The sequence below is a fragment of the Atlanticothrix silvestris CENA357 genome (assembly GCF_016056295.1).
Taxonomy (GTDB): Bacteria; Cyanobacteriota; Cyanobacteriia; order Cyanobacteriales; family Nostocaceae; genus Atlanticothrix; species Atlanticothrix silvestris.
This window is the reverse complement of the sequence record NZ_JAECZB010000023.1, coordinates 1-57,671: the sequence shown is the minus strand read 5'-3', so window position 1 is coordinate 57,671 and position 57,671 is coordinate 1. Positions and strand designations below refer to the sequence as shown.

At 40.3% G+C, this 57,671-nt stretch carries 41 protein-coding genes and 4 pseudogenes; 28 read left to right on the top strand and 17 right to left on the bottom strand.

Annotated elements, in window-relative coordinates:
* Positions 1–267: 267 nt before the first annotated feature.
* Positions 268–777 carry a hypothetical protein gene (locus I8751_RS11685; RefSeq protein WP_214439322.1) on the bottom strand — a complete coding sequence of 170 codons (510 nt, stop codon included), beginning with the start codon at positions 775–777 and terminating at the stop codon, positions 268–270.
* Between the two features lie 396 nt (positions 778–1,173).
* On the opposite strand from I8751_RS11685, the gene I8751_RS11680 reads away from it, so the two are divergent.
* Entirely contained in the window at positions 1,174–1,557 is a 384-nt protein-coding gene (locus I8751_RS11680) for a DUF4346 domain-containing protein (protein ID WP_214439321.1), read from the top strand.
* Between the two features lie 57 nt (positions 1,558–1,614).
* Here I8751_RS11680 and psb32 read toward each other — a convergent pair whose 3' ends face one another.
* On the bottom strand, positions 1,615–2,352 hold the full coding sequence (gene psb32 / locus I8751_RS11675) for a photosystem II repair protein Psb32 (protein ID WP_214439320.1): 738 nt from the start codon (positions 2,350–2,352) through the stop codon (positions 1,615–1,617).
* Positions 2,353–2,453: 101 nt separating this feature from the next.
* Here psb32 and surE point away from each other — a divergent pair, with 101 nt between their 5' ends.
* Positions 2,454–3,134 carry a 5'/3'-nucleotidase SurE gene (gene surE / locus I8751_RS11670; protein ID WP_214439319.1) on the top strand — a complete coding sequence of 227 codons (681 nt, stop codon included), beginning with the start codon at positions 2,454–2,456 and terminating at the stop codon, positions 3,132–3,134.
* Between the two features lie 26 nt (positions 3,135–3,160).
* Here surE and I8751_RS11665 read toward each other — a convergent pair whose 3' ends face one another.
* A complete protein-coding gene (locus I8751_RS11665) occupies positions 3,161–3,457 on the bottom strand; it encodes a hypothetical protein (RefSeq protein ID WP_214439318.1) in 297 nt (98 codons plus the stop codon).
* Between the two features lie 514 nt (positions 3,458–3,971).
* Between I8751_RS11665 and I8751_RS11660 the strand changes: the two genes are divergently transcribed.
* A complete protein-coding gene (locus tag I8751_RS11660; protein ID WP_214439317.1) occupies positions 3,972–4,649 on the top strand; it encodes a sugar transferase in 678 nt (225 codons plus the stop codon).
* Positions 4,650–4,713: 64 nt separating this feature from the next.
* Here the strand turns inward: I8751_RS11660 and I8751_RS11655 are convergent, their stop codons facing one another.
* Entirely contained in the window at positions 4,714–5,340 is a 627-nt protein-coding gene (locus tag I8751_RS11655) for a HupE/UreJ family protein (RefSeq protein ID WP_318780317.1), read from the bottom strand.
* On the opposite strand from I8751_RS11655, the gene I8751_RS11650 reads away from it, so the two are divergent.
* Positions 5,333–5,515 (top strand): hypothetical protein, encoded by a 183-nt coding sequence (locus I8751_RS11650; protein WP_214439351.1) that lies wholly within the window; start codon positions 5,333–5,335, stop codon positions 5,513–5,515. The genes I8751_RS11655 and I8751_RS11650 overlap by 8 nt on opposite strands.
* Positions 5,516–5,517: 2 nt before the next feature.
* Here the strand turns inward: I8751_RS11650 and I8751_RS11645 are convergent, their stop codons facing one another.
* From I8751_RS11645 to I8751_RS11635, 3 genes are all read right to left on the bottom strand, one after another.
* Entirely contained in the window at positions 5,518–6,636 is a 1,119-nt protein-coding gene (locus I8751_RS11645; protein ID WP_225894104.1) for a sensor histidine kinase, read from the bottom strand.
* A 26-nt stretch (positions 6,637–6,662) separates the two neighbouring features.
* Entirely contained in the window at positions 6,663–8,414 is a 1,752-nt protein-coding gene (locus I8751_RS11640) for an ABC transporter ATP-binding protein (RefSeq protein ID WP_214439315.1), read from the bottom strand.
* A gap of 194 nt (positions 8,415–8,608) precedes the next feature.
* Entirely contained in the window at positions 8,609–9,352 is a 744-nt protein-coding gene (locus tag I8751_RS11635; protein ID WP_214439314.1) for a hypothetical protein, read from the bottom strand.
* Between the two features lie 331 nt (positions 9,353–9,683).
* Here I8751_RS11635 and galE point away from each other — a divergent pair, with 331 nt between their 5' ends.
* Positions 9,684–10,682: a UDP-glucose 4-epimerase GalE gene (gene galE / locus I8751_RS11630; RefSeq protein WP_214439313.1), complete on the top strand. Its 999-nt coding sequence runs from the start codon at positions 9,684–9,686 to the stop codon at positions 10,680–10,682.
* A gap of 106 nt (positions 10,683–10,788) precedes the next feature.
* Positions 10,789–11,004, top strand: a pseudogene (locus tag I8751_RS30390) (nuclease A inhibitor family protein); the annotation flags it as partial.
* Positions 11,005–11,269: 265 nt separating this feature from the next.
* On the opposite strand, the gene psbO reads toward I8751_RS30390, so the two are convergent.
* A complete protein-coding gene (gene psbO / locus I8751_RS11620) occupies positions 11,270–12,106 on the bottom strand; it encodes a photosystem II manganese-stabilizing polypeptide (protein ID WP_214439312.1) in 837 nt (278 codons plus the stop codon).
* Between the two features lie 457 nt (positions 12,107–12,563).
* Here psbO and I8751_RS11615 point away from each other — a divergent pair, with 457 nt between their 5' ends.
* Positions 12,564–12,929, top strand: coding sequence for a hypothetical protein (locus tag I8751_RS11615; RefSeq protein ID WP_214439311.1), 366 nt, complete (start codon positions 12,564–12,566; stop codon positions 12,927–12,929).
* A gap of 1 nt (position 12,930) precedes the next feature.
* On the opposite strand, the gene I8751_RS11610 is transcribed toward I8751_RS11615, so the two are convergent.
* Positions 12,931–17,892 (bottom strand): WD40 domain-containing protein, encoded by a 4,962-nt coding sequence (locus I8751_RS11610; protein ID WP_214439310.1) that lies wholly within the window; start codon positions 17,890–17,892, stop codon positions 12,931–12,933.
* A gap of 185 nt (positions 17,893–18,077) precedes the next feature.
* Positions 18,078–19,418, bottom strand: coding sequence for a P-loop NTPase fold protein (locus I8751_RS11605; RefSeq protein WP_214439309.1), 1,341 nt, complete (start codon positions 19,416–19,418; stop codon positions 18,078–18,080).
* Positions 19,419–19,845: 427 nt separating this feature from the next.
* Between I8751_RS11605 and I8751_RS11600 the strand changes: the two genes are divergently transcribed.
* The 4 genes from I8751_RS11600 (at position 19,846) to ftsZ (ending at position 23,233) form a co-directional block, all read left to right on the top strand.
* Positions 19,846–20,691, top strand: a complete 846-nt coding sequence (locus I8751_RS11600; protein ID WP_214439308.1) for a cell division protein FtsQ/DivIB — start codon at positions 19,846–19,848, stop codon at positions 20,689–20,691.
* A 661-nt stretch (positions 20,692–21,352) separates the two neighbouring features.
* Positions 21,353–21,700, top strand: coding sequence for a hypothetical protein (locus I8751_RS11595; protein ID WP_214439307.1), 348 nt, complete (start codon positions 21,353–21,355; stop codon positions 21,698–21,700).
* A 33-nt stretch (positions 21,701–21,733) separates the two neighbouring features.
* Complete coding sequence (locus I8751_RS11590) at positions 21,734–21,880, top strand: hypothetical protein (protein ID WP_214439306.1); 147 nt, start codon at positions 21,734–21,736, stop codon at positions 21,878–21,880.
* A gap of 54 nt (positions 21,881–21,934) precedes the next feature.
* A complete protein-coding gene (ftsZ, locus tag I8751_RS11585; protein ID WP_214439305.1) occupies positions 21,935–23,233 on the top strand; it encodes a cell division protein FtsZ in 1,299 nt (432 codons plus the stop codon).
* Between the two features lie 565 nt (positions 23,234–23,798).
* Here ftsZ and I8751_RS11580 read toward each other — a convergent pair.
* The 3 genes from I8751_RS11580 to rimO form a co-directional block, all read right to left on the bottom strand.
* Positions 23,799–23,948 carry a hypothetical protein gene (locus I8751_RS11580; protein WP_214439304.1) on the bottom strand — a complete coding sequence of 50 codons (150 nt, stop codon included), beginning with the start codon at positions 23,946–23,948 and terminating at the stop codon, positions 23,799–23,801.
* Positions 23,949–24,225: 277 nt separating this feature from the next.
* The gene (locus I8751_RS11575; RefSeq protein ID WP_214439303.1) at positions 24,226–25,764 is read right to left on the bottom strand and encodes a DEAD/DEAH box helicase; all 1,539 of its coding nucleotides are present in this window, start codon (positions 25,762–25,764) and stop codon (positions 24,226–24,228) included.
* A gap of 82 nt (positions 25,765–25,846) precedes the next feature.
* Positions 25,847–27,166 (bottom strand): 30S ribosomal protein S12 methylthiotransferase RimO, encoded by a 1,320-nt coding sequence (gene rimO, locus I8751_RS11570; protein WP_214439302.1) that lies wholly within the window; start codon positions 27,164–27,166, stop codon positions 25,847–25,849.
* Positions 27,167–27,855: 689 nt separating this feature from the next.
* Here rimO and btpA point away from each other — a divergent pair.
* The 4 genes from btpA (at position 27,856) to I8751_RS11550 (ending at position 33,635) form a co-directional block, all read left to right on the top strand.
* Positions 27,856–28,704 (top strand): photosystem I biogenesis protein BtpA, encoded by an 849-nt coding sequence (gene btpA / locus I8751_RS11565; RefSeq protein ID WP_214439350.1) that lies wholly within the window; start codon positions 27,856–27,858, stop codon positions 28,702–28,704.
* Between the two features lie 143 nt (positions 28,705–28,847).
* Positions 28,848–29,831: a vitamin K epoxide reductase family protein gene (locus I8751_RS11560; RefSeq protein WP_214439301.1), complete on the top strand. Its 984-nt coding sequence runs from the start codon at positions 28,848–28,850 to the stop codon at positions 29,829–29,831.
* Between the two features lie 711 nt (positions 29,832–30,542).
* The gene (locus I8751_RS11555) at positions 30,543–32,753 is read left to right on the top strand and encodes a CHASE2 domain-containing protein (RefSeq protein ID WP_214439300.1); all 2,211 of its coding nucleotides are present in this window, start codon (positions 30,543–30,545) and stop codon (positions 32,751–32,753) included.
* A gap of 645 nt (positions 32,754–33,398) precedes the next feature.
* Entirely contained in the window at positions 33,399–33,635 is a 237-nt protein-coding gene (locus I8751_RS11550) for a hypothetical protein (protein ID WP_214439299.1), read from the top strand.
* A 158-nt stretch (positions 33,636–33,793) separates the two neighbouring features.
* Here I8751_RS11550 and nadB read toward each other — a convergent pair whose 3' ends face one another.
* The 3 genes from nadB to I8751_RS11535 all read right to left on the bottom strand — a co-directional run bounded on the left by nadB (position 33,794) and on the right by I8751_RS11535 (position 37,278).
* On the bottom strand, positions 33,794–35,485 hold the full coding sequence (gene nadB, locus I8751_RS11545) for an L-aspartate oxidase (protein WP_214439298.1): 1,692 nt from the start codon (positions 35,483–35,485) through the stop codon (positions 33,794–33,796).
* Positions 35,486–35,743: 258 nt separating this feature from the next.
* Positions 35,744–36,172, bottom strand: a complete 429-nt coding sequence (psbU, locus tag I8751_RS11540; protein WP_214439297.1) for a photosystem II complex extrinsic protein PsbU — start codon at positions 36,170–36,172, stop codon at positions 35,744–35,746.
* A gap of 326 nt (positions 36,173–36,498) precedes the next feature.
* Positions 36,499–37,278: a DUF3120 domain-containing protein gene (locus tag I8751_RS11535; protein ID WP_214439296.1), complete on the bottom strand. Its 780-nt coding sequence runs from the start codon at positions 37,276–37,278 to the stop codon at positions 36,499–36,501.
* A 304-nt stretch (positions 37,279–37,582) separates the two neighbouring features.
* On the opposite strand from I8751_RS11535, the gene I8751_RS11530 reads away from it, so the two are divergent.
* The 13 genes and pseudogenes from I8751_RS11530 to I8751_RS11480 all read left to right on the top strand — a co-directional run bounded on the left by I8751_RS11530 (position 37,583) and on the right by I8751_RS11480 (position 56,862).
* Entirely contained in the window at positions 37,583–38,545 is a 963-nt protein-coding gene (locus I8751_RS11530; protein WP_214439349.1) for an undecaprenyl-diphosphate phosphatase, read from the top strand.
* Between the two features lie 125 nt (positions 38,546–38,670).
* On the top strand, positions 38,671–40,014 hold the full coding sequence (locus I8751_RS11525; RefSeq protein ID WP_214439295.1) for a TIGR03279 family radical SAM protein: 1,344 nt from the start codon (positions 38,671–38,673) through the stop codon (positions 40,012–40,014).
* A gap of 95 nt (positions 40,015–40,109) precedes the next feature.
* A pseudogene (locus tag I8751_RS11520) lies at positions 40,110–42,829 on the top strand (family 10 glycosylhydrolase).
* 191 nt (positions 42,830–43,020) lie between these two features.
* Positions 43,021–44,016 (top strand): annotated as a pseudogene (locus I8751_RS30585) (CBS domain-containing protein); the annotation flags it as partial.
* 42 nt (positions 44,017–44,058) lie between these two features.
* Entirely contained in the window at positions 44,059–47,514 is a 3,456-nt protein-coding gene (locus I8751_RS11515) for a PAS domain S-box protein (protein ID WP_449658070.1), read from the top strand.
* Between the two features lie 10 nt (positions 47,515–47,524).
* On the top strand, positions 47,525–48,739 hold the full coding sequence (locus I8751_RS11510; protein WP_214439293.1) for an EAL domain-containing response regulator: 1,215 nt from the start codon (positions 47,525–47,527) through the stop codon (positions 48,737–48,739).
* Positions 48,740–49,270: 531 nt separating this feature from the next.
* Positions 49,271–51,571: an NACHT domain-containing protein gene (locus I8751_RS11505; RefSeq protein WP_214439292.1), complete on the top strand. Its 2,301-nt coding sequence runs from the start codon at positions 49,271–49,273 to the stop codon at positions 51,569–51,571.
* A 93-nt stretch (positions 51,572–51,664) separates the two neighbouring features.
* Positions 51,665–53,005: a PQQ-dependent sugar dehydrogenase gene (locus tag I8751_RS11500; RefSeq protein WP_214439291.1), complete on the top strand. Its 1,341-nt coding sequence runs from the start codon at positions 51,665–51,667 to the stop codon at positions 53,003–53,005.
* 303 nt (positions 53,006–53,308) lie between these two features.
* Positions 53,309–53,719 (top strand): phosphomannose isomerase type II C-terminal cupin domain, encoded by a 411-nt coding sequence (locus I8751_RS11495; protein ID WP_214439290.1) that lies wholly within the window; start codon positions 53,309–53,311, stop codon positions 53,717–53,719.
* Between the two features lie 653 nt (positions 53,720–54,372).
* The gene (locus tag I8751_RS11490) at positions 54,373–54,960 is read left to right on the top strand and encodes a hypothetical protein (RefSeq protein WP_318780316.1); all 588 of its coding nucleotides are present in this window, start codon (positions 54,373–54,375) and stop codon (positions 54,958–54,960) included.
* 15 nt (positions 54,961–54,975) lie between these two features.
* Positions 54,976–55,212: a D-alanyl-D-alanine carboxypeptidase family protein gene (locus I8751_RS30250; protein ID WP_318780318.1), complete on the top strand. Its 237-nt coding sequence runs from the start codon at positions 54,976–54,978 to the stop codon at positions 55,210–55,212.
* 192 nt (positions 55,213–55,404) lie between these two features.
* Positions 55,405–55,983 carry a TIGR04376 family protein gene (locus tag I8751_RS11485; protein ID WP_214439348.1) on the top strand — a complete coding sequence of 193 codons (579 nt, stop codon included), beginning with the start codon at positions 55,405–55,407 and terminating at the stop codon, positions 55,981–55,983.
* A 306-nt stretch (positions 55,984–56,289) separates the two neighbouring features.
* Positions 56,290–56,862, top strand: coding sequence for an ABC transporter permease subunit (locus I8751_RS11480; RefSeq protein WP_214439289.1), 573 nt, complete (start codon positions 56,290–56,292; stop codon positions 56,860–56,862).
* Between the two features lie 408 nt (positions 56,863–57,270).
* On the opposite strand, the pseudogene I8751_RS11475 reads toward I8751_RS11480, so the two are convergent.
* Positions 57,271–57,671, bottom strand: a pseudogene (locus I8751_RS11475) (IS4 family transposase); the annotation flags it as partial.

The window sequence follows — 57,671 nt, the reverse complement described above, 5'->3', positions numbered from 1 at the left end:
ACAATAATCGAAGCAATATTCTGAAACTTTGATTGAGCCAAGCTTTGAGGCTTTATTTTCTAACAGTAACTAAAATTTATAGCCAAAACTTAGAAATTAAAGCCTCGAAAGGCTTTCAGCGATTGGGTTCTCCCAAAGTGATAAAAGAGGGATAATTAGGATCAAACTCAATTGCTTGCGTGTATTCAACAATGGTATTCAATAGTGCCGCATGTATCACTGCCAGCATAGTAAATAACAGAAGTACTCAGAGATTCTGAAAGATTCCTAGCATCTTCTTCTGTCAAATGGATTCGTATCGACGATGGCTATGGAATGCCAAACTCCTGTATCTCTGCTAGTAGCTTCAACAATTGTCTTTCTACTAATTTTACGTACATCAGATGTAGTCATGAAAACAATTGCTGGGTTTTCACCAGCAGCACGTGCAGGATTTTTACCAAGAACGTCTAGGAAACCAAGAATTTGATAATCTTGATAGCTTGGAGGCAATAAAGTGCCTTTCACTGCTTTTGCTTCATAAAAAATTGCATCTGCCAATTCTCTAAAAAATGGAGGAAATGTCGTAACAACTGGAAGCGGAACTATCCCATCTGGTTGTACATTAAGTATGCGTACTTTGCTATACCTTAATCGTGATTCAAGCTTTCTTCTGTTTGGAGTAATCGGATTACCCGGTTTTATAGTATCAACCGCGAACCTTTCAAATTTTACTCCCACTTCAGGTAATGAAATGCCTTGATTAATGGCAATTTGATCGAGTCTGCTTTTAGTCAATGGTGTTTGGTTTGGCTGGAATTAGCGCAGGTTTGAGCTTGAACAGCAAACGGAGTCATAGCAGTAGCTCCTACCCCGATGAATAGTGCTGTTTTACGTATGTAATTCATGATTAGAAATTAAAGTGAGTAAGCCTTTAGTAAGGCTTTAAAATTTTATTTATCGGTCAGTATATAATTTTTTTTTATAACTATGACTTCAGTAAATTTCCTGTCTAACATAGTTGTAGTGATTCTAGAGTAAAAGTATAATTTATAGCAAAGTTTTAATATGTTATTAAGTAATAATGCGTAAAAAAATATATTAAAAATATAAACAATGCTATGGAAGATAGGAATTACACTTGATATGGAGTGTAAAAACCCTGAAGAAAGAAATTTGCTTTTGAGAATGCTTATGGATTTAATAGTTGAAGATTTGGCAGCAATTGATAACAAACTTTCTCAGCGTCATATTGACCTTGACCCTAGTGGATATTTCATCATCTACTTGGATAGAGAAGGGGGGTTAATTTATGCAAAACATTTTACAAATGTGATTGACGATCGCGGTTTAGCCGTCGATCCAGAAACAGGAAAGGTAATTCCGGCGCGGGGAAAGGTCGAACGAACTAACACGACAATTTTTAGTGGGAGGACAGCAAAGGAACTTTGCGTGAAAATTTTTGAAGAAACTCAGCCTTGTACAGTCAGTAAATTAGACCATGCAGCCTATTTAGGCCGAGAATTTGCCAAAGCTGAGATGGCTTTAGTTACAGGACAAGAGTATGTTCAGGATTAGAAAGAAGGATGAAGTATAAAATTTTAATCTTTAACCTTCATCCTTCAGCCTTGGTCATTATCCATCAGATGATGGTTGATTTACCTGATAAATGTAGTAAGTCGCCATCGGGATGATGGTGGCGGCGATTAATAATCCTATTACCCAAGCAGTGGCGTTACCTTGGTCAGTTTCTTCTGCTTTGGTAAATGTGCCTTCTACTTGTACATTGTCGGTAACTTCGGGTGGGCCAGGATCGGGTTGGCCAGAGAGAACAGCAACTAAGCGATCGCTTGCATCTAAAAATGCTTGATTATATTTGTTACCATCCCGTAATGGCACACCCAATGTTTCATCAACTACACTTTCGGCAATAGAGTCTGTCAGCACAGACTTGACTTTATCCCCGGTAATCATAGCGCTGTTGTTGGCAACTGTAACTAGCACTAACAGCGTTTGATTCGCTTGCGCTTCTTTTGTAGGAAACCATTTTTCAAACAGTGCTTTAGCAAAACTTTCGGCTGTTTCTCCATAGTCAAGGCGGCGCACAGTTACAAATCTGACTTCATTGCCAGTTTTCTGAGCTAAGTCTTCAAAAGAACTACTAACCTTGCCTTCATTGATGCGGCTGATGACATCACCTTTATCTAGCACCCAGTTGGCATCGCTTGCTGTTAGGCTTGGCATTTGGTACACACCCGTAGCTAATGCAGGCGTAACAAACAGCGAAGAACCTAAAATGATCGCTAATAGCGATAAAATAAGCCGGATAAAGTGTTTTTTTATGCTAAGTAATTGGTTGAGGAGCTGTTTCATTGGAAATCTCTTAAGACAGACTTGCACCAAAAATACTACACAACCAATTTAAAAGGAAATAGGGAACAAGGAATAGAGAATAGGGAAATCCCATAATTAATATGACTATTATCTTAACTAATGACGATGGGATTGACGCTCCTGGTATCCAAGCCTTAATTACAGCTGTCAATGGCAAGAAGGCTATTATTGCTGCACCCAAGCACCATCAATCGGGCTGTGGGCATCAAGTCACTACCACGCAGCCAATTCATCTCCAGCGGCGTTCTGAAATTGAATATGCGATCGCAGGTACTCCTGCTGATTGTGTGAGAATTGCCATAACGCAAATTTGCCCAGATCCCAAATTTGTTTTGTCTGGTATCAACGCTGGAGGTAATTTAGGAGTCGATGCCTATATTTCAGGCACTGTTGCTGCTGTGCGAGAAGCCGCGATGCATGGTATTCCAGGAATTGCTATTTCTCATTACCGCAAAGCTAAGCAGAATTTTGATTGGGATTTAGCTGCCAAGTTTACTGCTAAGGTTTTAACGGAGTTACTCCAGCGCCCTCTCGAACCAGGAAGCTTCTGGAATGTCAATCTGCCGCATCTACAGCCGGGAGAACCAAATCCGCAACTGGTGTTTTGTCAACCATGTACCAAACCTTTGCCAGTCAACTATCGCATTGATGGTGATAATTTTTATTATGTAGGAGAATATGGTAAACGCGATCGCACTCCTGGCAGCGATGTCGATGTCTGTTTTTCTGGTGATATCGCTGTAACCCAGCTGAAGGTATGACTATTTAAGATACAAAACTTCCATACTTAATCAGTTCCTTGAATCAAAGATGTCAGCCTGTCTAGTGTTTGTGTAAGTTTAGCTAGTTTTTGTAGTGAGTCATCTTGAGATTCAGCCAGGCTTTGGACAGCATCACACAATGCAAAAATTTGATAACCTTGCTGCTGTACCTGCTTTCCCTGTGCTTCGACTTGCATACTCAAATTTTCTAGCCTTTCACCAAGACGTTCAATTGTTTCAGTTGTAGAGATTACGGCTTCTCCGATTTGCTCAACAATGGACTCTAAGCGACTAATTTTAACTTCAATTCCTGCTAAAACCATATCTTTATCACCCCTAAATTTAACGTCGCCAATTATCCTTAAATAGTTAAATAAACTTTTCACCAAATAATGATTATTTTTTTGGTGATCTTGCCAAATTGTGATGTAGAAGTATTTTTCCTCAGCTACTATCTGCTGCCTCAATTATGCAAGACATGCTATCTTATGCTTTTTTCTGAAAAATCCCTCTTTGGGAGATGTTTTCGCTTTCTACTTGCATTCATACCAGATATTCAGTTAATTTTTCTCTTTTACGTATTCAGTTGGTAACAAATTTTTAAACGCAGGCATACTTTTATACATAAAAGTTACTTTTAACCATCCTCCATACGATAGATTCGTCTTAACTTTATCTTATCTTTATATATATTTTACAAAATGTTATGATCCCCCCGACGTTGATGAAGATCAAGTGAATATACTGTAAAACCTAATACCATTAATAAAACTTAAGTATATAGTCTAGGTGAAGCTTACGTAGTTCTACCCTTGTTGCTCAATATTCGGCTAGAAAATGTATCAAACATCATTACAAAGCGTCTTTCAAGGTGCTACTTACAAAGCTTGGGAATTAGAATTTACACCTCATTCCTCGGTAAACTCTAAGTTCAAACGTAGTTTAGATATATTAGGAAGCTTGGTGGGGCTAGTAATTCTAGCCATCGTGTTTGTACCCATAGCGATCGCTATCAAAATAGATAGTCCAGGCCCCATTTTCTTTACTCAAGAACGCTATGGACTCCAAGGACGGCCTTTTGTGATTCGGAAGTTCCGTTCAATGGTTAATGATGCAGAAAAGTTAAAATCCTTAGTGGATAACGAAGCTAATGGGCTGATATTTAAAAACAAAAATGACTTTCGAGTCACAAAAGTAGGTCGCTTTCTGCGAAGTACAAGTTTAGACGAATTACCTCAGTTTTGGAATGTCCTTGTAGGTGAAATGAGTTTAGTAGGAACACGCCCACCTACTGGAGATGAAGTAATAAAATATACAAAACGTCACTGGCAACGTTTAAATGTCAAACCCGGATTAACTGGTGAATGGCAAGTAAACGGTCGTTCTCAAGTGAAAGATTTTGAACAAATAGTTGATTTAGACTTGCAGTATCAAAGTAACTGGCATCGATTGTACGACTTGTTATTGATTGGAAAAACTTTCTACATCATTTTTGGACGTATCGGAGCTTTCTAATTATTTCACTGTTAATGGTATAAATAACTAAACCATTGACAGTGACACAATAAAAATACTTAATTTAGTTGATTGAAATTTTCAGAAACACAATTGCGATCGCGCAGAAAGCGAAGCCTACATAGTTAATTATCCTTGGTAAAAAGTCATTTATTTTCCTTTGGCTGATTAAATTGCCAACTATTCTGGCACTCATCACAACTGCATACTGAGTCAAAGTATTACCCAAAATATAGGCAAGCAATGGTATCACATTTGCCTCAATAATAGATTGACCATTGCTGTAACCTTGAAACAAACCAGCCATCACTCCTAAAAGCGCGATAATCAACCAATGAAATTGGTTTGGCATCACCAACATAGCGCCAAAGGTAATGCTGGAAACAGCGATCGCTATTTCTGCACCTTGTAAATTTAGCTGGTATAAGTGCAGGAATGTTCCTAAGACTGTTGCTAAGACAAACAAGCTAGCAATCAAAGTACCATGAATGATGCTAGCCGAGAGTAAGCCAACAGCAACGAAGCTGGTTAAACGATCCAAGCCAATTACTGGGTCAGCTATTCCCCACAACAAGCCTTCCCAGCAATTAGCTATGGCATGGTGAGATGGTAATCCACTCCATGAAGTTAATAAGCTAATTAGAATTAAAGCAGCGATCGCTCCTAGATGGCGGTGCTGTAAATTGGACAAAGAAAAATCTTTTAGAGCAGAAGATTTTGATAATCTAATTTTAAACATTGCTGATGCCAGACTAATTTTTTCGGTACTTTATACTGCCCAAGTATCCAAAAAAACTAACGCCATAATTGCTCTGGATCATCCCGATTTCATCAAGTTATGTGAAGGTTTAATAGCCTATCCATAACATCAAGCAGATTTCATTTGGATGGGAATCTGGATTAGGAACTCTGTACCTTGAAGTGGTACTGAAATAAATTTGAGGATACCACCATGCTTATCTACGATCTGGTAGCTAACTGACATACCAAGACCTGTACCGGAACCAACAGGTTTAGTAGTAAAAAACGGGTCAAAAATCTTTTGCTTTACCTCTTCTGTCATCCCACAGCCATTGTCAGCAATCCTAATCATCACTTGATTGTGATCTAAGACCTCTGTGCATATACGAATTTGGGGATTGTGAACTGACTCTTTCACTGCATCAATGGCATTAGTCAGAATATTCATGAATACTTGATTGAGTTGTTTGGGATAGCAATCAATGTTAGGCAAATTGCCGTATTCTTTAATGATTTGAATATCTGGATGTTTACCTTGACCTTGCAAGCGATTTTGCAAAATAAACAGAGTACTATTAATACCTTCGTGAATATCTACTTGTTTAATTTCTGCTTCATCAAGTCGTGAAAAATTTCGTAACGATAAGACAATATCGCGGATACGCTCAGCTCCCATTTTGATAGAAGATAAAATATTTTTTAAGTCTTTTTGCACAAAATCAATCTCAATTTCTTTGGCAAATACTTGGATTTCTGGAGCAGGGTGAGGATGATGTGTTTGGTAAAGTGAAATTAATTCTAATACATCTTGGGTATATTCATTGGCAATGATGCTATTGCCATAAATGAAGTTAACAGGATTATTAATTTCATGGGCAACACCTGCAACTAATTGCCCTAAAGATGACATCTTCTCAGTTTGAATTAATTGAGCTTGTGTATTTGCCAGTTCCTTCAAAGCAATTTCTAGTTTTGCAGCTTGTTTTTTGGCCTGGTTAGCAATAGCCAGAGACTCTGTCATGGTTTGCCTTAATTGAGCTGTACGCTCTTCAACTCTAATTTCTAATTCTGCTTTAATTGTTAAAAGTGCTTCTTCTGCTGCTGTACGCTCAACAATTTCGGCTTTTAATTGGTTGTTAGTTGCCTCTAGTTGTGCTGGACTAGGTAAAGCCAGTGCTTGAGGAATGATCGGTACTAATAAAATAGCTGTATAAACAGAGACAAAAGCTGTCAGAGCTTTGAGCAAATAAAAAATGCTGACAACACAAAACATTAATGAAGTAATTCTTCTACTTGATGTTGGCTCCACAAAGTTCTATATAAACCTTGCTTTTGCAATAGTTCTAAGTGATTTCCTGTCTGGACAATTCTTCCCTTATCCATGACAAAAATCCGGTCAGCCGCTGCTGCTGCCGACAATTGATGCGTAATAAATATTACAGTTTTTTTATCTGTACCACTCGATAGATTATTAAGAATTTTTGTAGCAGTTTGATTATCTACACTAGATAGAGCGTCATCTAAAATTAATACTGGAGCATCGACTAACATTGCCCTAGCTAAAGCAGTACGTTGCCGTTGCCCGCCTGAAAGAGTAATACCGCGTTCACCAACTATAGTTTCGTATTGTTGAGGAAAATTAGTAATTTCTGGGTGAATTTGAGCCATCTGGGCCATCAATTCTACATCTTCTTGTTCTCTAACTGGATCACCGTAGCGGATATTATTTTTGATTGTAGTGCTAAACAAAAAGCTATCTTGCGGTACATAGGCGATCGCACTCCGTAAATCTGCCAACGCTATCTTAGTAATATCTAACCCATCTAAAAACAACTGTCCTGATTCAATATCTAACAAGCGTGGTAAGGCATTTGCTAAAGTTGATTTCCCAGAACCAATTGCTCCAACAATAGCCACTAGTTCCCCAGGTGCGATCGTAAAATTGAGATTTTCTAAAGCTGGGATAGTGGAACCAGGGTAGGTGTAGCTGAGATTTTTAGCTTTTAATTCCCCGTTCACCTCAGTTCTAGATAGATGGATGACATCAGCAGTATCTTGAATTTTTGGTGTGACAGTGAGAATAGATTCTAAGCGATCAATACTGACTTCACCTCGTTGGTAGGCAGTAATCGTGAATCCCAAAAGCGTAGTGGGGAAAACCAAACGCTCTACATAAATCAGCAGCGCTAAAAAGTCCCCAACTGCCAGCGTTCCAGAAGATATCCGCGCCGTCCCTAGCCAAATTATAATCAGCGAACTGAGACTAGCTAGACCGCCAATCAACGGAAACAAAATATTTCGGCTTTTTGCTAATTGCATGTTAGCCGCTAATAGCTGTTGATTCCTTTGGCCGAAAGCTCGACGCTCGTTTTCTTCTTGGGCATAAATTTTAATTAGAGCAATGCCGCTAATATCTTCTTGAATAAGTTCACTGATATCAGAGAGTTGCTCTTGTACTGCTGCTTGTTGTTGGCGTAAGTGATTGCTAAACAAATGCACTAACAAAAACATCAAGGGATACACTGCTAGAGAAGCTAATGTGAGATCCACACTAATTGCCAGCATAACGGGCAATGTTAGGAGATAGGCAAAAAATGTATTCGCCAAACTTAATACTGCAAAACCTAACAACCGCCTAATGTTATCTACATCACTAGTAGCCCTGCTAATCAAATCGCCAGCGGTATTAGTGGCAAAATAAGACGGCTCCAGCTTGAGTAAATGTTCAAAAATCTGTTGTTTGAGGTCAAATTCTACCTGACGGCCTACCCCAAACAGCCAGATGCGCGATGCCATACGTATTAGCCACATCGCTGAACTCAGCAAAATGATCGGTACTACGTAATAGAGTACTTGGTTCAAGCTGAAGTTTGTCGCCAGTTTATCAACGCAGGCACGAATTAACCAAGGGATATAAACACCCAGGGCGTTTACAGACAACAGCGCGAGAATGCCTAATGTAGCCTCTCGCCAATGGGGACGCAGATAAGCACCGAGTTTAGCAAGTCGTCGAGAGTTGGCCATTCAAGCAATTTTGCAACTTTATCATCCTAAACCAACAGATCATCAATCTGTTGTTTATTTGAAGTTTAGTCGTCTACCTTACATAAAAAGTGTAACTTCTAGGAAATTGTAGAATCACCATCAGCAGGTCTAATAAAAATTTAAATAAGGCCAGCCACAAGAACGTAGCATTACGGCCTTTTTAAAGTAATTTTTTAACCTTGTATCTGGTTTCCACGTAAGAAAATGTAAACTTGGCTAAGATAACTTTCCCAGACTTGGGTTGTTAATTGCAGGGTGGCTGCACTGGGTACAAAATCTTCAATCCGCAATCCTCTTGTCCTGATATCTTGAGGATTTTGTAACAAATAAGGTGGAATTTTTATATCCACTGAGTTGAATGCTACAGTTGCCTGACTCAGATCTCTAGCAGGTAGAATAGTATCCCCCACTACGTCTGAGATATAGTTGACTGTGGTGTCTTGTCTTAATGCTACAAGGGTTTCAACAGGAGAAGCATTGAGTGCTGTAGACGAAGCTACGCGATAATTCTGGACAATTTCTTTAGTTGCTAGGTTGGTATTATCAACCATTGCTATCGGTGTCCTTACCAAGAAGTAAGCGATCGCTGGTGTACTGGACAATAGTAAAATTGTCAGCGCCCAACCCAGCAAGTATCCTCCTGGTTTATCTATCCCGCCTCCCTTGATTCTTTGAGCTGCAAACATCATTAACAAGACCGAAGCTCCCAGAGGCTTAAGGGGAAACGATATCAATCTCCACAAAGACGCGACAGCTGGTTCATTAGGATTAACAAACGACAGCGCTATGACGATCAACACAATGACTAAGACTAATCGCCCTGCAAAAGTGCCGCTGGGATAAAATCTCTGGAACAGGGAATATACGATAGTGCCAATTAGTAGCCACAATAGTACCCGGCTTAGCAGTAGAAACATAGATAAACTCTCAAATTTTCTGGTGCGGTGAGCCAGTGGCGCGTTTTCCCCTAGGAGAAAGTTCCGCAAGGGTTTTTCGGTATAAAGCAACTGAACAACCCGTAAGGGTCAGCCTAGAGGGTTTAAGCAGTGGGTTTATTTTATCGTCAAATTGTAATCGCACTGTTACCTGACTGCAAATACCTCAAGCCTGTAACCAAAGACTACCGTCGTAGTGATTTTAGTGCAATTTTTTCATACTGAGTCTATTATTTTTAATTTTTATAGAGGAGTAATGTGGCACCAGTAAACTAAATTAATTGAGTAGTTGTCAACTATAAAGGAAAAACTTATGTCGTCTGCAAAGCCCAGCATTCTAGTAACAGGGGGAGCAGGGTATATTGGCTCTCACACTGTACTTGCTCTTAAACAAGCCGATTATGACGTGATAATACTCGATAATCTCGTTTATGGGCATCGAGACTTAGTAGAAAAGGTTTTAAAAGTTGAACTGGTAGTGGGTGACACAGGCGATCGCGCCCTACTGGATGACTTATTTAAAACCCGTAATATTGCCGCAGTTATGCACTTCTCTGCTTATGCCTACGTAGGAGAATCGGTTACAGACCCAGCTAAATATTACCGTAACAACGTGTTGGGAACCCTGACACTGCTAGAAGCAATGCTGGCCGCGTCCATCAATAAATTTGTCTTTTCTTCTACTTGTGCTACTTATGGAGTGCCGGAAATTGTACCCATTCCGGAAAATCATCCCCAAAATCCCATCAATCCTTATGGCGCTACTAAGTTAATGGTGGAGAGGATTCTTTCTGATTTTGATGTTGCTTATGGATTAAAGTCAGTGCGTTTTCGCTACTTTAACGCTGCTGGTGCTGACCCCAAGGGTTTGCTAGGCGAAGATCACAACCCAGAAACCCATTTAATTCCTTTGGTGCTGCTGACAGCTTTAGGCAAACGGGACTTTATCTCAATTTTTGGTACTGATTACCCCACGCCTGATGGTACTTGTATTCGCGATTATATTCATGTGAGCGACTTGGCGGATGCTCATGTTTTGGGCTTGGAATATCTCTTAAAAGGTGGCGACAGTGAAGTTTTCAACTTAGGCAATGGTAGTGGCTTTTCTGTCAAAGAAGTAATTGCAGCTGCCGAACAGGTAACTGGACTACCGATAGCTGTACAAGAATGCGATCGCCGTCCTGGAGATCCTCCATCTTTAATTGGCAGTGGTGAGAAAGCTAGAAAAGTCTTAAACTGGCAACCCCAGTACCCATCCATCAAAGATATTGTGACTCATGCATGGCAGTGGCATCAACAGCGGCATATCTAAAAGTGCTAATTGCTAAGGGATCGAGACAGTTGCTCTAGATTATTTCTTTCGCAATCGTGCCCAAGAATAAAGATTGGCAAGATGAACAGCAGAAAAAACTGGTAGAAAGTTTCAGTCGTTTGTAGAGACGCTCAAAAAGAACCTTAGTGATGTTCAAGTTTATCGTGTAGAAAATATCAGTATTGATGTTTATATTATTGACAAAATCCAATCTGGTCACTTAATAGGACTAAGCTATTACGCTTTTAAATTACACAATCACTTCCTAAGTTTGTTGATTGCTAGCGTCAACAGTCAAGGCTTCGGCTTCGCTCAGCCTTGACCCTGAGCGCAGTCGTTCGCGTAGCGTCTCGCAGAGAAGGGTCAACAGTCCATACGAAAAGATGTGTAACTTAGATGCGTGACAGCTTATCAACAAAAATTGTCGGAATTTAGTAGTCTATATCAAAGAAGAGGCAAGGGGCAGAGGGTAGTAAAGAGAATACTTTAGGCTTGTGATATCTTTGTTTTTTTCATCTGCACCTCACGCCCTGCCCCCCTTCCTCTTTTAGTCTTGAGTGTTAGCAAATTGCCATACTCAAGATAGTTTATGCACGAGTTGGTTCAACTCGTGCGTAAAACAGACCACGAATCTTAACTTCTTTAGGTTCGCCAGCACCTAAATCTGTATCAGATGGTTGTTCACTCACAAAAGTACCAGCAATTTCACCAGTAGAATTATCTACTTTAGCTACTTGCAAAGAAATTTTGCCACTGAGACTTTCAGCACGCTTAACGTTAGCGCGGGTAAGTTCTTCATCATCTGCTTGGGCGGGGAGAGCCACGGCATTATCATAGCCACTGACGACACCACGACCTTTAGGATCTAAGAAAGCAGCACCACGATAGGAAGGAACCTTGAAAGCACCTTCAAAGTCCGTGGAGGTGTTAATACTGGTCAAACCAGGTTGTGTTTGAGCAACCAAATCTTTGATGGTGAAAAGGAAAGGTACTAATTCACCACCAGGGAGTTTTACAGTTATGGCTTGAAAGTCAAGACCGTCAGCTTCTTTAAAGGTCAGGCTATTATCTGGGTTAATTTTCAAGTTGCCTTGTACCTGATCAATCGTAGAAGTGTATCTGGTCAATAACTTGCCAGCCACAAATTCTGCTTCCTGCCGTTTATTAGCAGGTTCTTCTTTCACAAAGAAATTGGTTGGCTCTAAGCAGAGTTCTTTGATGGCATAGGACTGGCTAGAGTCGAGGGGAATGGAGCCACGGCTAGTTTCTGCCAGTTGGGGGCATTTGTTAGCCAAGCCAGTGCCTCTAATTTGATCGTAAGAGAGTAAATCCCTACCACCACTAGAAGAAGGGCCGTCACTACAAGCAGTGATTAGCCCTAGGCATAAAGCCAAGAATGTAACAATTAAAGCGCGATACCTCATGGTCAACCTCAATGTCAAAAATTAATATCTAAAGTGCGTACTTCGAGGAACACGAAGAGTTAGGTTTACTTTGTGCCTAACAAATGCTAGATACATCTGCGGCATCGCCCAAGTCGTCGTTTTGTATTATGTATGTGTTGCCACTACATACAACCCAATGCTTTATGGGGAAATCAGCCAGATCATACGATTTTTTTTAACTCAAAATCAAAGCACTCTAGCTTTAAATTCAGAAGTTTTAATTGTATCTAGCTTGTGTAGAGGCTGTATTGAGCGTCACTGCGCTGTTTTACAAGTAAAAGCCATTGAGCAATAGGGGATCGTTAAGCTTCTAGAAGTTTCGGGGAACATAATCTCCTCCACATTCTCAGATTGCGGTCTAAAACTTGTTACAGCAGATGAAAACCAAAAATCTCCGGTAAATTTGAGTAGACCTCATTTACACGGATTGGGTAGTGTGAGCAAAAATAACAGTCTGGAATTGGGAAAATTATCTGAGCAACTGCAAACGATCGCCACCGCAGTGCATGATGTAGCTCAAGGTTATCAAGGGGATGCCATAGCTCTTTTGAACTTGCTACGGCAATTGGAGCAATTACATCGAGACATCCGGGATGGTGCTTTTCAAGAAAGTTTGCCTGATAATCGCCAGCACCTCTACTCGCTCCTAAAAGATATTGAGTCTGAGGGTGGCTGGCCTTATATTGGGCGGATGAGGCTCCAAGCTTTTTTAGCGAATTTGCCCCATGAAGCTACGGGGGAAGACAGCAAACAGACAAATAGTGATGAAGTGTTGGATAGCGATCGCTCCTCTAAATGTTAATTTAGCGCCGATAACTAACACCATCACAAAGAAAGCGATCGCGCCCTTCAATATTGGGGTTGTGCTTGAGATAGTTATCTACCCAGTTGCAACCACGCAGGAGTAGGTCATCAAGATGCAAATTCCATAAAATTATGGTGTTATCACTACTAGCTGATGCCAGGGTTTGACCATCAGGGCTAAAGCTAACACTTAATACTGGAGCGCGATGCCCGTTGAGGGTTTTAATCAATTTGCCCTCACGGCTCCAAAGTTTGACTGTACTATCCCAACTAGCTGCGGCAAGTAATTCACCATTGGGACTGAAAGTAACGGCATTGACGCTATCACTGTATCCTTTTAACAGTGTTTTCAACAAAGTCCCATCCCGTCGCCAAAGTCTAACTGTGTTATCCCAACTCGCAGAAGCTAACAACTGGTCAGTGGGACTGAAACTCACACCTAAAACCCAGCTATCATGAGGCGAAAAAGTTTTTAACAAAGTACCATCCCGTCGCCAAAGTCTGACTGTTTGGTCATCGCTAGCTGAGGCCAGTACCTGACCGTCAGGGCTAAAGTTAACGCTATTTACCCAACCCTGATGCCCTACTAAAGTTTTCAGCAAGCGACCATCACGGCTCCAAAGTTTCACCGTCTTATCTTTACTAGCTGATGCCAACAAATTACCATCAGGGCTAAAGCTAACACTCATCACACTATCGCTATGTCCCTGGAGAGTCTTCAGCAAAGTACCGTCAAGTCGCCAAAGTTTCACTGTTTTGTCATAACTTCCTGACGCTAGGATTTTACCTTTGGGATCAAAACTAACACTGGGAACATTATCTGTATGTCCCACTAAAGTTTTATAAAGTCGGGGTTTAACTCCATCATCAATAATCTCGTCTCGTTGCCAAAGCTTCACGGTGCGATCGCGGCTACTAGAAGCCAACATTTGACCATCAGGACTCCAAGCAACGCTCAAAACTCGATCTTGATGCCCTTGCAGAATGGGTAGTGTGGGAGCATCCAAACTCCACATTTTCACTGTTTTGTCATAACTTCCTGATGTCAACAATTTATCATCTGGACTGAAAGCTACGGCAGCAACAGCATCGCTGTGCCCTTTGAAAGTTTTGAGTAACGTGCCAGTCACACTCCAAAGATTGATTGTGTTGTCATCACTTCCTGAAGCTAACTTTTGACCATCAGAACTAAACTTGAGGCTCCAAATTATACTAGTATGCTGTTGTAAATTTTTGTAAAGACGAAAATCTAACCCATCTTGCTGCCACAGTTTCACTATTTTGTCTCGACCTGCTGAGGCTAGTAGCTTACCGTCAGGGCTGAAAGTTACAACAGTCACACCATCCTGATGCCCGTACAAAGTTTTAACTAAGCTTCCGTCTCTTCGCCAGATTTTTACTGTTTTGTCGTCACTTGCTGAAGCTATGAGTTGACCATCTGGACTGAAGCTTACCCAGTTAACTTCTTCTTGATGTCCCTTAAGTGTTTTGACTAAACTACCGTCCTGGTGCCAGAGTTTGATGGTTTTATTTTGATTGCCAGTAGCTAGCAACTCTCCATCAGGGCTGAAACTGACGCTATAAACCGAATCACCTTGTCCGGCAATAGTTTGAGATGGCTGCGAGTCAAATTCTCCTGTAATGGAATTTTTTTGCCATATTTTTACTGTTTTATCGAGACTGGCTGATGCTAATTTTTGACCGTCTGGACTAAAAGTGATGCTAGTAACAGCATCAGTGTGACCCTTGAGAGTTTGAAGCAATGTGCCGTCAGGATGCCAGATTTTGATAGTTTGATCTCGACTGGCTGATGCTAATAATTGACCATCAGGGCTGAAAATTACACCCCAGACAATATCAGAGTGACCTTCCAAGCGGTTTAATTCCGTTACCCCGTAAACTGCCTGTTGTAGGGCTGTCACCACCCGCATTCTGGTTTCTGGCTGGACTCCTTGTGCTTGTTTGAGTTTTCTCCAAGCCCGCAAACCTTCTAACAAAGCATCAAATTCTTTATTAGAAGCAAACAAAGCTTCACTTGATGCCGCGATCGTACTAATTTTCCAGTTGGTTTCACTGCGTTCTGCTCTAATAGTTTGGCGAATAGCTGCTCTTTTTTGTAGGTCGGCTTGCCACCATAATGCTGCTATTGTTCCGCCCATCATGGCCAATACTATGCCCGCTATCCGTGCTTCTCGCAGTCGCCGTTGCAAAAGCAAATTGAGATGCTCTTGAGAAAGTTTTTGAGCTACTTCAGCTTTGGTTTTTTCAACTCTTACTTTTTCTAGTTCAGCAACTACACCATAGTTGTTCTTTTGGCGAATTGGTTCTACTAAATAATCATGAACTAATTGGTAGCGATCGCCTAATTCTTCTCGCAGTCGTAATACTAATCCTGAACCGACTAAAATCTCTAAAGTTAATTCCCAAACAGATTTAAAATCTGATGTTTGATCAATGTTTTTTTTCAGAGCGATCGCCAAATCACCCTTTGTCCTAAGTGGACGTGTGCCTTTTTCTTCAGTTAATTCAAATAATAACTTCCAACTCAGTTCTTCATTTTCTTGTCCACAATCTTTAATAACTTCTTCAAGCCAGCGTTCAACTAATTTTTTAGAGCCGCCGCAAAGCTTGTATTGTTCTAGCGTTGTAATATTTTCTGTTTGTAGTTGAGCGCCAACTATTTGTAGCTCAATGGGATGTACCTCTCCAATTTCCCCTGCTAAATCTTGTACTAATTTTTGAATTAATTCATCGCTCAGTTCGTAGTGGGAGCGTTGAGTAAAACTTTTAATAATACCTATTGTATCTTCAGTAGAAAACTTCCCTAGATAGTAACGAATATCCTTATCAAGGATATTTTTATTGATTACACTTAAATCACTATTATCCTTGCTTAAACGTTCAAAATCTAGTAAATAATGTAAATAATCTTCCCTTAAAGATAGAATTATTTTAATGAAAGGAATGTTTAAACATTCACTGAAAAAATTATAAAAAATTATCCTTTTAGAATTGTTGTTAATAAAGAAAAATTCTTCAAATTGATCAAAAATAATAACTACTGTGTGATTGCATTCAGCAACTAACCGGAGTTTTTCTAAAAGTATAGTAGGAGAAAAATCTATAGCAATTGGGATTTCTATTTGTGCTAGTAATTGGTTGATATTGCGTCCCAAAGCTGTAACCCAATCGGTATAACTAGATAAAATAATAGGCAAAGGTATACGTTCACCGATGGCTTTTCCTTTTAAAGCCGGTACTAAACCAGCCTTGATAATTGAACTTTTACCAACCCCCGATAGCCCATGAATTACCGTAAGCTTATAGTCAGCACGAGTAATTCTTTCAATTAAACGATTAACATCCTGCTGTCGTCCAGAAGCAGCTATTTCCTGGGCAACTTCCTCTGGAATAAATGGTATTTTTTGCGGTTCCACGACTGGGTTAATTTTGCAGCGTTGCGGCTGTAGTTGACTAGCACCAATGAATGCACGAAAACCGTACTGATGTTCTATTTGAATTTTTTCTTGCTTGAGGTTAAAAGCTTCTGTGTAGTCATGACGTTCAAAAAAGTAAAGCGATCGCAATTCTTCTAAAATCTCTAAATACAGCAACGGCTCATACTGTAGTTCGCAAACTACCCGCGCCCATTCTAAGTTACTAATAGCTTCATCACATTCACCTAAATGCCGTTGTGTCCGTGCCAGCAGCAAAAGATACCAACTTTCCTGTTGTCGCGCAATGTCTGTTGCCAGTTCTGTAATCGAAAGTGCTGTATTCACTAATTCATGAGCTAATATCCATTTAGATTCAGAAACTGCCACAGCTGCCAAAAAGCCATAATCTTGAGCAACTTGCGTTGAATTGCCATAGATTTTATGCATCAATAAAGATTTTTGAGCTAATTCTTTTAATTCTTTCCAGGCTTGTAAACGTTGCAGCATTTCACAAGCAGGCAAGATAAATTTGGCAACCAAATCTTGCCTTTGTTCCTGTTCTAATACCTCTAGACATTGTTTAAACCAAACGAAAGCATGTTGCCAGTAGCTACTATTAGCACCCTGATGTAAGTCTGCCATCCGACGGTAACATAGCCCTAAATGAAACAATACTATTGCCTGCCAGAGTCGATAAGGGGAATTTTCTCTTTCTTGAAATTCTTCTTTTTCTTTTTTCCCTTCTTGTTGCCATAGAGCTAGACTTTTTTGATAATGGGCTAAAGCACCGTTAATCTGATCGTTGGCATATTTGTCTCGCCCTAACACAAATTCTAAACTAGCTTCTAATCCTGGTTCTAATTGAACACTATATAGCCGTAGAAGATCATTACGAGCTGATTCAATTTCGAGACGATGCTGAGACTTTGGTGCTAAATCAAGGGCAGCATTAGATAAAAATCTTGCAGCACCAGCTTCTAAGACTTTGCCAAAGAGAGATTCTGTTTCTTGCCGTATTAAGGCAATTAAATCTTCTTTAGTCATTTCAAATTTGATGGTGGTTGCGGCCCAGCTTTTGAAATCAGGTGCTAATCTAGCTAACAATGATGCCACTTCATCTTGCAACCACAAAACTAATGGAAAAGAAAATGTAGCTGCATAAATATCTCGTGCCTGGTTGATACCAGTCAGTAAGTCTTCGAGATAAATAACTGACTCTAGACCAAACACCATTAAAGCTGATGGTAAAGAATCCGTCACAACAGCAGAATGATCTAGAAATAATTCTGTAACTATTTTGTTGTGTAAAACAGTAGTTGATGGTTGGATAAATATCTCTTTTAAATTTATATCTTTAGTAAAAGAGTGGAGAGCATCCAACATTTGTTCACGCAATTGTCCATAATTACATCGGACTAATATCAGCGAAAATTGACCTTGGGAGAGATGAATTGATCGAACTAACCTTTGCAGAGATTGCTGATTATTTTCGGCGATCGCTGCTATGAGTTGCCACTGTGTCATAACTAAAAACCGATCTATAAAGGAATAATAAAAAATTGCATATTAAAAATTGAAAAGGCATAAATAACCTTTCCAACTGTGTAGTAGCTTGCCGTAAACATGCAGATTACGAAGAACTCCAGATGATGCCATCCAGACATCTATTTTTAATTCAACTTTTATTGAATTCTTAATTTTTTATATTCTTATTTCGTGACTTTTTTTTGCTGCCAATTTATAACTTTTTCTGTTTCTGCTAATGCTGGGCTAATACCAAACCAGCGCCCCAGAGGATCGCGGTATTCAAATAAATACATACTTCGCAGTAAACTTTGGTAATCAGACTCGCCTTTAACGCTCTGCTGCTGCACCACTTCAAACAGTAATTCCCACTGATATTCATCAATAGCTAATAGCAAATCATCACGGTAATCCTTAATTACAGCTTCTAAACAATCTCTAGAAAAAGGTGGATCTTGCCGCTGAAGACAACTATAAAGCAAACCCAATAAATTACGGATGTGACCGCCACTGACGCGACATAAACGATCAAGGGTTTCTGGATAATCGAATAATTCTGTAATTAATGACAGTCTTTGATTATAAGAAACTTCTGGAAAAGCTCTTGCTAACACTAATTGGCGTAATAGTGACATTCCTGGTTCGTAGTCACTACTATCTCTTTGTCGCACTCGTACCATTGGCAAAACTTTAGGTGCAATGCCTCCACCCAATCGGTTTTTGAGTGTTTCATACTCATTGGAAAAAATTAATGCTAGGGGAATTGTGTAAACTAAGTGGCATTTAAGTCGGCGTAATTGTTCACCTCGGTCAATGAAGAGATATTCTGGTTGTGTCCGCCCAGATGCAACAGGGCGCATATCAACTCTATCCAGGTTATCTACTATAACAACCAGTCCTTTTTGACCTCTTAACTTGAGTTGTTCAACAGCCTTGTCTAATACCTCTTCATTAATAGCTTGCAAAATACTATTGGTACGTGGTTCCAGATATTGCCTTAACTGATTTCGTAACTGGGCGCTACCTTTAGTTTTAGCTGTAATTTTGGCAATACCTAAAGACAATTCTGCTTGTCCAGAAAGTTCGATGGGACTTTGTAAAAAATCCCCAATTTCTTTAAACAGATTGATAAAGTAACCGGGTTTTAATTTGATGCCAATTGCTTCTAAACTGACACTAACTTGGCGGGCTACACTCAACAAAATATCACTGACATCAATGTCCGCCATGTCTAAGTCTTGACTGGACTCAAAATAAACTACATGAAATCCTGCTACTTCTAGTTCTGCTTTAAGGCGCTGCAACTCCGTTGATTTACCGCAGCCAATATGCCCCGTAAATAACTGGCAGGTTGGCTCATCGGGAGAAATACGACTGATAGTACGTTGTAATTCCTCAACAATCTTACAACCCCGTACATCGGCAAAATCGATGTAGTACTGCTGATCCAACACATTACCCATATTTAACGTGTAGCTAGGGTTACATGCTTTGTAAAAGCGTGACAGATTCAGTGTATTTCTCATGTAAATGCGTTTTTTGTCTTTTTATATACTTTTATCTCCACCATTTGTATGAGTACTTAATTAGCTCGCAATTGATAATATTGCAGAGTACAGCGCTCGATGCAGAATTGCGACAAGCAACAGTCAGTACCATGATAGAGATTTAATTTACCCTGATGGGTACAGTATATCCGTCTTTTTTAGAGATGCTATTGAGCTTTTGATAATCTTTAAGCTTTTACTTGACTAAAAATTAACTTATGTGCATTAGTTAATTGGGTAGAAAAAGCTACTATGTATTACTGTTCTTGATTTGTGTAGCCATTGATGGAGCAGTTATATGTACTAAATCTAGCAAGATATAGCAAAGAGATGCTGACAGGGTTTACTGTAGTTAATCAGTTACTCTCAAACCGAAGAATAGAACCGAAACCAAAAAGGGGTTTAAATGGCTGGCATAATCTCAGTTTCCCATACAGATTTAGCCCAGCGCCGTCAGAAATTACGTCGGCGGCGGCAGATGAAAATTCTTCAGGCTATTTGGCGTACCTTGGCCATTAGTGGTCTGGCTGGTGGTTCACTATGGGTGGCAATCCAACCAACATGGGTACTCAATGCTTCCAAGCAAATTGTGATGAAATCAGGGAATCAAGTGCTGTCGGAAGAGGCAATGCAGTCATTTTTGACGCTTTCCTATCCTCAGTCTTTATGGCGGATTGAACCATCTGCGATCGCCGATTCTTTGAAGCAACAACCAGCTATTGCCCAAGCAACCGTCACTCGTCGTCTTTTTCCTCCTGGATTAATCATTGAAATCCAAGAACGAGTACCTGTAGCGATCGCTCAACAGCCAAAATTACCAAATGCTGATATTAACAATAAACAAGTATCTACGGGCTTACTAGACGCAAGTGGGGTTTGGATACCTTTAGAAAAATACAAATTAGTGAATCCTGCCGTCAAATTGCCGAGTCTCAAAGTTATTGGGTTGCCAGCACAATACAGATCCTACTGGAGTCAGCTTTATCCATCTTTGAACCAAAGTTCTGTGAAAATTATGGAAATTGATTGCCAAGATCCAACGAATTTAATTTTGAAAACAGAATTAGGAAATGTGCATCTTGGTGCCCCAAGTCCTCAATTACCTGAACAAATTAAGTTACTTGCTCAAATGCGCCATTTATCTGCAAAGCTCAATCCCAGCCAAATAGAGTATATTGATCTGAAAAATCCCGAATCTCCATTAGTACGTATGAACCAAAAAAATCCAAAGATTGACTCTCAAATTCCCTAGAAATATCCAGTATGTTCAATTGAGTAAATTCTAGTCAATTAAGAAATTTTATGTTTGCTAAATATATTGATTATTTTCACTTTTCTAATCAAGCCAAAAAATTAGCGTCAATTTTTAATTAATTTAGACGAGGAAGAGCAATCGTCAGTCCTCATTCAAGATTAAAAGGCCTACAATTGTTACCCTAAGATCTGGTCGAGGAGTGCAATATGTTAGACAATCGGATGATGGTATCTGGTGTGAAAAATGCCTTGTACCTACCCAATCTTTGACTGAACCCAGCTTATAAAAGAGAAAATGCGTGAGTTTTTCATTGCAAAACACTGGTGTAGACGCTTTGAGGACAACTACTCTTCTCCTGACGAAGATGCCAGGCGTAGCTTGCTTCTCCGTAGGGACACGAGTAGGAAAATTTTTGTCACAACTACCTAAAGGATGTTTGGTTTTCCTGGTTTGTTAATTGCCCTGGCGAAAGTTCTGACACCATAGAATTTTATACTAAAAAAACCTCTATTCAGGCACACCAAATAGCAAATCAATCAGGATGTTATATAACTGATAAGCATAGTCTTCCTTGTCTTTAACTTTACAGTTAAGTAAAAGAAGGCAACATTTGTGTCTTAAGTTGCAATCATTTCTAACGGTTAAATCTATCGACTATATGATTAAGGCAATTGAGATGGACGATTACAGCACATCTTTGCAAGACATACTATCTGCTGAGCAAGCTAAACATGATGTTACTTATACTACTATTAGATGTATGTTTGATTGCCTAAAATTGGCCGATAGTATTAATCATTTGGGAAAAAAGAACCCGTGTTCTCAGTATCTTATTCTTTTAATCATGAATAAAATATACAACTTAAATGCAATGAATGTGGCTGTTAATGTAAAAAAAACAAGTACTGCTAGTTGCCAAAGTAATAGCCAATCTCAATCATTAACAGGATTATTAGGAGAGCCTTGGGTATATCAAAGGTATTGCCATGCCAAATTGGCACAATAGTAGTGAAAATATTCATATCGTGTGGAAGTTATTATGTATACTTCTCTAGAATTAGCTGTGCAAGCAACTGCTTTCATAGCTTATGCCGTAGCAAATTTTCGCATTTTCAATCTTGTTAAGGTTGGAAGTAGTGATCACAATAAAGAACAGTGCCATGAGGCAGTGTCCAACTATAGTTGACTCTTAGGTGAAGAACACCTGAAAAAGTCGTTTATCTACCCTTTCACAAATCCAATGACACTTGATAATAACCAAGAGCTTACCTATAAAAACTCCCAATCTGTGGGGCAGCCAGGATTTTCACTGGCAGCTAATTCGACTAATCCCTTTAATCATTCTGGGCTGAACTTTGGACAAAACAACGATAGTAAAAGGATTACTACGGAAAATAGCAGAATTGGCGAAATTGTTCCAGGCCGAGTTGCCAACATAAAAGTGATTGGTGTCGGTGGTGGTGGCGGAAATGCGGTTAACCGGATGATTGAGTCTGATGTTTCTGGAGTAGAGTTTTGGTCAATTAATACTGATGCCCAAGCTTTAACTTTGGCAGGGGCCCCCAGTCGGTTGCAGATTGGACAAAAGCTAACGCGGGGTTTAGGAGCAGGTGGTAATCCTGCCATTGGTCAAAAGGCAGCGGAGGAATCACGAGACGAAATTGCCACAGCTTTAGAAGGAGCTGATTTAGTATTTATCACGGCTGGCATGGGAGGTGGTACTGGCACAGGTGCTGCCCCCATTGTTGCAGAAGTAGCAAAAGAGATGGGCGCTCTCACTGTTGGCGTAGTGACTCGTCCATTTGTTTTTGAAGGTCGTCGCCGCACCAGTCAGGCAGAACAAGGTATTGAGGGGCTAAAAAGTAGGGTAGATACATTAATTATCATTCCCAACAACAAGTTACTGGAGGTGATACCTGAGCAAACCCCCGTACAAGAAGCTTTTCGCTATGCAGATGATGTGCTGCGTCAAGGTGTACAAGGAATTTCAGATATCATCACGATTCCTGGTTTAGTAAACGTTGACTTTGCCGATGTCCGAGCTGTGATGGCCGATGCGGGATCAGCATTGATGGGTATAGGTGTCAGTTCAGGCAAATCAAGAGCTAGAGAAGCAGCAATTGCCGCTATTTCTTCACCATTATTGGAATGTTCTATTGAAGGAGCTAGAGGAGTTGTCTTTAATATTACTGGTGGTAGCGACCTCACCCTACATGAAGTGAATGCTGCCGCAGAAGCAATATATGAAGTAGTTGATCCCAATGCCAATATTATTTTTGGGGCAGTGATTGATGACAGGCTACAGGGTGAGGTGAGAATTACAGTAATTGCTACTGGATTTACAGGTGAAGTGCAAGCAGCGCCACAACAAAACGTGGCTAACGCCAGAGTAGTAACTCCGGCCAAGCGATCAACACCAACACAAACACCACAAACCCCAACAGTTAATCCCCCAACACCAGTTGCAGAGCCCAAAGAAAAAACTGGATTAGATATTCCGGATTTTCTTCGTAATCGGCGTACACCACCACGGAATTAATTGATTTGGAATTTGAAGTTTTTAGATGAAATTTGCAGTCTCTTGTTTGGCTGAGTACTGTATAAAATCTGCTATCTCTAGGCTTTCGCTAGGAATAGGGGAGGGGTAAGCAATTCTGTTGTGATCCCCGATGCAGCCAGTTGATGACCAAGCTTGTCAATGCTACCCAGTTATCAAATAAACTTGGGCAGGAGTCTGCTGACTCATATAAAATAACCAAAAATAGTTTTATTTGAAAAAATAGGAATTGGTTGTGCATTATGTGACGTGTTCACGAATGCAATCAACGTGGATTGCGCCCACCTTTGGGGAATATATGCACTACCAAAATCAAGACTAGGTCAAACACAATTTTTGTATTGACCTGGTAGTGGTTTTAATTTTTTGGTAATTTTTGCTTGATGCAACATAAAAAGTTACATTGAGCACACTCAACATGTATATAGCCCTCTTTTATCACTTTGGGAGAACCCAATCGCTGAAAGCCTTTCGAGGCTTTAATTTCTAAGTTTTGGCTATAAATTTTAGTTACTGTTAGAAAATAAAGCCTCAAAGCTTGGCTCAATCAAAGTTTCAGAATATTGCTTCGATTATTGTTTTCCGAGAGTGACAGAACAGGGATAGTGTCATCCACAGGACGAAGATGCTTTCTCAAGGCGATCGCAATTCTATCTGTGTACTCCTGAGCAAAGCTTTCTGTAACTCGCTTTTTCATCGCCTAGCTAAGAATCACGCGAGTCCTACTTCAACGAGTCTTGCCTTAATAACTACAGGATTTAAAGATTCTCCATAGGTCTTTCAAGCATCCGGCGTACCCACGGTTACTGTCAAAATAAGAATTGAAAGCAGTTGCTCATGGTGAGCCACTGCTTTAAGCAGGCAATAGCCCAAGCCTACTTTTAGTAAGTGGCCTAGGAAACCATCCCCTTGGCGCTAGTCTCTTCCTTTTGGGAAAAAAGTGTACTAACTCGCCATCAACTTTTGATTTTTGACTAAGAAGCTGATTCTCTAGCTGTATGTGAACCGAGTTTTTTGCTATTAGGTGATACAGAAGGTTCACGATGTGTTGCCCGCAGTTTGGGCTTAGGAGTTCCTCGTCTTTCTTCTTCGCCACCGTTGGAGTCTGATTTGACCCAAGAGGAACGGCTACGTTCACCAGAAGACTCACGACGCTTGCTCAGCTTGGGTTTAGGAAGGGGACTGTTGTCTTCTTGGGGATCCACTCCTGATTGCAACCAAGCGGGACGGGTTTCATCGTAAGCGATTTGCAACGCAGCTGCGGCGATCGCATGAGCATCATATTTTTCAATCAGTTCGCTAACTATTGGCAAGAATGAAGCTAGGCGTTCGCCAGTTAAGGCTTCTCCAACTTGTTCTTGCAACTTATTGATGTGTCTAGCCTCAATTTGTGCCCGTGTGGGAATTGTTAGCAATTGCCAACTTTGACGGTTATGGCGCTCAAATGCCTGTTGTTTACGTCGCTCAAAAGGCTGAACTAAAGAAATAGCCGTTCCTTCTTTACCAGCTCGACCAGTACGACCAATCCGATGGACGTAGGTTTCCACACTATCAGGCAAGTCGTAGTTGATCACATGGGATAGTTGATCGACATCTAATCCTCGTGCCGCAATATCAGTTGCTACCACCCAGCGCACCTGACGATTACGGAATCTGCTTAATAATCGTTCCCGTGCTTGTTGCGATAAGTCGCCGTGATATTCATCGACGCTATGACCAGCAGCTTGTAGTTGATTGGTGAGTTCTGCGGCTGTACGTCTGGTACGCACAAAGATTAAAGCTGTCTCTGGATCTTCCATTTCCAGAATCGGCTGTAAAGCTTTGGCTTTTGTCCAGTGGCGAGGTATGAGATAAGCTACTTGATTAATTTTATTAGGAGCAGCTTTTGGTTGTTCGACGGTGACTGTCGCAGGCGATCGCAAAAATTTGTTCACCAGCATGCGAATCGATGGCGGCATAGTTGCTGAGAACAAAGCTGTTTGCCGATCTGTAGGTGCTTGAGAAAGAATTTTCACTACATCGTCGATAAAGCCCATGCTCAACATTTCATCGGCTTCATCCAACACAAACCACTTCACCTGATCGAGTTTCAAACAGCCCCGATCCAGTAAATCTATCATCCGTCCTGGAGTACCCACAACCATGTGGACACCACGTTTGAGTTGTAACATTTGGCGGTCAATTGATTGTCCACCATAGATTGCTAACACTCGCAATCCATCGTTACCCATGAATTGAGCAACGGCATCGTGAACTTGAATTGCTAACTCACGGGTGGGGGTTAATACCAGGGCTTGCACAGCTCTTTGGTTAACATCCAACCGTTCTAAAATCGGCAGTGTAAATGCTGCTGTTTTGCCTGTTCCTGTTTGGGATTGACCGACTACATCCCGACCTTCTAGCAGTTGGGGAATAGCTTGAGCTTGAATGTTAGTAGGTGCGGTAAAGCCGATTTTTTCTAATAGCTCAACACGTTCTTGTGAAATTCCTAATTCTTGAAACGAAAGATTCATCAAATCTCCTAAGGTTTAGTTTTTATTTTTGGATTAGTCATTAGTCACTGGTCATGTAATTTGACAATAGACTTATGACGATTTAGTTGTTGACAACTTGACCGTATAGGTCGTATGTATCAGCGCCGTGGATCGCTACTGGCACAATGGTTCCTAGCTTCGCCGTACCTTCGATATAAATCTGACCATCGACTTCTGGGGAAAATCTACCTGAACGACCAATTAATTTCCCACTTTCAGGGTTTTCTTGCTCAATCAGGACATCAACAATCTTGCCTATTTCCTGTTGATTTTTTCTTTGCGAAATTGGCTGCTGGAGTTCCATAACTCTGTGCCGTCGCTCATCCATCACTTGTTGTGGCAACTGATTAGGTAGCTTATAGGCAGGGGTTTCCTCTTCTGGTGAAAAGGTGAACACGCCAACATGGTCAAATTCATGCCGCTGCACAAACTCTAGTAGATGCTCAAAATGCTCTTGAGTTTCTCCGGGGAAACCAACTATAAATGTTGTCCGCAATACTGCCGTTGGTAGCGCTGTTTTGATGCGATCAATAATCTCATTGTTCACGCGTCCTTGCCAGGGACGGTTCATAGCGCGGAGAATCTCTGGATGAGAATGTTGCAGGGGCAAATCCAGGTATGGTAAGACGTTAGGTGTTTCTTTGAACGCTGTAATCACATCCGGGGTTAACCCGGTGGGATAGGCGTAGTGTACTCTGATCCAGGGTATATCTATGTTTGCCAAGGCGCGGAGTAATTCGGCTAACTTTGGCTTACCGTAAATATCCAAACCGTAATTGGTAGTGATTTGGGAAATGAGAATAATCTCTTGTACCCCTTGGGAGGCTAGTTGCTTGGCTTCAGCAACTATAGATTCAATAGTACGCGATCGCTGATTTCCTCGTAGATAAGGAATAATACAAAATGCACAACGATAATCACATCCTTCAGCAACTCGCAGGTAGGCAACACCCTCTGTTGTGGTGCGGTAGCGCGGTGTCGTTTCATCAGCAATGTAAGTTGGTTCTACACTAACCTGTTTGACCCGTTCTCCCTGTTCTACTCGCTCAATTACATTTACAATTTTGTGATAATCACCTGTTCCCACCACAGCAACTGCTTCAGGCAACTCTTCCAATAATTGTTCCTGGAAGTGCTGGGCCATACAGCCAGTGATGACAATTTTTTTATTTGTCTCTGCCAACTCTACCAAAGTTCTGACAGATTCTTCTCTTGCCGCTTCAATAAAACTACAAGTATTGACAATAACGTAATCTGCTAACTCTTCGTTTGTATCTACATCGTAACCTGCTTCTACAAGCAGTCCTAACATGTGTTCTGTATCAATTCGGTTTTTTTCACAGCCCAAGTGGGAAATTGCAATTGTTGGCTTTTCACCCATATTTTGAAAAATTTTCCGGTTTTTTGTAGTCAAACACAAAGCGCGATGACTCTGCCCTTGATAATTAGTACCCTTATAATTTCAGCGCTCAAATCTCATCAAATAGAAACATTCCACGTCTAGCCACTGCCTGCGGACTTATGACCTTGATGATTTGAGGTCATGATATGATATTTCTACTACTTAGTCTGTTTCCCAGGGTAAGATGAAGTGTCTTTGGGTACATTTGACACTCGTAATGTTTTTTAACAAATTGCCATGCTGGTATTTTACATTACCAAGAATGTTTGCGTTGTTAATTTACCCGTCGGGAAGCCGCCCAAAGGGCTTGTTGTGAGAAGTCGCTACCCTCAGGGAAATCGCGCTTGCGACTACACCTAATAAAGCAGTAATGCTACCCTGGAGCTTCTGGCTTTATCTACGGCAATGCGTGGACTATATGCCTAAACTACGGGAAGCTGCCTTGCGTCTTGTGAGTGGCAAACTCCTCTTTTTGTAGCCAGGTTTTATCTTAACATATCTTATGGGAGGTTTAACGCCAAATTCCATCTTCGGAGAGAGGCAGTGAGACAACCAGTGTAAAACACATTTGACTAGTTAGTTAAAAGTCAAGAGTCAATAGTCAATAGCCAAAAAATTTTAGACTCTAGACTGGTGGACTATTGACTCCGCGAAGCGGATTTAAAGACGTGGACTTACATCAGATATTTAAAACTCGAACACCGATTATTGGCGTAGTTCACCTACTCCCACTACCCACCTCGCCCCGTTGGGGAGGTACTTTGAAAGCGGTGATTGACCGCGCCGAACAAGAAGCAGCAGCCCTAGCGAGTGGTGGGGTTGATGGCATTATTGTGGAGAATTTTTTCGATGCACCGTTTACCAAAAACCAGGTAGATCCAGCAGTTGTAAGTGCTATGACTGTTGTGGTGCAAAGGATACAAAATTTGGTGACGTTGCCTATAGGCTTAAATGTTTTGCGGAACGATGCCAAAAGTGCAATGGCGATCGCTAGCTGTGTGCAAGCACAATTTATCCGCGTCAATGTACTCACAGGGGTAATGGCAACCGATCAGGGATTAATTGAGGGAGAAGCCCATCAATTATTGCGTTATCGTCGCGAATTGGGTTGTAATGTCAAAATTCTGGCTGATGTGTTGGTCAAGCACGCCCGTCCTTTGAGTTCCCCAAATCTGACAGTTGCTGTGAAAGATACGATTGAAAGGGGTTTGGCAGACGCGGTAATTTTATCTGGCTGGGCTACAGGTAGCCCCCCTGACCTAGAAGATTTAGAGCTAGCTTGTGGCGCAGCAAACGGTACTCCAGTATTCATTGGTAGTGGAGCCGACTGGGAAAATATTGCTACACTGATGCAGGCAGCAGATGGTGTAATTGTTTCCAGTTCCCTCAAACGTCAAGGTCGGATTGAGCAACCAATTGACCCGATTCGCGTCAGTCAATTTGTAGAGGCTGCACATCGAAGTTGGAACTCCAAAAGTGAAAGCAAATCAGCAGAGCAAGTGAAGTTACGTTCTTAGAGGTTAGGGACTAGGGGCTAGGGATTAAGGAAAGCAGGAGAAGATGAAGAAAAGAATAACTAATGCCCCATGCCCAATGCCCAATGCCCCATGCCCCATGCCCCATGCCCTATTCCCTATTCCCTATTCCCAATTAGCAGTTTATGATTCGCCGACGTTCTACTCCTTGGATTCATAAATGGTCGCGTCCGTTGATTGCCGCGATCGCTGGTTTTGGTGCGCTGACAACGGGTTATCTCACGATAGAAAAGTTAACAGGAGGTAGTGCCGCTTGTGTAGCACAGGCTGGTGCCAAAGGCTGTAATGATGTGCTTTCCAGTCCTTGGGCAACAGTTTTGGGTCAGCCATTAGCCTTATTTGGGTTTTTGGCATACACCAGTATGGTGATCTTTGCCCTAGCACCCTTGGTCTTGAAATCAGGGGAAAACAGTAGCAACAAACAATTGGAAAACTGGACGTGGTGGCTGCTGTTGGTGGGAGCGATCACCATGTCAGTTTTCAGTGGCTACTTAATGTATTTGCTAGCATTTCAAATTAAAGCTACTTGCCCTTACTGTATTGGTTCGGCTTTATTTTCTCTTAGTCTTTTAGTACTAACGATTATCGGTCGTACGTGGGAGGATGTTGGGCAAATTTTCTTTACCGCTATTATTGTGGGGATGGTAACGCTGATTGGTACTTTAGGTGTTTATGCTGGTGTCAATCAAACAGGCAGTACAGCTGGAAATCCCGGACAACCAGAGAAAATTAACTTTGTTCCTCAAGCGCAACCTAACCCAGAATTCGGTTGGGAAGTCACTACTACTTCTGGTGAGGCAGAAATTGCCCTAGCACGCCATCTAGCGAAAATAGGCGCTAAGGAATACAGTGCTTATTGGTGTCCTCACTGCCACGAACAAAAACTGCTTTTCGGTAAAGAAGCTGCACAGATCATCGACGATAGTATTAAGGTGGAATGCGCTGCTGATAGCCCAGTAGGTAAACCGGAATTATGTAAAGCAGCGAAAATAGAAGGCTTTCCTACTTGGATTATTAATGGCAAAAGCTACAGTGGGGTGCAAAACTTAGAAGAACTGGCAAAAGCTTCTGCTTATACAGGCCCTAGCAACTTCAAATATTTCAAATAATTTCCTTAAACAAGCCTTTTTGAAACAACTTAGGCTCTCACTCAATACGGTTCGGTAAAAGGGGAAAAGGGAAAGGTTTTCAATACATCCTTTACCCCTTACCCTTTAACCTTTTCCCAGGCCACAAGGAAAGTTCATAGTGCTTATCCGAACCGTATTGGGCTCTCACTCTCCATAGTCAACTGGTTGAATGCAGCTGTTTTCTTCCAGTTGACTTTTTTTTGATGAAATACTCTTAGTCCAATACCCAATTCCAAATTTTTAATTTGCCTAGGACTATAATCTACAAATACCACAGGAACAATAGATATTTTCTCAGAGATTATACTTAGAAAATATTTTTGTTACTAAATGTATTTAGAGGTCATCCAAGAAGTTCGCTATAGGAATTTAATAACTACCGAAAGAAAAGATTTGTCAACTGAAAGTTACCAAAAATATACTTTTGTTATCAATGAATAATATTTATACTGAACTCGTCATCATAGACGCGAAAATTCCAGTTGCCCTTTGGTAACACATAATTCGTCATGAATGAGCATTCATTTAGAGCTATCCTAAAGCATTTGGCAGAAACTATTCCTTCTAAGTCCTGTGATTCAAATTTATTTCACTGATTTGAGAATTGTTATAGTTCTTGCACAAGTTATATTTGCCAATAAACCAATAACTATAAAAAACAAAGAATATTTTCCCCACTAGGTTATGGGAATGAGTAAGCAGTTAGGCAAGCGTCTTGTAAAGTTAATGTTGAGACTGAAACAATCGCTTGGTCGAGGACACAGAGAATTGATTACCGCTTCTATCGTTGCAATCTGCATCCTAATTTTGCGCTCTGTGGGATTATTGCAATCATTAGAATTAGGGGTTTTAGATCAGTTTTTTCGCTTACGTCCAAACGAACAACCAGATAATCGCATTACTATCGTAGTAATTGATGAGACTTATTTACGCAAAGTTGGCTGGCCGATTCCAGATACCATCATCGCTAATTTATTGCAAAAATTAAACATTTATAAACCGCGAGCTATTGGCTTAGATATTTACCGTGATTTGGAAGTGCCTAGCAATGATTTAGAAATAAAACCGGGTAAAAAACAATTGCTTGACGCTTATCAGTCGATGCCGAACTTGATTGGTATTGAACTGTTAGCAAATGAAAAAAATAATAATTACAAAAATAGCAAAATTGGGGTTCGACCTCCAAAAGGGCTTAATCCAGAGCAAGTCGGTTTTAATAATGTATTATTTGACCCTGATGGCAAAATACGCCGTAGCTTATTGTATTGGCATGTTAATAACAAATTACATGAAAGTTTTGCACTCAAGCTAGCTTTATTGTATTTAAAGTCAGAGGGAATTACTCCAAAAAAAGCAACCAGTAACCCTGAATATTTACAGTTGGGTAAGGCTGTATTTATTCGCTTTAAAGCGAATGATGGTTATTATGTAGGAGCTGATGACAGAGGCTACCAAATTTTGTCTAATTTTCCTAAACTAGGCTGTAAAGAAAGTTCATCTGGAAAATTTTGTGGTTATCGCCAGGTAACTATGAGTGATGTGCTAGCTAATAAAGTGGACAAAAACTTGATTAGCGATCGCATTGTAATTATTGGTTCCACTGCTCCCAGCCTTCAAGATTTTGTATTTATTCCCCAATCCAGTCGTGTGATGGGTACAGCCGAGCCAATTAGTGGCATTGAACTACAAGCTTATTTTATTAGTGAGTTAATTTCATCTGCCATCGAAGGACGACCTTTAGTAAAAATATGGTCTGAACCGTGGGAAAATTTATGGATTTTTACTTGGTCTTATTTAGGAGCCGTAATGACGTGGCAAGTAAGATCCCAAAGTCAAAGTATTTTTAGTATTTTACTTTCTTGTTTAGCGTTAATTTTAAGTGCATATCTAGCTTTTTTAACTGGTTGGTGGATACCTATAATTCCTTCATTGCTTACCTTTGGTATTTCAGCTATTTGGATGATTTTTCATATCGCCCATATTCAAGAAGAGTTGAAACGCTCCAAAGATTTTTTGCAGCAAGTAATCAATACGATCGCTGACCCAATTTTCGTCAAAAATAAACAACATCAATGGATTGTATTAAACGACGCATATTGTCGATTAATTGGCTATCCAGATACTGTGTTAATTGAAAAATCAGACTACGATTTTTTTCCTCCCCATGAAGCTAATGTGTTTCGACAACAGGATGAATTAGTTTTTAGGACTCAACAACCCAGGGAAAACGAAGAAGAATTTACTGATGCAACTGGAAACATCCATTTAATTGCCACTAAACGATCACTCCACAAAGACGCTGCGGGTAATTTCTTTTTAGTGGGGATAATTCGAGATATTACTCAGCGTAAAGAGAAAGAATATGAACTCATACGCACTGCTAAACGCAAAGAAGACCATTTGCGTTATCTGGCTTATCACGACCCTCTCACTGGCTTATCTAATCGCAAATTTTTCGCAGAACAACTTTATGAGTCTTTAGTTTGGGCCCAAGACAATAGTTTATCTTTAGGACTACTATTTATTGATCTTGATGGCTTTAAGCAAATCAATGATACCCTCGGACATGAAATAGGCGATCGCCTCTTAGTAGCCATTGCTCAGCGGCTCAATAATTCTTTACGTGGTAGTGATACTGTTTCCCGGCTGGGTGGCGATGAATTTACCGTGATATTACGGGCCATTCCCAACGAGCAAGTAGCTGCTAAGGTTGCTGAAAAAATTTTAGGATGCATTACCGAGCCAATCGTTTTGGACGGATATACCACTAAAATTTCTGCCAGTATTGGTATCAGTATTTATCCTCTCAATGGTCAAAGCACTGAGATATTGATTAAACAAGCAGATACTGCCATGTACCGTGCTAAGCACTTAGGCAAAAACCGCTATGAGTTTGCTTAAAAATTTATAAAAAGCGGCTGAAATGACAACTATAGTAGACATCTTGCATAAATACTTTGGTATTGCTGCAAATATCTTTAAAAGCTCGCGCAAAGGCAAGCCAGTGCGTTGGGTGGGTTCCCCGACTTGTAGCAACTGGCACGCAAAGACGCAAAGGAGAACGCTAAATCAAGTTCTACATTTCAGTGTTTAAATATTCGTGCAAGAGGTCTAGTAGTAAAACTGCTTATTTTTGTTGATGTTAAATCATAAGAACTAGTTGAACTCAGTTGGTTTGTCAATCTCTATTCCTTAGTGATTAAAGTATTTATACGCAAAAATATTAATAATTTGTTAAGATTTTTTGGTAACATCAATTATCCTGTGGAAATTAATGAACCTCTTTAATGGGACTGAGAAATACCTCTAACTTAAGGCTGATGCCAAAGCTTGTTTGTTGGCAGTATTTCTGGAATGTCAAGTGTATTTTCAGAGGTACCTGTTTGCTAAAGTGCAAGCTGTTATCAATTACTTTTTGGTTAATTAGTTATCCATTCACCAGAAAATTTTCATCAAAATTTAATTTTTCGGAAAAAATAACTCAATCTGCTGTAGATCACAAAAGAAACTCGATGAAATCAGAATGGAGGTAATTCACAAAGACTTATGAGAACTCACTTCAGAATCACCAGCGCGATGATATTTTGTGTCAGTGCTTACATAACTATTCCAAAAATTGCTGGCGCTACGGTAAATTTTAGCACTTTGACTGCTGATATCTTAAGCATTAGTAGCAGCGATCACTCAACTCGTTCTAGTATTGATTCTCAGGATTCACGTGATACGTTCATTCCACCCAATCATGGAGGGCCTGATAGTTTACATGGTAGCGGTACTCGCTGAGAAGTTACCCATTACTTAAAGAGTCATCTTCTTTGGGAAATTAAAAATTAAAAATTAAAAATTAAAAATTAAAATACCTATAAATAAATTTAGGAGTCAGTAACGTGGGCGGTGAGTTCATTGATAACAAGAGAAGTGGCTTGCGTGGGTTCCCAGATCTACTTGTTGGGAACTACAGACTTCCACCATTGATGCTTTTGTACAAGCGTGTGAACTTGCCAGTCTGGGTCTGGTTGAGGATAATCTAAGCGATAGTGTCCTCCCCGACTTTCGGTTCTAAAAGCAGCACTTTTGAGAATTAAATAGGCCACATCCAGTAAATTACGGGTTTCTGCCCAAAGTCGTAATTGTCTTTCAGCGTCTGTTATGTCGAACTTAACGGGTTCTTTTGGACGTAAAGCAAGTAAAAATTGACTCAGGGGCAAAGTAGCAAAATCTTGCTGCCAAGATTCAATAGTCGCGATCGCATCTGCTAAAACTGACTGTTCTCGACAAATACCAGCGCTTTGCCATACTAGGCGAGGCAACTTCTCTCTTAATGCTTCAAGTTGTGATTGCTGGATTTGCCAATCATTTTTAGTAAGGGTAAAGGTTACAGGATGAAAGCTGACTTTAGCTTCTTTTAATTCATCCTTGAGGATTGTGGCTTCATCCTTTAAATGAGCCATCTGTGCCCCAAAGACAATGCATTCTAGCAAAGAATTACTCGCCAAACGATTTGCCCCATGTACCCCAGTACTGGCTGTTTCTCCCACCGCATACAAACCGTGAATGTTTGTACGATTCATTAAATCTGTAACAATACCACCCATCCAATAATGAGCAGCAGGGGCTACGGGAATTGGTTCATTAAAGACATCAATGCCCCAATGTTGACAAACTTTAACGATATTGGGAAAGCGGTGACGAATTTTGTCAGCAGGAATAGGACGCATATCCAGCCACACATGGGCAGTCGCAGGATCAACAGCAGTATGTTGTAAATGGCTAAAAATTGCTCTACTGACTATATCTCTGGGCGCGAGTTCGCCAGCCGGATGGTAGTCGAAAGTAAAACGCCGACCTTCGTTATCAACAAGGTGTGCGCCTTCTCCACGTACAGCTTCACTAATTAAAAAGCGATCAGCGCCGGGTTTAGTCAGGGCTGTGGGGTGAAATTGGACAAATTCTAAGTCACGGAGGACAGCCCCAGCGCGCCAAGCGATCGCTACCCCATCGCCTGTACTGACATCAGGATTAGTGGTTTGGGCAAATACTTGACCTCCACCGCCGGTTGCTAATACAACAGCACCAGCCCTTACCCATTGGATTTCACCTTGGTAAAATAGACTAATTCCTTGGCAGTAACCACTTTGGGGTTCTAGCCACAGACTCAATGCCAAAGCTTGCTGGATGACTTGAATATTTTTACGGCGTAATACTTGGGCAGTGAGGGTAGTAGTTACCTCTCTACCTGTAGTGTCAGCGGCATGGAGAACGCGGTTGCGCGAATGGGCGGCTTCCAAAGTTAAAGCTAACGCCTTACCGTGTCGGTCAAAAGCAACTCCTAGGTTAACTAGGGATTGAATACAGCTAGGTGCTTGTTGAGCAAGGAATTCTACTGCTGGGCGATCGCACAAGCCAGCGCCTGCTTCCATTGTGTCTTCAATGTGCAGTGAAGGAGAATCTTCTGGGGCGATCGCCGCAGCAATCCCACCTTGGGCCCAATCACTAGCGGACAAAGAAACTGTTTCTTTGGTAATCAAGCCGACTTGCAAGGACTCTGGTAAGCAAAGTGCTGTGTACAGTCCAGCTGCACCAGCGCCGACTACTAAGACATCAAATTGGCTAGGAATATCTATTGGAGGCAAGGTAATGGGGGAGTTGGAAGTTAAGAGCAGAGACGCAATTAATCGCGTCTGTACAAAGGTTGGGAGTTAGGAGTTTTTTGTTTTTATAGTGCTGTCGGTTGTTTGCAATAGGCTCTAGTAGGGACTAGGAACTAGGGGCTAGAGTGGTGTATTCCATCCATATTCAAACCACTACATAACTCCTAACTAATAAATTTGCATCCTACTCCTGAAAATCAAGAGTAGGCTGCTATTGTTTCCAGCTAACTGCAAATGCGGTTATCTGTAGATACCGTTATTAATGCGATCATCTCCCTCGTTGAAGGCGGGTTCAAATTCAGTCACGGTAAAGTTGTCTAGGTTAGCTTGCAGGAGTTGTTTCTGGCGATCGCTCAGTCCTGGAAGATCCAATACATCCTCTACATTTTGGTAAGGAGCATTCTTGAGAATTTTCTTCGCAAGGGTGGGATACAACCCCGGATACTGTTGAAAAGCCCGCACGTTGGTATTATTCAAATCAAGTTTTTTACCAAATTCTGTTCCTAGCTTAGCGTCTGCCCGATTTTGCCGTTCAAGTGCCAAAATTGGAACTTGAGGCCAAGCAAAACTGTTGAAACTACTAGCTTGGGCTATCTGAGTTGTTCCTAAAAATCCCCAGCAGCCAAGGAACAAACTAAACACTGTTAATAAACGCACCAATCCTTTCACGATTTTTCTACCTCTTTCCATCAAACTGAAAAAACAGCTTTCAGCCAACAGGTGTCAACAGCCTAAAGTCAAGACGATTGACTATCGACTAACTGATAGCTTAATCAACACACAGCAGTCATTAGAAACTAATATACATCTTAGTGAAGTACCCACCACTAAACGCTTCGCGCTACAGCTGGGAACTGAGACTGTAGTAACAGCCAAGTTAAACTTTACCAGCATCTTGCACTCTTGTTTTATGGATGGTGAGGCGAAGGGTAGGTAAGTTCATTAACGTTCCCAATTAAGCGTTACCGCCCCTTTAACCCATATAAAAATAATGCTTAAGCAGCGCACGCAGCTAATAAAAATAGGCTATCTACTAAAATTGTACTTAAAACCGCACCACCAAAGGCGTACCAGTGTCGTTGTCTTTGACGTAAAGGTAAAATTCCTGCTGTCAACAGCACCGAGGCAAGAATTATTGCCCAAGCTTGTCCCAAAGGAGTTTGTACTTGAATAAGAGCATTTTGTAAAATTAATGGCGCTCCAGCCGGTTCCACCTGCATAATTTGCCGCCAATAGGGCATTAAATCTACTATGTAAAAATACACATCTGTCAAGACTGTACCGAGTAAAGAACCTAAATAAAACCAGCTGCCAACTTTGCCCCAATTCCGCAGCAGACACCAACAAGCAAATGGTAGCCCTATGGATTCTAAGGGTAAATGCCATACAGGTTCCCAACGTAACCAGCCCCAGTAAATTGCTCCTGCTAACCAACTCCAGCTAAAGCCTAAAAGCAAATCTCCCCACAGGTAAGTTGCAGGACGTGACATTAAGTTAAAACTGAGCCATACCCAAAATCCTGTCATCGCTAAACTTATAATTGGCAGCGATCGCACTAGCGGTGCTTCTATAAATACTGGTACTGAGACCAAAAATACAGCCGCTGCAAACACTAACCAAGTTTGTCGGGAAGATATGGAAATAGGTAAAGAAGGAGATAAGGAAAGTGTAGATTCTAACTCCTTAATGTTTTTCTGCCCAGTATTGATTGAATTTAAATTGGTATCAATAGAAGCAGTAGAGACGTTGTATGAGGACAATGTATTATTAATCAAAGTTTTTAATAATTGTTACTAAACTTTATTTTATTTAAGATAACACACTCATGAATCCCCCCCTAGGGCATTTTTATATTACCGAAATTTTGCCTAGATTGTATGTTGCACGTAAATTTGGGACATTATTAATGTGTTTGTGGAGCATGGGCAAGAGAAATTGGGGCAGGGTACGGGGCGCAGAGGGGAGGAAGAAAAATTACTTCTTTCTCCTTTGAATGCTTTCTGGGGCTATTTTCCTGGAAGGCTCTCCAAGTAGCTGTTTGTGTAATTGGTTGTAATAACAGCGATCGCAGGTAAACTAATGTTTTTATTAAAACGTCAATGGTTTGTACTTTTAAGTGCGATGTCTGCCATCTTCTGTGTGGCGGCATTTCCGATTAAAGTTCTCAGCGCCCAACCTAACCCGGTGGTAAGTGGGGTGCAATCAATGAATGTCTTGCAAGCTATTGTTTTAGGCTTTGTGCAGGGAATGACTGAATTTCTGCCTATTAGTAGCACAGCACATTTAAAAGTTGTGCCTGTAGCTTTAGGTTGGGGCGATCCGGGTGTAGCTTTTACTGCGATTATTCAGCTCGGTAGTATAGCAGCCGTACTGTGGTATTTTTGGGGAGATCTGACGCGCATTCTTAAAGGAGCCACAAGAGCGATCGCGCTGAAAGATTATAATGACTACGACTTACGCCTATTTTTAGGAATTATTCTGGGTACGCTACCCATTGTCTTTTTTGGACTTTTAATTAAAGTATTTATTCCAGATTTTGATAATTCACCCATCAGAAGCACTGGAGCGATCGCTGTTGCCTCTATAGTAATGTCGTTGTTATTGGGATTAGCAGAAAAACTCGGCAAGCGTCAACGAGATTTTGAGCATCTGACAATGAAAGATGGGCTATGGATGGGTTTAGCTCAGTCTTTATCATTAATACCTGGTGTATCTCGTTCCGGTTCTACTTTAACATCGGGGCTATTTATGAGTTTGCAACGGGAAACAGCAGCAAGGTTCTCATTTTTGTTGGGTATTCCAGCCATTACTCTAGCGGGGTTAGTGGAGTTAAAAGATTTTGTTACAGAAGGTTTCAGTAGTGCAGAAATAGTTCCTTTAATCGTAGGAGTGATTTCCGCCGCCATCTTCTCATATATAGCGATCGCTGGATTGCTACGCTTTCTTAAAACCCAAAGCACTTGGGTATTCATTTGGTATCGGCTGATATTTGGTGTCCTAATCTTGGGTGCGATCAGTGCAGGATTGTTGAAAAATAGTTAATAAGCTTAGGGCATGGGGCATTGGGGCATTGGGGCATAGGGGATGAAGAAAAATTACCTATTTCTCCCTAGTCCCTAGTCCTTAGCCCCTAGTCCCTAGTCCTTAGCCCCTAGACCCTTTCACTCATGTCTACTATTCGTCCTGCTCAAATTACCAAAGTGCTTCCAGACTCAATAGCTGCAGAAATTGGCTTTGAGGCTGGTGATGCGATCGTTGCTATCAATGGCACACATCCCCGCGATTTAATTGATTATCAATTTTTATGTGCTGATGAAGTTCTTGAATTAGAAGTTTTAGATGCTGCTGGCAAAACTCATCATATTGAAATTGAAAAAGACTACGACGAAAACTTAGGGTTAGAATTTGCAACTGCCTTATTTGATGGCTTAATTCAGTGCAATAATCGCTGCCCATTTTGCTTTATTGACCAACAGCCACCGGGTAAGCGTTCTAGCTTGTATTTCAAAGATGATGATTACCGTCTGAGCTTTTTGTATGGCTCTTATTTAACTCTGACTAATTTACCAGAAAGAGAGTGGCAGCGGATTGAACAAATGCGTCTTTCTCCATTGTTTGTGTCTGTTCACGCCACAGAACCCGAAATCAGAATTAGACTGCTAAAAAATCCTCGTGCAGGGGAAATATTACGCCAAATCAAATGGTTTCAAGAAAGGCGGCTACAAATTCATGCCCAAGTAGTTGTTTGTCCTGGTATAAATGATGGCGAACATCTGGAACAAACCTTAAAAGATTTAGCGTCCTTTTATACTGGTGAAGTGCCTGCGGTGGCATCAGTGGCAGTTGTGCCAGTAGGCTTGACCCGATTTCGTCCTCATGAAGATGAACTCACACCCGTAACCAGAGAAAAAGCAAAAGAAGTGATTGCCCAAGTGCAGTTGCTATCGCAGCAATTTCGTCAAAAATTTGGTTCTGGCTTTGCTTGGTTAGCCGATGAATGGTTTTTGATTGCAGGTCAGGAATTACCAAGCGAATCGGAATATGAAGAATATCCCCAAATTGATAACGGTGTTGGTTCTATTCGATTGTTTCTCAAGCAATTTGCAGATGCCGCTACAGAATTACTACCACAAAAAATTTATCCCCAGAAAAAATTAACTTGGGTAGTGGGTAATGCAGTAGAAAAAGCATTTCAACCAATATTGAAATACTTGAATAATGTTGAAGGTTTAGAAGTAAATATGCGCGCTTTATGTAGTGATTATTGGGGTCAAAATATTAGCGTCACAGGGTTATTAACAGGCCATGATTTACTTTTAAACTTAATAGGACAAGATTTAGGTGATGGAATTCTGCTACCAAAAGTCATGCTGAAACAGGGCGAATTAGTATTTTTAGATGACATTAATATAGAGGAAGTATCTCGGCAATTAAAAACAAAAATTTTTCCAGTGGCAGGAGTTGAAGAATTAATCAATACCTGTATTGCTGAGAATGTGGGCGTTTCATAATAAAATATCAGTTGTTTTTCGGAGGTAATTTATTGTGATATTGCATGATAAAGAAAGAAGTAATAGCTAATAAATAATCAACTGAGGAATGGGTAGTGAAGAATCAGGATAAATGTCATAAAGAAATTAGAAAAACCAGATTCTTCATTTTTAGTATTAAATTTTTAATCTTTAATTTCTTGAGTATTTTGCCAGCAACAGCAGCGGCAGAAGAACCTATATTAAGTGTGGTGCAGAGTCAAGAAAATACACAGCAATGGACAGGAATCACAAAACGTTTGCAAACACTTGGGGCAAATTATTGTGTAATTGACCTAGCTAGCGTAAGAAGTGTAGCAGATTGGGGCGATCGCCGAGTTTTGTTTTTGCCGAATGTAGAGACATTCACGCCAGCACAAGCGATCGCCTTAGAAGAATGGATGAGCAATGGGGGAAATTTAGTTGCCAGTGGGCCTGTAGGTAGTTTATCCCCGCCAGGAGTCCGGCAATTATTGCGATCGCTCTTGGGAAGTTATTGGGGATTTGGCCTCAATAACACTCAACAGATAAAACCCTCAAAAACCAAGATACCGACATGGATGAACCAAAATGGACTTTTTGGCAAAGTACATGGCGGCGCTGTGATTCCCAATGATGCCACCAGTCAAACTGCTGCTGTATGGAATGCTCAAGATAATGCCGCCGCAGTAGTGACCAATGAGCATTCCACCTTTTTAGGCTGGCGCTGGGGAACAGATATCGCTTCAACAGCAGAATTAGATGTTGCTTGGTTAAAAGCTGCTCTCAATCGTCATTTAACAACTTCATCAAGTAGCAAAAATAAAGTAAAAGGCGGCTCCCCTAACTGCTCCACTTCAATCGCAGCCGCCTCTCCCACTTCCCCTGCTTCCCCCATTCCCCCGGTCACTGAGCGTCTTGGCTTGAGCGTAGTCGAAAGGAGCCGAAGTGCTTCTCCAGAAACCATTGACCAACTTGAACAAACAGTGCGCCTGGATGTTGTACCCAACTCCAATGTGCCGATTGACAATAATGAAGCGATCGCCCTCCAGCAAGAATTAGAAAATCTCATTGGTCGGGTGGAAAGCGCCCATTTAGCAGCATCGGCTGACATTGCTAATGTTGATAATTTCCAGTCTCTCAATAAAGAAGAGACTCAATTAGCCTCAACAAGACCTGGAGCGCTAATTCTTAACAAAGAGCAAGTCATAGCACAGGCAAGAATAGTTGCCAAAAACTTACCCCAGTTAATCGCCCAAAAAAATTATGCTTTGGCTCGTCAGCAGTGGTTAGCAGCAAAGGCAAATTTGTGGAAGCAGTTTCCTGTGAATCAAAGATTAGCTCAGGCAGAAATTCGGGCAGTATGGTTAGATCGGGGCACAATTGTCCGTGCTGGTAGCAAACAAGGACTAGCCCAAATTTTTGATCGACTGGCACAATCAGGAATTAATACTGTCTTTTTTGAAACTGTCAACGCTGGGTATACCATTTATCCCAGCAAAGTTGCACCCCAACAAAATCCATTAATTCGTGGGTGGGATCCCTTGGCAGTGGCGGTGGAATTAGCACATGAACGAAAGATGGAATTACATGCTTGGGTTTGGGCTTTTGCTGCTGGCAACCAGGGTCATAATGAAATTCTCAAAGTTAATCCTAGTTACCCAGGCCCAGTACTTGCAGCTCATCCCGATTGGGCAAATTACGATCAACTCGGTAATTCAATTCCCCTTGGTCAGACCAAGCCATTTTTTGATCCAGCTAATCCCGAAGTACGGCAATATTTACTGAGATTGTATGAAGAAATTGTCACCCAGTATGATGTAGATGGTCTCCAGCTAGACTATATTCGTTATCCCTTCCAAGACCCAAATGCCAATCGAACTTACGGTTATGGCAAAGCTGCAAGAACGCAGTTTCAGCAACTGACTGGTGTAGATCCAGTGAATATTTCTCCTAGCCAAAAAGATTTGTGGCAAAAGTGGACAGAATTTCGTACCCATCAAATTGATAGTTTTGTCACCCAGGTGTCGCAACAGTTACGACAGAAGCGATGTCCAACAAAAAGCTGCTCTGCATCTGGGCAATTAATTTTGTCAGTTGCTGTATTTCCATTATTCCATTACCAGAAATAGAACGCATTCAAAAGATCCAACAACACTGGGAAGTTTGGGCTCGGCGGGGAGATATAGATTTAATTGTTCCCATGACTTATGCTCAAGATACTCCTCGCTTTCAACGACTAGCACAGCCCTGGATAGCTTCCACCCAATTAGGTTCTACCTTGCTAGTACCAGGTATTCGCTTGCTTTCCTTGCCAAACATAGGAGCGTTCGACCAACTCCAATTGGTGAGAGACTTACCAGTTAGTGGTTATGCACTCTTTGCCGCAGAGAATTTCAACAACGATTTACAAAAAATCTTTAGTAGCACCCAAGGAACGGTTCAATCCCCCACTAGTGAACCTATTCCTCAGCGTCAGCCTTTTAAAACTGCTGCTGTCCGTTATGCTGCTCTGCAAAGGGAATGGCAGTTGGTTTTGCAAAATAATCAACTGCAAATGTCTACTACTACAATTTCAGATTTCCATAACCAGGCAAAAGTAGTACAAAAAGCTTTAGATCAGCTTGCAGCATCGCCTTCTGCTAGTAATTTATTAGCTTCACGAGCTACTTTGACCCGGTTCCAATTTCAATTCCGGGTATGGATGCGCCAACAGATTATAGATAATCCCTATCAATTCAAAGTCTGGGAAAATCGTCTGGCGACAATAGAGAGGCTGTTGCGTTATGGCGAACGGCGATCGCAATTGCGACCTTGAACACAAGAGAAGGGCTGCAAACATCTATTGTTCTGTAGCTTTGCCTCATACTTTGCTCAAGTTTACCTAATTTAACCTTTGTAATTCTTAACACAAAGTTTACAGTATTTATTTGTAATCAAAATATTAGAAGATACTTAAATAATCTGCTTTAAACAACGATTGTTTGATAAGAGGTATTGTAATCGTCTATGCAAGCCTTACCTCAGTTTCTCTGGCTACGATGCTTGAAGTCAATTATTGACTTTTCGCCACTGATGGTTGCACCAGAAACATCAGTGTTAGAAGCAATATCATTGATGGCAAAACGTAGTGCCCGGATTTTGGTAGTGACAGTTTCACAGATGGTGGGGTGGTTGACAGAGCAAGATATAGTAAATCTTTTAGCTTCAGGGGTTGACTTTCAAACCACCAAAGTTTCCGAAGTTATGCATACCTCATCTATGACCCTGAAGTTGTCAGAATTTCAGAATCTGGCAACAGCACTGTTACTTTTAAGCCAAAATAAACTGGTTTTTCTGCCAATTGTAGGTGAGCAAGGTCAACTTGTTGGGACGGTTACACCTCAAAGTATTTGCCGAGAATTAGTGCTACAAACTAACCTTTGGGCAGCAGATATTCATCCGCAAGACATCCAAAAATATTTGGCTTTTAATTCCCGTCACTGCTTCTCGGTAGAATCTGGTCTTAAAGATGTTGGTGGATTGTATCTTCAGCAGCTACTGAATACAGATTTGCCTAGGTCTACAAGCAATAATATTGACTTCTGTACAGATATTAATATCCAAGATCAGCAGGTCGTTTTAGCATCGGAGTCCAGCGAAAGAAAATTTCGTGCTATCTTCAATGGCACATTTCAATTTACTTGGTTGCTCACATTAGAGGGAATATTAGTAGAAGCTAACCAGACTGCCCTTGATTTTGGGGGATTAGAACCAGAAAATGTTGTTGGATATGCATTTTGGGAAACCCATTGGTGGAAGATTTCTCCAGAAGCGCAAACCCAACTAAAACAAGCAATAGTGATCGCATCTCAAGGCGAATTTATCCGCTATGAAGTTGACGTGTTGAGTGTAGACCAAGCAGTAGCAACTATCGACTTTTCCTTGAAGCCCCTCACAGATGAAACAGGCAAAGTCTTACTCTTAATTGCTGAAGGACATGATATCACTGACTTCAAGCAGGCAAAAACAGCCCTACAGAAGGCGAACCTAGAGCTAGAAAAGCCAGTGAATGAACGCACAATTACTTTACAACAAGTAAATGAGCAGTTATTGTTGGAAATTTCTGAACGGCAAATAGTAGAAGAACAACTGCGGCAATCCCAAGAAATGTTGCAGTTAGTTATAGATAATATTCCCCAGTTTATTTTCTGGAAAGATAGAAATTTTGTTTTCTTAGGTTGTAACCGCAATTTTGCCAGAATAGCTGGTGTTGAAAGCCCAGAAGATATTATCGGCAAAACAGACTACGATTTGCTTGTTAACCACGAGGAAGCAGACTTATACCGCGAATTTGATGCCAGGGTCATGCAGACGAATAAACCTGAGTATCAAATAATTGAACCTCTACAACGAGCAAATGGTCAACAAGTCTGGTTAGAAACTAATAAAGTTCCCCTCCATGATACCAGAGGTAATGTAGTAGGCATTTTGGCCTCCTTTGAAGAGATTACCGAGCGCCAAAAAACACAAAAGGCTTTAGAAAAAAGCGAAGAACGCTTTCGCTTTTTGGCTGAATCCATCCCCCAACAAGTATGGATTGCTCAAGTAAGCGGTGGCATTGAGTATATTAACCAACGCACTATTGATTACTTCGACTGCAACTGGGAGCAAATCCTAGGCTGGGAGTGGCAACAATGGTTACATCCAGAGGATCTGCCAAAGTATATGGTTGATTGGCAAAAATCTTTAGCTACAGGTGAACCTTTTGAAATGGAATGTCGTTGGTTCAAAGCCAGCGACCAAACTTATCGGTGGCATTTAGCACGCGCTCTACCTTTACACGATCAAATTGGCAAAATTATCAATTGGTTTGGGACAAATACAGATATTCACGATCATGTATCAGCAGAAGTTGCATTACGGGAAAGTGAAGAATGGTTCCGCAATTTAGCCGAAGCTAGGAGCGATTGGGTATGGGAAGTTGATGAAAATGCCGTTTATACCTACGTCAGTCCTAAAGTTCGTGACATCTTGGGTTATGAACCAGAAGCAGTACTAGGAAAGACCCCTTTTGAATTGATGCCACCTGAAGAAGCCGAGCGTGTGTTCAAAGTTTTTGCGCCAATTGCTGCTGCACGAGAGCCGCTTAAATGCCTGGAGAACATTAACATTCATCAAGACGGTCATTTAGTTGTTCTTGAAACTACTGGAATTCCAGTTTTTGATCTTGAAGGTAAATTCCGTGGGTATCGTGGCACGGATCGGGATATCACTGCTCGTAAGCAGGCCGAAAGTGCATTGCAAGAGACCCAACAGCGGCTCCAAGCAATTTTAGATAATTCCTCTGCGGTGATTTATGTAGTAGATACTGAAAATCAATTTTTACTGGTCAATCATAAATTTGAACAGCTGTTTAGAACTACTCAAGACCAAATTGCAGGCAAAAGTATTTACGATATTTGGCCCCCTGATATTGCCGATGAATTTGCTGCTAATAATTATCAAGTAATTGCAGGTGGTATACCCATAAAAGCCGAAGAAGTTGTCCCTCAAGAGGATGGGCTACACACCTACCTATCTGTAAAGTCTCCTTTAAAAGATGCTGATGGTATCCCCTATGCAGTTTGCGGTATTTCTACAGATATTACTGACCGCAAAGTAGCAGAAGAGTCGTTATTACGGTTTTGCCAAGCGATAGAAAGCACAAGTGATGCTATTTGCATGGCTGATGTTACGGGCAAGCCTATTTATGTCAATTCAGGGTTTACCGAACTTTATGAGTACACCTTAGAAGAATTTCAAGCTGCTGGTGGGGCATTAACTATTTTCCAGCAGCCAGCAGAGTTACAACAAGTACTTAGCACTATTTACAGGGGCGAACCGTGGCGGGGTGAAGTAACAATGCGATCGCGCAGTGGTCGCATTGTCCAAATTTACTTACGTGCTGATGCAATTAAAGATACTAGTGGGAAAATTTTGGGCACAGTAGCTACCCATACTGATGTTACACAGCGTCGGCAAGCAGAAAAAGGTTTAAGACTACGCGATCGCGCGATCGCCGCCAGTAGTAATGGCATTATTATTGCTGATGCCAGCATCCCCAACGGGCCAATTATCTACGTTAACCCTGCTTATGAGTACATGACTGGTTACTCAGCGGCAGAAGTTATTGGACAAAACTTTCATTTATTCCAAAATACTGATGTTAATCAATTAGGGTTACAAAAACTCAGTGCTGCTATGCAAGAGGGAAAAGACTGCACTGCGGTTCTCTACAACTACCGTAAAGATGGCAGCATCTTGTGGATCGAGCTAAACATTTCTCCTGTTTATGATGCTGCTGGCATCCTCACCCACTATATCGGCATTCAAACAGATATTACTGAGCGTAAGCAGGCAGAAATAGCACTACTTGTCAGCCAACAACGGCTGCAATATTTACTTGACTCTAGTCCAGCTGTGATCTATACCAGCAAACCCTTTGGAGATTACGGTGGTACCTTTGTTAGCGAAAATGTCAGTACTGTATTGGGCTATGAAGCAAGGGAAATGATAGAAGATTCCAGTTTTTGGACTAGTAATATCCATCCAGAAGATTTGCCACATGTGTTTGCTGGGCTTTCCAAAGTATTAGACCAGGGACAGTACAAGTTAGAATACCGTTTTTTACATAAAGACGGGAGTTATCGTTGGTTATATGACAAAGGCAAGCTACTACGGGATGACACTGGTAATCCACTAGAATTGGTTGGTTACTTGGCAGAAATCACAGATCGCAAACAATTAGAACAAGAATTGAGAGTAGCTCTAGAAAAAGAAAAAGAACTCGGCGAACTCAAATCTCGTTTTGTCTCTATGACTTCTCACGAATTCCGCACGCCTTTAAGTACTATCCTTTCTTCCTCGGAGTTACTAGAACACTACCGTCAAAAATGGACGGAGGAAAAACAACTTACTCATTTGCACCGTATTCAAACTGCTGTCAAGCGGATGACGGATATGTTGAATGATGTGTTAATCATTGGCAAAGTGGAAGCGGGAAGACTAGAATTCAGACCCAAATCTCTTGATTTAGTTGCCTACTGTCGTCATTTAGTTGCAGAAACGCAGTTGAATCTTAACAATCAGCGAGTTACTAAGTTTATCAGTCAAGATGAATCTGTGTCATGCTGCATGGATGATAAATTGTTAGAGCATATTTTGGGCAATTTACTTTCGAATGCAATTAAATATTCCCCAGCTAATAGTGCTGTCGAATTTACTCTCACTTGTCAGAATGGACAAGCTATATTTGAAATTCAAGATTGGGGAATTGGCATTCCACCAGAAGACTTGCCACGCTTGTTTGAATCATTTTATCGCGCTCATAATGTTGGCAATATCTTAGGAACTGGATTAGGATTGGCAATTGTTAAACGGTGTGTGGATATACACCAAGGTACAATATTTGTGACAAGTACACTGGGAGTTAGTACGTTATTTACTGTCACTTTGCCATTAAATAATCAATATATAAACTGAGGTAAATAATATGATCAAGATTTTAGTTATTGAAGATGAGGAATCAGTACGTGAAAACCTTTTAGATTTGTTGGAAGCTGAAAATTTTGAGACTATTGCAGCTGCCAATGGCAAAACAGGGATTAATTTAGCCGTCTCCGAAATTCCTGATTTAATTTTGTGCGATATGATGATGCCCGAAATTGACGGTTATGGAGTGTTAACATCATTACGTCAAGATCCATTAACAGCAACTATTCCTTTTATTTTTTTGACTGCAAAATCTGCCAAAGCTGATTTTCGCCAAGGCATGGATATGGGAGCAGATGACTATCTGACTAAGCCCTTTACACGGGCAGAGTTACTAAGTGCAATTATGAACCGTCTAGAAAGGCAAGCTACTTTAAAAAAGTATTTATCAAATCAGACTACAGTTAAGACCTTATCTCCCAAAAGGCAATTAGTAGAAATTAGTCTACATCGAGTTGTTAAAAATCAGAGTTTTACAGAAGAGTTCGAGATTTATTATCAACCTATAGTCAACATTAGCTCTGGAGAAATAATAGCTGCTGAAAGTTTATTGCGTTGGCAAAGCCCTGAATTAGGTTTAGTTTATCCAGCAGAATTTATTCCGTTAGCAGAGTCTACAGGTTTAATCGTGCCTATTGATCAATGGGTAGTTCAAAGTGTTTGTAAGCAAATTAGAATTTGGCAGAATGCAGGAGTTTCTTCCTTGACTCTAGCTGTAAATTTATCAGTAATTGAATTTAATGAACCAGATTGTATTCAGAAAATAGTTGGATTTTTAAAAAATAACAACTTAGAACCGCAATATCTAGAAGTAGAACTCACTGAAAGCATGATTATGCAAGATGTGAATAGCGCGATCGCTACTATGAATAAATTGCAATCTCTAGGTGTCAGAATTGCCATTGATGACTTTGGCACAGGCTATTCTTCTTTAATTTATCTCAAGAATTTACCAGTTAATACCCTCAAGATCGACCGCTATTTTATCCATAATGTTGCCCAAGATCCCCAAAAATCTGCAATTACAAAAGCATTAATTGAAATGGCTCATAATCTTAATATGCAGGTAGTTGCTGAAGGGGTAGAAACAGAAGCAGAACTATCTTTTTTACGCCAAAAAAACTGTGATGCTATGCAAGGTTTTCTATTTAGTCGTCCACTCCCAGCAGCAGAATTTGAAAACTTTTTATGGAACAATAAACGCTTACCTGCATAAATAAAATTTAATTTATAATAAATAATTATTTAATTCATGAAGTAAAAGTCGTGATTTTTTAGTAAAAATTATAGAATAAATTATTTAATTTTATTAGTTTTTTTGGAAGAGAGTGTGAATAAAATTATAGTAATAGAAGATCATAAGCTAATTGTCATTCATTTTTACTGGACGATTCATTTGTAGTAAGAGCTATCCTCCGGGTTCTGCGAAGCAGTACAGCCCTGATCTTATGCAACTTAAACGCTCATTAGCTTACAAGTAAGTCGTCGAGAAAAATTCAATGTATATGAAGAAATATAAATTAGCCTTTAATAAAAGCTTGGGCATTGCTCAAGATGCAATAGCTTGTCTTGGCAATGGCCTAAGCTAGTTGGGTATGTAGATTTGGCTGACTCGAATACTATTATGTACAGTCGGTGTTTGCGATCATGTTGGGTTTTTTGTTGAAGTTAGCGTATAACTTGTATGAGTTGTATGAGTTGTATTCAAACAAACAAACAAATCAGTATATAGTTTGGTAGTAGGCCAATGGCAAAGCGATCGCTCCAAGCATCAGATGAAGGTATTAGAAAGGCAAAACAAGCTTTTAAACGCAAAGGTTGGACACAAGAATATCTAGCTAGTGAAGTTAATCTAGAAACTCGCCAGCCTATTTGGAAGTTTTTCACTGGTAAACCTATTGATCGCCATGTCTTCAATGATATTTGCTTTGTCCTTGAGGTAGACCCGTCAGAAATCGCCCAAAAACCGGGTTTTGATGAATTCACGTCTTCAGATACCTCGACGAGCTTCACATTGGATATTGATGCCCTTGTGCAAAAGCTGCGGTCTGTTCACTATGAAAAAATGCAAGCTCAATGCGGTACTTTGCACCTTTTAGATATTGCTAGACCCGTCGCACTTAAGGATATTTACATTGATGTCAATATTCTTGAGGAGATTACTAGTAAAAGATGGCTAGAAATTTCCGATTTGCAAAGGTTAGACGCAAATAAATTGAACTCTTGTGATTTAAGTAAGCTAAGTCCAGAAAAAACGGTAGGGCTAGAAATAGTTAAAAAATATTCCCATCTCATGGTGCTGGGAAAGCCAGGTTCTGGTAAAACTGCATTTCTAAAATCAATTGCTATTAATTGTAATCAAGAAATTTTTCAACCTAATTATCTACCAATTTTTATCAGTCTGAAAAATTTTGCTGAAGAAATTCGATGTCTAAACCAGATTAATTTATCAAATTATCTATATGAATACTGGATAAATTTTGGTATTTCTGAGCAAGAATTAATTAATATATTTGCTCATGGTAGAGCTTTAATTTTATTAGACGGATTAGATGAAGTTCCAGGAAAATATTCTAAAAAAATTATTCATGAAATTCAAAGATTTACAGATAGATTTTATAAAAATCAGATAATTATTACTTCTCGTATTGCTTCTCAAGCTTATCATGTTCAGGGATTTACTGAAGTAGAAATTGCAGATTTTACTAAGCCAGAAATTGCCAGATTTGCTGAAAAATGGTTTTTGGTAGTTGCCAAAAATTCTCCAGTACAGGCAAAAAATTTAGCAAATAAATTGATGAAAAATCTAGAATTGACAGAAAACCTGCCGATTCTAGAGTTAGCTGGGACACCGATTTTTTTGAATCTCATCTGTTTATTTTTCAAGTCGCTAAAAGATTTCCCTAGCAACCACTGTGAACTTTATAAACAAGCTTTGGATCTGCTATTGGTTCGTTGGGATGAAGCGAGATGTGTTAAACGAGATCAAGTCTATGGTGACTTTTCACTGCTACATAAAATTAAATTGCTCAGTCGGATTGCAGCAGTTTTGTTTACACAAGAAAATAATTTTCAACGTGAACCTGTAATGCGACAATTCATCGCTGACTATCTACTTCATCTTCCTAATGCAACAACTGATATAGAAATATTAGAATTAGAAAGTGTAGCAGTATTAAAAGTAATTGAAGTACAGCATGGATTATTAACCGAAAAAGCGCGAGGAATTTATGCTTTTTCTCATTCAATATTTCAAGAATATTTAACTGCTAGAGAAATTATTAGCAATGATCAAAGTTTAAAAAAAATTGTTAATCACATCAATGAATATCGGTGGCGAAATATTTATTTGCTAAGTGTGGGGATGTTGAAACCCGCAGATACTTTGTTGCAATTAATGAAAGAAAAAATTGATAGTTTAGCTGCCACGAATGTGCGATTATCTAATTTTTTAAGATGGGTAGAGCAAAAATATGCCACAGTCAATGTATTTTATCATGCGGCTAGTGTGCGGGCTTTTTATTTTACTATTGCTCTACCTCCAGAATATCCTTTAGCTTGCAATCAAGAATTAGCTATGTCTTTGGATAACAGACTGGCTGGTAATCTTGCCGTTGATTTAGCATTAGATCTAGCTCTTATTCATGTACTTGTCGTAAGCTTGGGAATCAATGCTGATATTTTTTTACAACGATTTTCTGCTTTGAGTTTTGCCCTTGATTTGAAGCATTTACTTACAGAGCAACCATATTTACAAAAATCGTTGCAAGACCTTAAAAGCCAGCTACCCTTTCCAAGTCAAGGTGGAGAAGTACTAAAAATATGGTGGCAAGATCATGGAAATGCTTGGATTAAAGAATTGCGAACTTTGATGATCGATACTCGCCAAATCGGTCATAATTGGCAGTTTAATCAACATGAGTTGGAACAACTACAGCAGTATTGGGATGCGAATAAATTACTAGTAGATTGCCTAAATAGGGCTAGTGATGTCACTCCTCAAATGCGGAATTTTATTGAGAAAAATTTATTTCTAGTTTGTAGCTAGAGGCGATTTATAAGTACAAATCGGACTTTAGACTGGCGACAGCTGTTGAATTTCAAGTCTAAAGTAAAAAGGTTGTGTATAGTTTCTCCTGCCATGAAAGTTACTGCGCGTTGTTTGCTGCTAGTTTTGCTATCTACCACAGCAGCAGCCTGTAACCAGACTCGCGCTTCCTTAGATAATTTAAGTAATCCTACTACAGCACCAGCTCAACTAGCGCAGAACCCTACACAACCGAAAAATATCGTTCCTACTGAACCACTTTCACCGAAGCCTATCCGCATCAACTTGAAGAATTTGCCAGCACCTTTTGCTACAGAAAGTGCTTCCAAGCGGCCTGAAGTTGTGCAAATTCCGAAAAATCCGGTACTGCGTGTACCACCAGGATTTACAGTTAATGTTTTTGCAGAAGGTCTGGATGCGCCACGCTGGTTAGCTTTAACTCCTAGCGGTGATGTGCTAGTTACAGAAACCCGACAAAACCGTATTCGCTTATTGCGTGACACCAATGGTGATGGAGTTGCTGACGTGCGCCAGACATTTGCTAGTCAGACTAACGGTTTGAACATTCCCTTTGGCATGGCTTTCGCGGATAATTCTTTCTTTTTGGGAAATACTGATGCGGTTTTAAGATTTCCTTATGCCAAAGGTCAACAGCAACTAACTGGTACTGGTGAAAAAATTGCTGATCTTCCCGGCGGAGGTTATAACCAGCACTGGACACGCAATGTAGTAGTTTCACCCGATCGCAATCAGCTATATGTTTCTGTGGGTTCCCGATCTAATGTAGATGAAGAACCCCTACCAAGGGCTTCTGTGCAAGTGATGAATTTAGATGGTTCTCAACAAGAGACTTTTGCTTACGGCTTGCGTAACCCAGTTGGTCTAGACTTTCACCCTGTAACCAAAGAACTTTACGCCACTGTCAACGAACGAGATGGAATTGGTGATGATTTGGTTCCAGACTATCTAACACGCATTCAACAAGGGGAATTTTACGGCTGGCCTTATGCTTATTTAACACCAAACAACCTTGACCCCCGTCAAACAGCAAATGGTAAAAGTAAACGCCCCGACTTGGTAGCTCGTACCCGTACCCCTGATGTTTTATTCCAAGCCCACTCAGCAGCATTGGGTTTGCAATTTTATGATGGTCAGAAGTTTCCCGAAAAATATCGTAACGGTGCTTTTACGGCTTTTCGTGGCTCTTGGAACCGCGATCGCGGTACTGGTTATAAAATTGTGTTTGTTCCTTTCGATTCTCAAGGGCGATCGCAAGGCTATTATGAAGATTTTCTTACAGGGTTTTTGCTCAATCCCTCTGTACCAACTACTTGGGGACGACCTGTAGGATTACTCGTTTTACCGGATGGTAGTCTTTTAATGACGGAGGAAGCTAATAATCGGATTTATCGGATTCAGTATACAGGAGATTAGGGCATTGGGCATGGTGAGACAGCGCTGCGGAGAGAAGTGCCTTGCGCGGGTTCCCCGCGTTGTGGCAACTTCTCACTCGGGGAGACGCTCCGCGAACGGGGAAGGTTAGCCCGACCCAGGCGACTGCGTAAAGCCTGCGGCATAGCTACGCTTAGAGCGCAAGCGGTAGCGAGGGACGAGCGTCACCCGTTCGCTGAAAGCGTTCCCGAAGGGTAGGGGGCATGGGGAGAAAATAATGAATTTAATTTTGTGCAACTACTTAGTAATAATCATCTAGTTTAAAAATTTGGTGGAGATTTGGTTATGACTCAGAATGAAAATAATGATCAGTCAAATATCAATGAATCTTCTTCGCATTCAGGTACACGCTACTGGGGTAACGTGGAGGTAATAGAGGAAGGAGATTCTTATAGAATTAGCCGTATTGAAATCAAGCCTAGGCACGGCATTAAACCACAAATTCACTATCATCGCAATGAACATTGGGTTGTAGTCTCCGGTGTAGCAAAGGTAACTTGTGGAGAGGAGGAAATATTACTAAATCGCAATGAATCAACTTATGTTCCCGCTGCAACGCTGCATAAGGTAGACAATCCAGGACAGATTCCCCTGGTGATTCTGGAAATTCAAAATGGTGAATATTTAGGTGAGGATGATACTGAACGTCCTTATGATCTAAATTTAGTTAAGCCTGTAACTGAAAGTAATAGTTAAAAGCTAAAGTATAAAATTACCCTACTCCTTAATGAGTAGGGTATAAATACTGTAATATAATATCCGGTAAAAGACTTATCATTAAGACCGCAGGGCGCAGGATAAAAGAAAGTTTTAAGATTTTTGCATAGGTGCCCGGAATAATAACTAATTAACCTGACGTGAGTTCGACAAGTCTTATTTAACCTCTCCCCCAACCTCTCTCCGGCACGGAGAGGGGAGCAAAAAGCTCGATTTTTCGTTGCTCCTCCCTTTCCGTTTCACAGAGGGAGGGAGTGAGTGAGAGGTTCATCGAATTCACGTTAACCTGAGTTCGGGATAAGGAAAAGGACAGGTAGGAAGCTGAAAATAGCTTTAAATCCAGCAACCTGTCCTATGTTTAGTTTAGATGTTTTGTTTTGCCACGTAGCCTTCAAAACTAGCTTGACAGACTACTTCACTAAGCTGTAGCAGTTTATGTAGAATTTGCTGAATGACAATCTTGGGAAAGACGTGCTAGAACCAATGGCTACTGAATAGATAAGTAGGTTTGCGTAAACAATTAAAGGTTTTTAGTAAGTTAGCCCGTGCAATCAGCTTCTAGATAAAAATCTGAACTCCTTTCTGAAAAAGACTTGGAATTATTGAGTTCAGGAAATTTATGATGTGAACAAATGAAACGAATTCTGAAAACAACAAAATTCATTACTATTGTGATCTTTCTGATTTTTACAGTAGTTGCTAGTAATGGCATAGAATACCACAAACTTGCTACAAATGCTCAAGCAGCGAACGGATGCTTATTTCCTGATTCATTATCCTGCATTGATTACTCAAAACAGCCGAGATCACTTATAGTTCCCAATCCAAAACTAAGTGACAATGAGCGTTTTTTGTCTGCGATCGCTAGTAAATTAAAGTCAATTCCCCAACTAGGTACTTATGAATATACTTTCCTGCACGTATATGGTGCAGCATTTGTCAATCCACAAACAGAGATAAAATTGCCATCAACAGTAATCTTTGCTAATGAACAAGAAACTAATGAATTTCAAACTACCCTAACAATGCAGAAAGTTGATGATACTAACGACTGTTATTTACAAAAATCGGCAGCGGTAGCTTTAAATAAAGCTAGAAGTTTACAAAATATTCCTCTTAAATCTGGTTATGGTACGGGTGATTGTACTCGCAGTTTCGCTACTAATTTAAAGTTTTGGCAAAAATATACTAATAATCAAACCTTAGAAAAAGTCAAATAGGGTAAAGAAACAGCAATTCTTGGTGTAGTTGCACCCCCTGGAACCTCTCAACATCTTTGGGGATTAGCGATTGATTTACGCATATCTAATGATCAGCAAAGACATGCTTTAAATCAAAATGGCTGGTTTCAGACTGTAGAAAACGACATACTACATTGGACTTATATAGGTTTGTCAGAAGAATATTTATCTCAATTTGGTTTTAAAAATAAGGTGCTTAGGAAAATAAGTTATTGGGTGACACCTTTATAAATAGTATTGGCTAGTTTTCTGTCTTGATAGCCATACAACTATATGAATAATTCAACCACATCAGTCTAGAGATAGACGATCGCCACACTATCTACACCACCCACAGCAGGATACTGTGACAATTTACTTTCCCGCGTGGATAATAATCACTACAATAAAATAGTCACGCACCTGACCTCTGGAGTTCTAGCAGTGGGCTTATTTGATGATTTGAGTCGGTTTTTAGAAAACCGTTTAGAAGAATTCTTGCGTAACAATCCACATTTGGAGTTAGAGGCGCTGTTAGAACAGCTGCGGCAGCAAGAGGAAGATACTTTAAAGTTGATTGCAGAGTTACAACTACAAGAGAAGCGATCGCAAGAAGAAATTTTGTCCACCGCCCAAGAAATTCAGCGTTGGCACATTCGCGTACAAAAAGCACAAGATGCTGGTAGACAAGATTTAGCCGCTGCGGCGCAAACAAGAGAAGCAGCCCTACTGCGTGAAGGAAATCAACGCTGGGGACACATGCAAGGCTTAAAAGAACGCATAGACCAATCTAAAGAATTACTGCGGAAAATTCAGGTACGGCGACAAGAGGTTCAAACTAAAGCCGCTGAAGCGCAAACAGTACGCGCTCAACAAGCTCAAACCCAACAGCGTATCGAAACCAATGGCTGGTGGAATTCAACGAGCAGTTCTTCTAGTGGATTTGACGATTTGGAAGAAAAGTTCCGCCGTTGGGAAACCCAAGATGAGTTAGAACAAATGAAGCGCAACTTGGGAAAATAATTAGTTAGTAGTAAACAGTAATCGATTATCAATATAAAAATTGTTCACTGATTACTGTTTACTAATGAACTATGAAACAAGATTATTCAATCGTAATTTAAACTATTTTTAATTTTGTTTTTCACCTTTTGAGACTAGAAGCTTTCAAAAAGTGAATTATTTAAATTTTATTTAATTAATCAATTAGGCTTTAAACATCTGATAGATTTGATATAAGCACATTTCCAGACTGTGTTCTTGTTTGTCTATTTGCTAATTTTTGTTATTGCCGCAGTATTTTTCGACGTTCCAAATAAGAACTGAGGCATGGAACCTAGTATATTTTTAGATGTTTTAGCTAGCCTACAGAAATTATTTGTAGGTTACATACCAGCCGCTGTTTTAGGCAGTTTCATTGGATATTTAATAGGCATAAATGGCACTGTTTATCAGGTATTAAAACGGATATTTGAGATACCACATAGTATCCCTCCTATAGCTCTGCTGCCTATTATGCTCATAGTGTTTAGAGAAAGCGAAACTGCAACTATTGTCATAATTTTTATTGGTACTCTCTGGTCAGTAATCATTAATACAGCAATAGGTATGCAACACTTTCGCAGACAGAATAATAATTTTCGAGTAGCTACATTTCATCTATTTCATGCGCTAAAAGTTGGTATTTGGGTAGCTTGGTTTACAGTTATTGCTACAGAAATGTTGATTGCTCAAAGAGGGCTTGGTTATCTAGTTTGGAATGCTTATAAAGCTGGAAATATCAATAGCATAATCCAGGCAATACTTTACATAGGTATAATTGGCAGTATGTTTGGTCAGTTGCTAGATTTTACAGCATCTCTTCTTTCGCAGATTGTCTCAGATGGCAAAAAGCCATCTTAAACTTAATTAGAAAAGATGATTATTTAGGCTTGTAGATTGCCCGAAAAAATATTTCCCGCAGTTCTACTAAGTTATTAATCAATAATTGCGTTCAATGGTATTTTTTCAAAAAGCCGCTTTTACGTATAAAGACGTGTACATAATGCGTTAAAATCAATTTGTTTTTGATGAATCAAAGCTATGTGCAAAAACAAATATTTCCAATAATTCATCATTTAACCATAAAAAATAACCTCCAGATAGGGGTACAACTGGAGGCGATTAGCAAAGACATTTTTATATGGACTAGTCTATAAATAAATTTATCTTTATATTCAACTGTATTCCCTCCACCTTGAGGAGAAGCTAAGGTTAAGTTTGGCAGTCATCAGGAATACAATTGGCAGACCTGAAGGGGTGACAAAGAAGCTACAAAGCAGACTGGATAAGAGACATAGCACGTAGACCCTTGCGAAAATAGGGTAGTTTACTGGGCTTTAAACGCATTAAATCATGAGCTAAATCAGCCCAAAACTCCATTGCACCCACCCATAATTGGCCATACAAACCAACCCAAAATGCGCTATGTCGGCGATGTAGTCGGTTTAATTCCTTCAGACGACCAATATATTTTTGTAATCCCATTTGACGAGAGTTACGACCTGCTAAAACAGCACAAGTATAGGCGATAGCAATTAATAAAATCAGTGCCATCAATCGTTGACCATCAGCAGAAGTAGATTCAAGATTATAGCCACCAGTCTTGCAATCACGGAACATGGCCTCAATGCCACTGCGCAACTTAAATGCTTTAATGGCATCGGCAAGAC

What these genes read in the sequence shown, in the direction of transcription:
- I8751_RS11680 (WP_214439321.1), top strand. Translation starts at nt 1,174, where the DNA reads ATGGATTTAATAGTTGAAGATTTGGCAGCAATTGATAACAAACTTTCT.
- psb32 (WP_214439320.1), bottom strand. Translation starts at nt 2,352, where the DNA reads ATGAAACAGCTCCTCAACCAATTACTTAGCATAAAAAAACACTTTATC.
- surE (WP_214439319.1), top strand. Translation starts at nt 2,454, where the DNA reads ATGACTATTATCTTAACTAATGACGATGGGATTGACGCTCCTGGTATC.
- I8751_RS11665 (WP_214439318.1), bottom strand. Translation starts at nt 3,457, where the DNA reads ATGGTTTTAGCAGGAATTGAAGTTAAAATTAGTCGCTTAGAGTCCATT.
- I8751_RS11660 (WP_214439317.1), top strand. Translation starts at nt 3,972, where the DNA reads ATGTATCAAACATCATTACAAAGCGTCTTTCAAGGTGCTACTTACAAA.
- I8751_RS11640 (WP_214439315.1), bottom strand. Translation starts at nt 8,414, where the DNA reads ATGGCCAACTCTCGACGACTTGCTAAACTCGGTGCTTATCTGCGTCCC.
- I8751_RS11635 (WP_214439314.1), bottom strand. Translation starts at nt 9,352, where the DNA reads ATGTTTCTACTGCTAAGCCGGGTACTATTGTGGCTACTAATTGGCACT.
- galE (WP_214439313.1), top strand. Translation starts at nt 9,684, where the DNA reads ATGTCGTCTGCAAAGCCCAGCATTCTAGTAACAGGGGGAGCAGGGTAT.
- psbO (WP_214439312.1), bottom strand. Translation starts at nt 12,106, where the DNA reads ATGAGGTATCGCGCTTTAATTGTTACATTCTTGGCTTTATGCCTAGGG.
- I8751_RS11610 (WP_214439310.1), bottom strand. Translation starts at nt 17,892, where the DNA reads ATGACACAGTGGCAACTCATAGCAGCGATCGCCGAAAATAATCAGCAA.
- I8751_RS11605 (WP_214439309.1), bottom strand. Translation starts at nt 19,418, where the DNA reads ATGAGAAATACACTGAATCTGTCACGCTTTTACAAAGCATGTAACCCT.
- I8751_RS11600 (WP_214439308.1), top strand. Translation starts at nt 19,846, where the DNA reads ATGGCTGGCATAATCTCAGTTTCCCATACAGATTTAGCCCAGCGCCGT.
- I8751_RS11595 (WP_214439307.1), top strand. Translation starts at nt 21,353, where the DNA reads ATGATTAAGGCAATTGAGATGGACGATTACAGCACATCTTTGCAAGAC.
- I8751_RS11590 (WP_214439306.1), top strand. Translation starts at nt 21,734, where the DNA reads ATGTATACTTCTCTAGAATTAGCTGTGCAAGCAACTGCTTTCATAGCT.
- ftsZ (WP_214439305.1), top strand. Translation starts at nt 21,935, where the DNA reads ATGACACTTGATAATAACCAAGAGCTTACCTATAAAAACTCCCAATCT.
- I8751_RS11580 (WP_214439304.1), bottom strand. Translation starts at nt 23,948, where the DNA reads ATGAAAAAGCGAGTTACAGAAAGCTTTGCTCAGGAGTACACAGATAGA.
- I8751_RS11575 (WP_214439303.1), bottom strand. Translation starts at nt 25,764, where the DNA reads ATGAATCTTTCGTTTCAAGAATTAGGAATTTCACAAGAACGTGTTGAG.
- rimO (WP_214439302.1), bottom strand. Translation starts at nt 27,166, where the DNA reads ATGGGTGAAAAGCCAACAATTGCAATTTCCCACTTGGGCTGTGAAAAA.
- I8751_RS11560 (WP_214439301.1), top strand. Translation starts at nt 28,848, where the DNA reads ATGATTCGCCGACGTTCTACTCCTTGGATTCATAAATGGTCGCGTCCG.
- I8751_RS11555 (WP_214439300.1), top strand. Translation starts at nt 30,543, where the DNA reads ATGAGTAAGCAGTTAGGCAAGCGTCTTGTAAAGTTAATGTTGAGACTG.
- I8751_RS11550 (WP_214439299.1), top strand. Translation starts at nt 33,399, where the DNA reads ATGAGAACTCACTTCAGAATCACCAGCGCGATGATATTTTGTGTCAGT.
- I8751_RS11530 (WP_214439349.1), top strand. Translation starts at nt 37,583, where the DNA reads ATGTTTTTATTAAAACGTCAATGGTTTGTACTTTTAAGTGCGATGTCT.
- I8751_RS11525 (WP_214439295.1), top strand. Translation starts at nt 38,671, where the DNA reads ATGTCTACTATTCGTCCTGCTCAAATTACCAAAGTGCTTCCAGACTCA.
- I8751_RS11510 (WP_214439293.1), top strand. Translation starts at nt 47,525, where the DNA reads ATGATCAAGATTTTAGTTATTGAAGATGAGGAATCAGTACGTGAAAAC.
- I8751_RS11505 (WP_214439292.1), top strand. Translation starts at nt 49,271, where the DNA reads ATGGCAAAGCGATCGCTCCAAGCATCAGATGAAGGTATTAGAAAGGCA.
- I8751_RS11500 (WP_214439291.1), top strand. Translation starts at nt 51,665, where the DNA reads ATGAAAGTTACTGCGCGTTGTTTGCTGCTAGTTTTGCTATCTACCACA.
- I8751_RS11495 (WP_214439290.1), top strand. Translation starts at nt 53,309, where the DNA reads ATGACTCAGAATGAAAATAATGATCAGTCAAATATCAATGAATCTTCT.
- I8751_RS11490 (WP_318780316.1), top strand. Translation starts at nt 54,373, where the DNA reads ATGAAACGAATTCTGAAAACAACAAAATTCATTACTATTGTGATCTTT.
- I8751_RS11480 (WP_214439289.1), top strand. Translation starts at nt 56,290, where the DNA reads ATGGAACCTAGTATATTTTTAGATGTTTTAGCTAGCCTACAGAAATTA.